The sequence below is a fragment of the Kurthia populi genome (assembly GCF_042686175.1).
Taxonomy (GTDB): Bacteria; Bacillota; Bacilli; order Bacillales_A; family Planococcaceae; genus Kurthia; species Kurthia populi.
Genome location: NZ_JBHUOR010000140.1, coordinates 1 through 57,671 on the forward strand (window position 1 = coordinate 1; position 57,671 = coordinate 57,671).

The following is a 57,671-nucleotide window of genomic DNA, read 5'->3' on the forward strand; positions in this document are numbered from 1 at the left end:
AATTAAGGCAAAATTAAAAATGAGCCCGGTACAATACCGAACTCATTTTATACAAGCTGCTTAAACAAAATAACCGTGTCTAACAATTAGGGGTCACTTCAAAATCGCTTTATGCTTTTTCATATCCTTTAGTGTTACTATAATATCGTTATAGCCTGTGAAAAATGGAATGCGCTCAACTTTTGGTTTCGGCTTATCCTTTAAGAAAAAAAATAAGGGCAATGAAAACAGTAAAAATAAGAGCGCGGTCGGAATAAATGTATCCACATTACTCCATTTAATCGAGATTGGATAGACGAGTAGCCCAATGAGGGTCCCGACACCGCCAAGTGCGACACCATAACCAGAAATAAGCGGGATTTCTTTATCATTCCCAAGGTCCGGTAGCATCGAGTCATAAAATACGAGGCTTGAATTATAAAAGAATTTAGCGAAAACATACGCAAGGACAACGAGCGCAAGACTCATCGGTACACCAAAAAGGGTACTATCAAAGCTTATCTTACCAAAGACGCCCATTAAAATCGTAAAGCCAACCGAAAATAGTGTGAAATACATCGTATAGCGTTTTTTTAATCCTGTCCGGTCAACGAGTACCCCGTAAAGCGGCGAGCAAATCACGAGTAAAATACTCGCCACCGCATTGGCGTATGAAATAAAAGTACTTGCCACCTGCTGCTTTACTTCGTCTGTGCCGAGTGTGTCATTCATATAAAATGGGAAGAAAATCGTATTAATATTCGATGAAAAAATCGTATTGGCTAAATCAAAGAGCGCCCATGCTACAATGGGCATCGATAAATAAAGCTGCATCGCTTTGCGCGGTTCTTGCTGTTGCATACTATGTCACTCCTTTCTTGGCCTAAAAAGAGGTTGCCCAAGCGGACAACCTCTTTACTTTAAACATGAACATGACGTAACTGATTTAAAAATGCTTGAATCATCGCATTGCCTTCCTCTGTACCAATCGATTCAGGGTGATACTGCATACCATAAACCGGATAGTCGCGGTGACGCAGTGCCATAATTTCATAATCGTCCGAAGCGGTTGCTGTTGCAATAAGCTCTTCTGGCATCGTTTTCGGGTCGATGACTAATGAATGATAGCGCATTACTTGTGGCGTTTCGGATGCATTCGCAAATAAATCATCGCGTGAATGAATCGTTAGCGTCGAAAACTTGCCGTGCATAATGCGCTCGGCACGGACAATTTTAGCCCCAAATGCTTGCCCGATTGACTGGTGACCGAGGCAAATGCCAAGAATCGGAAATTCCTTATACAATGAGCGAATGACTTCAAGTGTAATGCCCGCTTCGTCTGGTGTCCCTGGACCGGGTGATAAAATAATGGCTTCTGGCTGCATTGTCCGAATCGCTTCAATGGTTACTTTATCGTTTCGTACAACGACTACCTCACGCCCAAGTGCCGCTACTTGCTGGTATAAGTTATACGTAAATGAGTCGTAATTATCGATTAATAAAATCATACGTCCTGCACCTCCAATAATGCTTTTGCTTTGTTGATGGTCTCTTCGTATTCATTTATGGGAATCGAATTATAAACAACCCCAGCCCCTGCTTGAACATGGGCTTTGCCCTTTGTCACAACCATTGTACGAATCGCGAGTGCCATATCTAAATCACCCGATACAGATAAATACCCAACCGCACCGGCATACACACCTCGTTTTACAGATTCTAAGCCATTAATTAATTGCATCGCACGAATTTTCGGTGCACCTGATACCGTACCTGCTGGTAATGTCGCCTGTAAGACATCAATCGGATGCACATCCTCGCGTAATTCACCCGTTACTTCTGAAACGATATGCATGACATATTTGTAGCGCTCAATTTTCATATATTTATTAACATGAACCGAGCCAACCTTCGCAAGTCGCCCTACATCATTACGTCCTAAATCAACAAGCATACGATGCTCTGCTAGTTCCTTTTCATCTGCTAACAGCTCTCGCTCAAGCGCCTCATCCTCCGCAGTCGTTTTACCACGGCGACGTGTACCGGCAATCGGGTTTGTTGTTACAAGACGCTTGTTCACCTTCACAAGACTCTCTGGCGATGTTCCTAAAATCGTATAGCCATCAAAATCCAAATAATACATATATGGCGATGGATTACTTAGACGTAGCTTACGATACAAGCTCATTGGATTGCCATTAAACGGAGCGGAAAAACGCTGTGATAGCACAATTTGAAAAATGTCGCCGCGCTTAATATGTTCCTGTCCCTGTTTTACCATGTCACAAAAGTGTTCTTCGGTAATCGAGGAGGTAAAGGATACTTCGTCAAGTTCCTGCGGCGCAATCAGTGTTGGATGCTCGATTTGATGAATCATGCTATCAACAATATGTTCAAGCTCTGTTTTCGTTTTTCCCTCATCAAATAAGTCAATTGCAACGACCGATAACTTTTGCAGTACATGGTCAAAAACGATGAAGCGGTCGAAAAATAATAAATGCATATCTGGCATGTCGAGTTCATCCTCTAGCATCTGCCCAATTTGCTCATGGTAAAAGGCTGTCTCATACCCTACATAGCCAATGGCACCACCATAAAATGAAAAGGGTAGTTGCTGCACATTCCCCGGAATCAATTCACGAATAACATCAAATGCCGGCTTTTTTTGCAGGCTACGTGAGCCATCCGCTTCAACAACGATGACTTCGTCTGCCGTTGAAATCAACTCTTTAATGGGATTCGCAGCAACAAATGAATAACGACCGCTTTCCTCATGCTTTGCACTTGATTCAAATAAAATCTTTTTCTTGCCGTATAACGAATGATACAGTGAAATCGGTGTCACCATATCTCCCGGAATATCCTTTTGAATAAAAACTTTTTCTCTCTGCTCTACTGTCATGTGTTTCAATCCTCTCTAAACTAGCTCTCTCTGCTCGGTCATAGAGAAATCCATCCATTAAAAAAAGTCCTCTACCGCGCTCCTAAGAACGCGATAGAGGACGAATGGAATCCGCGGTACCACCTCGATTACAGCTACTCGCTGTCACTCATACATAACGGTGTACGACCGGATTTCCCTACTGTCATTCAAGAAACCACTCTGAGGCCCATTCCTAGCAGACATGCTCCTAGGCTCACACCATTCCTAGGTCGCTCTTAGTCATGCGGTTGCTCGTACTCTCCCTCATCCACGTGTTTTATATCGTGATTGTAGTCATTATACAAAACATTTTCAGATATTTCAATCTAATTTGGCATTTTCTGACTGGCGGCAAAATTTCAACATATAATGCACATAGCGACGATTCGTCGTAATTTGATGTGTCAGCGATTCAGCAATGACCTCGAAAAATTCATTACCGCGGTCCGTACCGCGTAGTTCACGCTTTGTACGACGCTCATCTGGCCAACGTCCGATAATATAATCCTCTTCCTCAAGCTCCCATGAAACATTATATAAATAACCGTTTGACGGCGCCCAGCCATATTGGTCGAGCATTTGCTTTTCGACTTCTGCCATTGAAAATGTCGTTCGTGTCTGCGCCATGCGAAAAATCATATAGCGCACGATGTCTTTAATCGAAATCAATTTTGAAAAGTAGCTACGAAATTCCTCCGGTAATAAATGGTCCGGACGCGGCGGTTTATCGCCATTTTTCGTCAGTTCATAAAAGAAGCGATCAAGGACAAGGACGATTTCATAAAAGCGGTGATAATACAGCTCCCGATACCTCGCAAGGCGTTGCTGCCCGATTTCTGTAATCGAGTAGCATACTTTTCTTCCTTCTAAATGCGAGGACATCGCGCCTTCCCCTTCTAAGTTTTTCGCAACGCGTGCGACATATTCGTATCCTACCGAGCGCCCAGGGAATGTATCTAAAAAACTAAAATACACTTCACGCGGATATTTCGGTCCTTTTTGTACTTCATATAAAAAATAAAGGGCAATCGTATCTTTAACGCTAAATCCGACTGCTTGTTGGAATGTTTTCTCTTTCACGCTATCACTCCCTAATGAATGGCCAGCTTAGCCGTTACTTTTGATGAGGAAAGACCGCTTGTGTCATAGACAACCACGCTCGCTTTATACGTTTTTTTCGTTGCGAGCTTTTTCGTTGTAAAACTAGATGTTCTCGACTTTCCTACATACTGGCCGTCTAAATAAATTTTAGCATACGCATAGTCGGGTGTGTTCTTTACATCCCAAGAAATGCGCGCTTTTTTGTTTGTAGCAACGCGAAATTGAATATTTGTTGCCTGTGTAGGAGGTGTCGTATCGACTTTCGTAATAAAAGTCGCTTCAACAGGCTCTGCCGCATCCCCTTGCGCATTTAATGCGCGCACAGATACTAACTGCACCTCATCCGCCGTTAAATTTTTCAATGTGTACGACGTTTTTTTCGTCCGGGCGATTTCCTCGTCATGCAGCGAGATAATAAGTGAATCCCATGTATCCTCTGCCGATTTCGTAAATTTTAAAATCGCTGTATGATCCGTAATACCGCTTACCTTAAAGGATGACGGTGCAAGAGAGCTTTGTGGTTCGACATATGTATAATGCGGCATACCATAGCCAAATGTCGTATCATAGCCTTCCACACCTAAATCTTTTGAGCTGGCAATCAATTTTTCTTTTAGTTGCTGCGGCGTACTATACGGATACTGCTCTTTTAATAATGCTACCATCCCTGTAATAAATGGTGTCGCAAAAGAGGTCCCACTTGCCGTATAAAGCTCGCCATTGACCGCAATGGTTGGAATATTTTCCCCAGGTGCCACAAAATCGATGCCGCTTCCATAGTTTGCAAAGGTACTACGTTTATTTTTTGCTGAAATTGACGTCACTGCAATGACTTCTTTATAGCGCGCTGGATAAGTGACGCTTTTCATTTTATTATTCCCTGCAGATGCCACAACGACGATATTTTTCGCATAGGCTTTTTTTATGACGCGATGAAGAGCTGGAATATCACTTTGAAGCCCCGATGAAATTGAAATAATATCTGCCTTGTCCGAAATGGCTTGGTCTACCGCTTCAATTAATTCTTTAACATCGCCGTCCTCAGTGCCATCTTTATATTTATACGATGCAATGGTTACCTTCGGGGCAACACTGAAAATCGAAAAATCTTCATTGTCTTTAATAGGCTTTGCGCCAATAATGCCCGCAACGCCCGTACCATGCCCCTCTTCAAATCGGTCGAGCACATCGCCTTCATTGATTTTTTTCGTATAAGGATTGTCGGTCGTAAAACTATAGCGCTCCTTAACATTTGATAATAGTTTACTGTTTTTATTAACCCCTGTATCGATAATCGCCACACGAATACCTTTACCTGAATAGCCATTGGCCCACGCCACCGGAATTGTTAATTTCTTTAGATGTTTCGTTGGTACTTCTTCTGTATAAAGCGGTTGTGCCTGCGCAACCGCTCCGAATGAAGGACCAGTTAAAACCGCACAGATTGCTGCTATCGAAATGATTCGTCGTCGCATTGCCATCCCTCCTATTAGCCTTATTATACGAAATTTACACAAAAAAAGAATCCGCTAGCGTGCAGATTCTTTCACTTTATTGCCAATTAGACCATATTTTATTTGAATACGCTCTAACTTTTCACCAATAGGTTTCGTTAACAGTAATAAAAAGACAACATTTGATACAGCGTAAGCAATTGTAAATGGTAGTGCCGTCCCAGCTGCTTGTAAATAACGCGTCCACGAAAATGCGCCATCATACGACATGACCGTCCAAATATCCATAATGAATGAGAACAATACCCCGGCGATAATGCCGTATAAAATAAGACCGATTTTTGTCTCCATTAAAGAAGTTTTACCGAGCCAACCAGCAATGTAGCCAATGATGCCCCATGTAAACATTTGAAAAGGTGTCCACGGCCCTTGCCCAAATAGCATATTTGATGCGATGGCTGACACAGCCCCGGTTAAAAAGCCCGCTTCTGGTCCCATTTTAAAACCGGTAATCGCCGTAATCGCCGTCACCGGTTTAAACGCAGGTACCCACGCAAAAGCAACGCGCCCTGCGACGGAAATGGCTGACATGACCGCGATAATCATAATTTCGCGCGCATGTGGCTTGCGGCGTTCAAATTGTAAGAAAAAGGGCACGCAAGCTAATAGCACGACGATCATCGAAATAATATTGTATTTATTATCTTTTAACAATGTTGCGCCGACTATTAGTAATAGTGGAATGGCGATAAAAATAATACTAAGTGAAACGAGTTGTTTAGCTTTCAACGAGCACACCCTCCTCATAATATTGAATGAGTTGCGATGGCGTAATCGCGTGCTCAACGACGTGACGGCTCATACGGTGCGTAGCGGTCGTATAAAAATGATTGCCGCTATAAAAGGCGACGCGGTCATCTACCGACACGATATTACCATCGAAAAATAAGGCTGCGCGATCCGCAAACTCCGCTGAAAACTCGACATCATGAGTCACGATGAAAATCGTTAAGCCTTGCGCTTTTAACTGCTGTAAAATTTCGGCGAAAACGCGTTTTGAGGCGCCATCCATACCCTTCGTTGGCTCATCTAACAATAAAATTTTTGGCTCGTTTAACAGCACTTTCGCGAGCGCGACCTTTTGCTGCTCGCCACCACTTAAATCAAAAGGATGCTGCTCAAGCACATGTTCAATTCCGAGCTGTGCGACCATCGCGGCGATTTTAGCTTGTTTTTGTGCCTCCGGTATGGTCCAAATTGACGCTAAATCTTCAAATTCCTTGCGTACGGTTTTTGCGACAAAAATCGTTTGTGGATTTTGTGGTAGCACCCCAATAAACTGACGATATAACTCTTTTTGGCGATATTTTTTAAGCACACGCCCTTCAAGTAACACCTGTCCACGATAAAGCGGCATTAAGCCAGCCATCACTTGCATTGCCGTTGATTTGCCCGAACCGTTTCCACCAAGCAACGTGAAAATTTCCCCACGCTCTAGCGTCAAATCAAATTCTTTTAAAATATCATGGCCTTTTGCTTCGTAGCGGAACCAGCCTTTTTTCACTTCTAAAATGGGGTCATGCGATACAGCTGAGTTTGGCATACGCGCCGTTCCTTGTACGAAATGCTTTGTTAGCCATGCGCGTCCTTCACGAATCGTTAGCGGAGCGTCATCTTGTAGCTGCAAGGCATGATGAATACGCAATGGCGTCGGTAAACCGAGTAGCATCGGGTGCTCGCGGTCAATTGCTTGTAGCTCACTCGCAACGGCTTTCGGTGTACCGTTGGCGATTATTTCACCTTGTTCAAGCATGACGACGCGGTCTGCAAGTGGATATACTTCTTCTAGGCGATGCTCGACTAATAAAATCGTTAAGCCGAGCTCTTTATTTAATTTTTGCAGCGTTTGAATAAATTCCGTTGCCGCAATCGGGTCTAGCTGCGATGTCGGTTCATCTAAAATTAAAACCTCTGGCTGCATGACCATAACACTAGCCAAATTAAGTAATTGTTTTTGACCACCCGATAAATGCATCGTATCCGCATGAAATAGGCCTTGGATACCAAAGAAATTCGCCATTTCCGCAACGCGTCGTCGAATCGTACTCGGCTCGACCCCTAAATTTTCGAGCCCAAATGCGAGCTCATGCCACACTTTATCGGTAACAAGTTGATTTTCTGGATTTTGTAGCACATAGCCAATTTTCTCAGCTCGCTCACGTTCGGTCAGCGAATCGAGTGCTTGATTGTTTAAGAAAATGTCCCCGCTTCGTTCGCCATGGGGTGCAAGTTCTTGTTTTAATTGTTTTAATAATGTTGTTTTCCCACAGCCTGAAACCCCACAAAAAACGACAAATTCACCTTGTTCAATTGCTAAATTCAGCTGTTTTAATGCAGGTCGTTTGGCGAGTGGATACGTGAAATCGAAATCTTTGAAGTTAATGAACGCCATTTGCGCACCTCCTGTAATTCAAGTAATAATGGTAGTAACGCTAAGACGGCGTAGCTACTATAAACGATGAGCTGTGGCCACTGCCATGAGAGCCCACTAAACGTTGGGTAAAAATAAAAATCATTCCAATCGTGCCAAGAAGCAAACAGTTGGATAGCAAAAAATGAGGCAATTAATGCAAGTAGCGAGCCATCGCGTTTCGTAAAAATAAAAATCGAAAATGTTGAACGCCCTGAAAGCCCATAGCCACGCGCCTTCATCGAATCTGCACTTTCAATGCCATTTTCAAGTGCCCATGATACTAAAATTGATAATACGCGCATCGCACTTTTAATGCGTTGCCACATGTTCCCAACACTTGGGTCCATACCAATCGCTTTTTGGGCATTCATAATTAAATGAAGTTGTTGCTTGAAACGCGGAATGAGGCGCATCGTCACCGAAATTAACAATGCAACTGCCGGTGAGATTTTACCGAATAAATAAATGAATTTATCGGTCGTCATGAGCTTGCTGAACGCATTAAACCAAAATAGTACCGCCAGTAGCATACAACTCATCGCCAAGCCATAAATGATTGCTTCAAGTGTAATTGGCTGGTAGTTGACGTAAAACAGCACGATTTCCCCGTCATGACTAATCAATGGATTGATGAGCGCTGCAATTAGCGCAAATGGCACAAACCATTTTAAAGACGCCGTAAATGCGCGTGCATCAATGGCAACATTTAGTAAAATGGCACAAATGAGTGAGATAATTAGTAACACAGGATGCATATAAAACATCGTCAATCCCGTAATGACCGCAAAATAACTAAATAATACGATTGGATGTAATGTATTTAAACTATACATAGCGCCACCTACTGATCTGCAAGGCCAATATCGCGCCCTAAATTCGTCGTATAATGCCACGTAATTTTATCGCCATCTTTTATATCATATGCTGATGCCCCGACACCAGGTGCTTTACCGTTAACGGCAAACATCCAGCCAGATAGGCTACCCGCTTGCTTTTCATAAATATGATTGATGCCTTCTACATAAACAGAACCATAGCCTGATTCCCCTTCGCCTTCATATTCGAAGTGGATGCCATGTTTTTGCAAGGCTTTTCGCGTTGCCGTCCAGGCACTATCTCCTTTTTCAATCGTGTACGTGCCTGCTTTTAAAATAATGCCGTTTGACGGAACATATTTTGTGCTTTGCAGTGCTTCAGGTAAGCGATTGAAATGCTCCTGCTGCAGCAATGTATCCACGCGTACTGACACCGTCACCGTTTCTTTTTTATCTTCTTTTTGTGGTGTTGTCGGCTTCGGTTTCGCGGTATTATCAGGCGTCGGTTGCTTCACAGGTGCAGTTGTTGCAGGCTTTTGATGTTCGCTTGTTGTTTTATCCGCTGACGTTGGCTGTTTATTAGTAGTATCGGCCGCTGAAGTAGTAGATTTTTCATCCTGTGCAGTGGCTTCTTTTGGCGTTGCCGTTTTTTCTTCTGCCGCTGGTTTCGCGTCGTTCGTTTGCTGCTCCTCTGTTTTTGCTGGCGCTGCAGGTGTAGCTACCTTATCTGTATCTTCTATAATCTTTTCTTTATCAACCTGCTTATCGATAGCTTCCTTGTCATCCGGCTTTATTTCTGCTTTATCCTTTCGTTCTTGTGCATCCTCGCTCGATTTCTGTTTGTTTGCAGCCTCTACGGGTTCTTGTTGTGCCGAACTCGTTTCATTTACTGTCGATGATGCAGTTGCAGCTTGCTCACTTTCTAAGCGCGCTTTTTCTTTTTCATATTCATCAACGGATTGCACGTTGCACGCACTAAGTAGCATCGAAGCGGCTAACATTCCTCCTAATAAGCGTTTCATCTAAAAATCCTCCTTATACGTCAAAGAGGGCGCTGGAAATTCCAGCCCCCTACAGTGACAAAACTCATTATTTTACACGTACTTTCAGCGTTTTTGATTTGTTGCCAGCCGTATCTTTTACCATTACTAACAATGCTTTTTTCGTTTGTTGCTTTGGAATTTTTACGCTGAATTTGCCTGTTGATGATGCTTTCGTGCGATATTTTTTGCCGTTTACTTGAACGATTACTGTTGCACCTTTTTCAGCTTTACCAGTCACATATTTCGTACCTGCTTTTACCGTATTCACTTTCGCCACAGCAGGTGCCGTTTTATCCGCTACTGTGACCGTTTTAACTTTTGAGGTATTGCCCGCAGCGTCTGTTACCGTCACGACTAATTTAGTGCCAGCTTTTTGCTTCGCAATCGCTAAATCGTAGCGTCCTGTGCCATCTGCTAATGTCGTTGCAAGCACTTTTTTACTAGATTTCACTGTCACCGTCGCATATTTCTCAGCTGTGCCTTTTAGCATTGTTGATTTATCCGACACTGCAGAAATCTTTGCGGCTACCGGTGCAGTTGTATCATAGTTAAATTTTGTTGCGTCCACTGCTGATAAATCATAGTATGGTGTTTGTTGTGCATATGCGGTTAGTGCTTGTGCAGCTTGTACGTTTGAGATTTGGTTCACTGTACCTTGTGCCGAGTTTTTAAACGCATGCTGTGCTTTATCATAACTTGTTAATAAGTTTGATACCGTCCATGCACCATTCGCTAACACAAACTGCTCGTGTTGCTGTGGATTAATGCCAAGTGCTAATTGCGCAATAATAAGCTGTGAAACAGATTCTGGACTATCTCCTTTTGCCCATTCACTATAGAAGCCGGCCTGGTCGCTTAATTGTGACTGCATAAATGCCAAGCCTTTTGTGATGACCTTATCTACAGCTGGTTGTGTTTTATAGGGCGCAAGTGCTGTGATCGCCATTGCCGTTGAATCGACATCGGCACCCGTTGCCCATTCACTTGATGAGCCCCATGAGAAGCCACCGTCTGAATAAGCTTTAGTTACAAGGAAGTCTACGATTGCTTCACGTGAGAAATCCGCTTCATTCGCTTTAGGCACCGCATAATCGTTGGCATCAAGCGCTGTTAATAGCCAGTAGTAATCCATTTCTAATAGCTCAAATGCCGTATCTACATCGCCTTTTGCTTTTTGTTGTTGTGCATAAGCGACCATTTTTTCGATTAAGTTAACGCCGCCTACATTCGTTGCATCCTTGCCGATGGCTGTCACCGCAAGCACAGTTGTTGCGTATTTACTAACAGCAGAAAAGCTTGCAAAATCATTTTTTGCTTCCGCTTCTACGGTTTGATAGTATGTATCGTAATAATTTTTCGCTACAGGGAAATTGGCTTTCGCTAATGTCAGTACCGAGCTCCCTAAATCGGTTGTTGGTGTTTTTGCCATCGCGTACGTAAATGCCGACGCATCATTTAATGCTGCCGTATATGATACCGCCGATGCTGTATTGCTAGCGATTGGTGTGACTTCTTGTGCTTGTGCACTCCAAGCTGGCACAGCGCTTAATGTAAGTGCTACCACAACTGAAGATGCTACCCATTTGTTTTTGAACATAAAAAAATCCTCCCCTGATTTTTTAGAATTTTCACGCAACAATTCTTAGGGAGGACAACTATATATAATAAGCCAAAAAAGCTTGCAAAACACCACTTCCCCTCGAAGTTTGTTAACGATGTAGAAGCAGGTCTCCTGGCTCGTGATCTTTTTACTCTAGCGGCTTCTCATTGCTTTATCGCAAGCAACAATGCACAAAACTATTTCATCACACATACAGTAGCGGGGCTGCGTTGGCTTTTCACCAATCTTCCCTATTATCCCAATTGGGCACTTCTACATATTCAATTGTTCTATAGTATTCCATAAAAACGTTCGGATGTAAACGCTTTTTCTAGAGAAAATAAATAAAATCGCCTAACCTCGACTTATTTTACGAATGAAATAAGTTGAGATTAGGCGAATAGAGCGGTCGTACGCTAGACGGCGACTTCACATTTTTTATGCGTATTATAGGCATGTAGTTGCTCCTCTGTTAAGTTTTTTACGTACAAATGAAAATTCATCGACTGCAGTCCATACTGTTCACAAGCCTCGCAATAAATTCGATACCCTTCACGATACATATCCATTTTTACCAATCCTCTCTGAATGTGTTAGTTGTTATATAACAAATATCTTTTATAAAAATAATATATAACAGTTTGAAACAGTCGTCAATGATATTTATCAGAAAATTTAAAAATAAATAAAAAAAGAGCCCTGCCTCTATGGCTAAGCTCTTGTCAGTTTAGTGTTTTGGCCTTTTTTAAGCGCGTCATCATTTTGCGATACATCTGTACTAATACTTCAGCGATTACAAGTCCCATTACAATTGCACCCGTAATAATGCCAGTTTTTAAGAAAAATTGTAGTGACTCATTGTATTCGTTTGCGACAACATGACGCATTGCCTCATACGCTAAGCCCCCGGGTACAAGTGGGATAATACCCCCTACAACAAAAATCAGCATCGGTGTTTTGTGTTTAAATGCTTGGTAATGGGCCACAATCGAAATAATAAATGCCCCGCAAAACGATGCGGTGACACTGTCTACTTGCTGCTGAATCATCGCGTAATAAATGAGCCACCCAATCATCCCAACGAGTCCACACGGAATGAGTGTTGATTTTGGTACGTTGAAAATAATCGCAATGCCATAGGTAGCAACAAATGCACACACAAGTTGTAAAACATAATCCATAGCAAAGTCTCCTTAAAATAAAATAAGTACAAAGGCGATACCTGAACCAATCGCTAGGGCTGTAAGAGATGCCTCTGCGCCTTTTGTGACGCCGGATACAAAATGCCCCGCCATCATGTCACGCACCGCATTGGCAATCGGGACGCCTGGTACAAGCGGCATAACCGCGCCGATAATGATTTTATCCTCTTCAAAGCCAAAGCCTATATAGAGCGCGAGTAGCGTCATTAAACCAACTGCAATGGATGCAGTAAATTCGGCAAAAAACTTCACCTTTGTAATCGCATTTACGCGTAAGCAGACCCAGTGCCCGATGCCCCCCGCAATCGCTGCGGCTGGCATATCCCAAACGGAACCCATAAAAAGAATGACGAAGCAACCACTTGCGATTGCTGCGTAAATAACTTGTGCAAGTTCTGAACGAAAAAGATTTTTATTTTCAAGCGTTTTTAATTGTTCATACGCTTCTTCAATTGATAATTGATTTGCTGTTAGTGCACGAGAAATCGTATTAATTTCAGCGATTTTTGATAAATCTGTTGCGCGTCGTGGAATTTGTGCAATACGTGTCGGGCTTTCATGACTAGCTGAAAAAATAATACCGGTTGGTGTCACAAAACTTTGTGCATCCTGATAGCCCTGTGAACGTGCCATGCGAAGCATTGTATCTTCTGCACGATACGTTTCTGCGCCGCTTTGCATGAGTAAGCGCCCTGCGAGTAAAAAGCAGTCCGCCGCAAAGACAGATGATGTATCCATCTTGTCCCTCCTTATAAAATAAAAGTAAGGAGCCAAAAAATCGCTGGCTCCTTAACATTATAGTAGTTATTTGTGGTTTTGATAACCCATTATTTTGCAGGCATACGTGTTGCTGCATCAAGACGAATGAGTTCCGCATTTAAATACGCACTCTCAATCATATATTTCACCGTAAAGGCATATTCAGAAGGATCCCCTAAACGTTTTGGATATTCTGGGATTTGGCGTAAGGAAGCAAGCGCATTTTCTGGCATTCCTTGCATCAGTGGTGTTTCAAATAATCCTGGTGCAATCGTATTAATACGAATATTTAAGCTTGCGAGGTCGCGGGCAATCGGTAAAGCCATGCTCGCAATGGCACCTTTACTTGCGCTGTATGCGGCTTGTCCCATCTGGCCATCAAATGCGGCAATCGAAGCGGTGTTAATGACAATTCCACGATCTGGATGCTCGTCCGTCGGCTCATTTTTAGCCATTTGTTCTACCGCAAGGCGCAATACATTAAATGTTCCAATTAAATTAATATCGATAATTTTCTTAAAGAAATCAAGCGACATCACGCCTTTACGACCAAATACTTTTGCGGGCGGTCCGATACCAGCACAGTTTACAGCGATATCTAAATACCCGTGCTTCGCCATAATGGCGTCAATCGCTTGTTGCACTTGCTCTTCACTCGTAACATCAACTTTGTGGAATGTGCCGCCGATTTCTGTCGCTGCTTTTTGACCATTTTCTTCGTTGACATCAAAGATTTGTACCACTGCGCCGTTATCCGCTAGCATTTTTGCTGTCGCAAATCCTAGTCCTGATGCCGCTCCTGTTACAATCGCTACCTTTTGTTCAATGTTCATTGTTCATCCCCCTATTAGCCTTCTATTTAGATTTCTCTGTAGATGTCTTAATAAAACGTAATGGTGACACAAGTTGCATATTTTCAACAAGCCCTCTTGCTTGTGCATGGGGTTGCTGTGTGGCTTCTAAAAATGTTAATACAGGCGTGATGCAGAGTTCAGGCTCATTCCTTAACATCGCTTGCCATTCCGAAAAATCATGCGCATAAATGGCCTGTGCGACCCGTTGTTTTTTCATCACATCATCGAGTTCAAACCAATCTGTAATCGCTAAAACCTCACTCAAGCGTTGCTGGAATTTTGGTTCGAGTGACCCGACTCCCACATAGCGGCCATCTTTCGTTTCATAGTAGTCATAAAAGCTACCACCATTTAACGCCTCCGCTTCTGGCTCGATCGTTTGATTAGTTGCGAGCTGCATCGGACCAAATAATGGGTGCAGTGACAACGCCGCATCGAGCATACTAATATCGACTTGCTGTCCCTTACCTGTTGTCCCGCGTTCAATGACTGCTGCAAGTAAACCGATGACCGCATGAAGCGCGCCACCTGCTATATCTGCAAGCTGTAAGCTACTCGCTACAGGTCGCTCTCCGGCTCGACGTAAACTATTGGCTACACCAGATAAGGCTAAATAATTAATATCATGCCCGGCATGTTCCGCAAGTGGTCCCGACTGCCCGTAACCAGTAATTGAGCAATAAATTAGTTCAGGAAATCGTGTACTTAGCGTCTGATAATCTAACCCGAATTTCGCCATAACGCCCGGTCGAAACTGTTCAACTACAATATCATATTCTAATAACAAATCCTCAACTTCGCGCAAGCCTTCCACTGTTTTCAAATCAAGTGTCCGCGTGTTTTTGCCACGATGTAAATAGGCGTAACTCGCAGAAACCCCGCTATCAAGTTGTGGTGAGAGTTCCTTTACAACATCTGCTTTATTTGGTGCTTCAATATGTAATACGTCTGCACCTAAATCAGCGAGTAGCATTGTCGCAAATGGCCCTGGCAATAACGTCGAAAAATCGAGTATTTTCAATCCTGCGAGTGGTCCCTGCATCGCGCCACCTACTTTCCTAAAATATCATTGGCAATAATTTGTTTCATGATTTCGGATGTACCACCATAAATTCGTTGTACACGCGCATCAACAAAGGCACGTGCAATCGGATACTCTGTCATATAGCCGTAGCCACCGAATAATTGTAGGCAGCCATCAATAACTTCACCTTGTGCCTCTGAGCACGTCAGCTTCGCCATACTTGCCGTTGCTGTATCCAGTGTATCTTGCTCAATCAACGTCATGCATTCATCGACAAAGGCGCGGTGCATACGTACTTTCGTCTGCATTTCCGCGATTTTAAAGCGTGTATTTTGGAAATCACTAATTTTTTTCTTAAATGCCTCGCGCTCCTGTACATAACGGATGGTTTGCTCCATCGCGCCTTCCATCGCACCTTGTGCACAAACAGCTAATGTTAAGCGTTCACGCGGCAACTCATTCATTAACACCGCAAAGCCTTCATTTTTAACGCCTAAAATATGCGAAGCCGGCAACACAACTTCATCAAAGAATAACTCAGACGTATCACATGAGTGTAAGCCGATTTTCTTTAAGTTTTTACCGCGTTCAAAGCCCGCAACTGTTGGGTCATCTAAAATGAATAATGATGTTCCTTTTGATGCTTTCACAGATGTATCGGTCAATGCTGCGACAATAATAAAATCGCCTAGCTGACCGTTCGTAATAAACGTTTTCGAGCCGCTAATACGGTATGAATCACTCGCTTCATCATATGTTGCGGTAGTTTTAATACCCTGTAGGTCACTCCCCGCACCGGGCTCTGTCATCGCAATGGCCCCAACTAATTCACCTGATGCAAGCTTCGGTAAATACTGTTGTTTTTGTTCTTCTGTCCCTGAGCCTAGTACATAATGGGCCACGATATTTGAGTGAACTGATAAATTAATGGCGATAGCCGTATAGCCTAGTCGTGTCAATTCATCGATCACAAGTGATGAATAACGATACGATACGCCTGTACCACCGTATTCTTCAGGGATATCGATACATAAAAGCCCCTCATCTCCTAATTTCGTCCATAAATCACGTGGTACACTGCCCGCATCTTCCCATTCTTCGTAATAAGGTGCAATATGTTTATCCGCAAATCCTTGAATCGATTTTCGGAATAATAGTAAATCATCATCTTCTTGACGTCGTTTTGTTATCATACTTCATCACTCCTTCTATGCTTGTGCTTTATATAATGCAAGAACCATGCCAACAAATAATGCCTGTTTTGCAACAAAAACTGTTCACTTTCGAGCACATTTTTGTAAAGTTGTTCACTTTTCTGTACAATATTGTAAAGAGTATGGAGGTGTACATATGTTTATTCGTGAATTTATGGTAGAAGATTTCCCTTTTTTAACGCGCGAGACAACTTTACAGCAAGCGATTCATTTATTTTTAGAAGCACCTGCTAATATGCTACCTGTTGTTAACGAAGCACAGGAACTGATTGGCATTTTGACGCGTAACCGGCTATTGCGCGCGATTAATGAGCAATTACCGCTGTCACATCACATCGAAGCATTTGTAAAACGCGATGTTGTCTATTTAGAGGATGATGCAACAATTGAAGAGGCTAAGGAAGCGTTAATGAACAATAATGTCGGGCATGCGCCGATTTTGAATGCAGCCTATCAGCCGATTGGTTTATTGTCGACATCACAAATTTTGACAGCCTATGATCACTTATATGAACGCCTTGAAAATCAATGGCAACTCGTTATTGAGCATTTGCCGTTTGCGCTAGCGACATTTGATTTAAATAAAACGATTTTATCGCAAAATAAAAATGCAAAAAAACTGTATAAAGAGTTAAGTGAAGCAGAACGCGAAGCGATTTTTTCTGTTACGGATAATATGCTACGAGAGGAATTAGCGCCGATTCGCCAAAAGCTTACACTGCCTTCTCGTACACTACTTGTGCAGTGCTTTCCACTAAAGCGTAGAGAGCAGCATATCGGCATGGTCATCGTCGTTGAGGATTGGACGAATCTTGAAACGTTAACGAATGAATTGAAATTATCGAAAGAATGGCAAGCAAAGCTTCAGTCGATAATGGCACTTGCGTATGATGCCCTAATTTTAACGGATGAGCAAGGACGTATTACGATGGTCAATAATGGTAGTTGTGAGCTCTTTCACACAGAGCAGCAGCGATTGCTTGAGCAACCGATTCGTTCATTACTGCCAGACCTGGATTTTGCGGGCGTTTTTGATAAAGGGCTCCACTATGTCAATACACCCGCGACAATTCAGGGAATGCAATGCCTTGTGACACTCATGCCGCTTGACACACAGCAGCAAACACTCGGCATCATTTGTAAAATTACGTATCGTGGCTTAAAGCAGCTCCAAAGCGCGCTTAAACGGGTGAACGACCTTGAAAAACAAGTAACAAAATATGAAAGTGAAATTCAATCCATTAAAGGCACGAAATATTCGTTTGCGAGTATTGCCGGCACCTCAGATGTCATTACACAGGCGATTCAAGAGGCACAAGCTGTCGCAAAAAGTCGTTCCACTGTTTTATTACGTGGTGAGAGTGGTACCGGCAAGGAATTATTTGCGCACGGTATTCACGTTGCCTCTGCACAAACAGGGCATTTTGTAGAAGTAAACTGTGCCGCCATTCCTAAAGAGTTAATGGAATCGGAGTTTTTTGGTTACGAAGACGGGGCTTTTACGGGCGCGAAACGTGGTGGTCAAAAGGGGAAATTTGAAATTGCGCAAAATGGCACCTTATTTTTAGATGAAATTGGCGATATGTCACTCGATTTACAGGCGAAGCTCTTACGTGTCTTACAAGAAAAAGAATTCTCGCCTGTTGGTAGTGCGAAGAAAGTCATGCTGCAGACGAAAATTATCGCCGCAACAAATCGCAATCTAGAGCAAATGATTGCAGAAGGTACTTTCCGGCAAGATTTATATTACCGTTTAAATATTATGCAGATTCAAATTCCGCCGCTTCGGGACCGTTTAGATGATATTCCGGCTATTGTCGAAACCATTTTAAAAGGCTTAGCCGCGGATGGTTTTTATGTGCAAGGCATTATGCAAAATGCATTGTCTGCTTTAATGCAATATACGTGGCCCGGCAATGTACGAGAGCTTCATAATGTGCTCGAGCGTGCCGCTAACTTAGCAGTGGATGGCTGGATTACACGTGAGACATTGCCGTTATTTAGCAGTGAACAGATAACTGTTGTACAGCCCCGTATTACTCACGACAAATCAATGGCATCTATCTTAGCCGATAAGGAGCGGCAACTCATTGTTGAGGCACTTGCTCGCAATGGCGGCAACAAATCAAAAACGTGTAAAGAACTTGGCTATAGTCGCACGTGGCTTTACAATAAAATGAACGAGTATCAAATTTAATATAAAAAAGCGCCCTGCCTTGCTTAGGACGCTTTTTTTGTTGCAAATTTTGGCTGAGAAGATGGATTCGACTTTTCTTCTTTATGATATTGAATAGCGGAATGTTTTAAATAGATCATCGCACGTTCTAAATCTTTTGCTTGTTGGCGTTGGTAAAGCCACATAAAAAGAAATGGGAAAATAGCAAAAATCACTATCGCTGAAATCATAATTGTTAATGTCACCTTAATCTCCTCCTTCGAATTCATAACTTACTATTTAAATTTCCTCTTTTTTTCGATAAATAAACTAAAATATCTAAAAATTACGACTTTTATTACGCATATGTAACAAATATAACGCTTCATGACATTTTTCTGTGCCTTCAAACATAAAAAAACAGAAATCAGCGAACGACTTCTGTTCTTTCATACTTATATTTCTGCTAAAATCATCATGATAATCGTACCAATTGCAATGAAAGCAGTCATTGCTTTCCAAGGTTTTACCCGTTGTTGCCCAAATAAAAATGGTAATGCAAATAAACCGATTAGTGCGCCAAACATCAATGCGCCAACAAAATGCACGCCCCAGTTAAGTGGTGCTAATAATTCTGTCATAACCGGTACCCATAACCATGCCGTAACGCCCCATACGATTACTGTGATGACTCCAATAAGTAGCTGTTTCATTGTCATGCTCCTTTATTATGTAATAATAAAAAATCCTCTACGACTATTATACGTAGAGGAAGGTCCTTTATTTTGTATAAAAGTGTCGAATCTCGGAAATTTGTGCCGCATTTAGCTGATGCTCTGCTAGGAAATACGCTTCGTATGTACCATACCGCGCTTTGATGGTGTCAAATACACGTGTTAAAAAGAGCGAATCACAACCTGCAAGTGCTTTTAATGTGGGATGATCACCTAGATGATTCATCGCAAATACATACCAGCGCGGTGGATGCTCTTCAATATAGGCATTCGTTAATAAATACTCCTCCATAATTTTTTCTTCACTAACACCTAATAGTAAATAAATCAGCGCCGCGCCGACGCCTGTTCGGTCCTTACCAGCTGAGCAGTGATGTAGGAGCGGGACATTCTTAGCAGCTACTTGTTGAAGTAATACACGATATACTTCATTATCAAATGGTAATTCCGCATAAAAATCAGCAAATAAGTCCGGTGTGATTTTTTCAAGTACCGCTTGATTTGAAAAAACTTCTTCCATCGACATACGTTTCATCGCGTCTGTTGTATCCTTTCTTGCGGGAATACGGGTCATCTTAACACCAGGTAGAATAGGCGATGGTTGTTTTTCTGCTTCGACATCATCGCGGTAATCAATCACCGTTTTGATGTTCATAGTTTGTAATGTCGCAATATCCGTAGCTGTTGCATCAGCTAATGCACCGCAGCGAAATAACAGGCCTTCCTTTACAACATGGCCATCTATCGTTTGTACGCCACCCATATCTCTAAAATTTGATAATTGTTCCATTTTTAACACCTCCTATGTCATTTATGTCATAAATATTTTAAAAATGCAAAAAAAAGGCTAACCAATTGTTAGCCTTTTTGATTATATAATGCCGTAAACCCTTCTAATAAGCGCTTTTCAAAATGTGCTGTTTGTTCTTGAAGTAGCATTTGATAGCTTTTCACAACCGTATCATCTACTGTAGCAAGCGTTGTCGCAGATGTAGATAATAAAACAATTTCAGCCTGCGGATCACGTTGTCGAATTTCTTCAGCAAGTGCAAAACCCTCATTGTTTTCTAAATCTACACTTATGTAATAGACCTCTGCACGGTGTAATGTTAAAAACTGTTGTACAGATGTATGTTTTCTTGTCGTTAAAACGAATTCTACTTTCCAATCTGAAGTTTTCGCCAGACGCTCTAATGAGTTATGTACAAAATTAATTGTTGAATAGTTGTCGTCACAAATAACGATACGCATGTTAAATTCCTCCTACGTAACCTTTTAGCATTAGTTAATAATAGCATAAAAATATCAATAATATCTTACTTAAAAGCATCAATTTATTACAAATATGATAAATTGATTACTTAATATATCAAACGAAGTACTTTGTATCTATTTTTATCATATACATTTTTATTAAAAAAACAAATATATTATACTAAAAAAAGAAGAGATTATCCTAACATAGAACAATCTCTTCTTTTTTTTACTATTATTTAGTTGTTAATGGATACGAATCGAGCGTATGTTTGAATAGCTACTATAATATTTCTTGCCATTTTCTGTACGATAGCTACGCACTTTATACGTGTAGGTATTGCCCTTTTTCACAGTTTTGTCTGTGAATTTTACTGTTTTCGTATCAAGTGTTTTGATTTTTTTAAATAGCCCATCATTAGTTGAGCGATAGACAACATATTTTTCGGCACCAGTTACTTTTTTATAACTTCCTGAAACTGTCAATCCTTTTTTCGTTAATGCAGCTAGGGTCGATGTTGCCGGGCGTGGCTTCACCGCAAACGCCGATGATAATTCACTTTTTAGTACAATTCCATTTATTTCTGTTAATGCACGTATTTTATAATAATACGTCGTACCTGTCGCTAATTTCTTATCCGTTATTGCGGTTGCAGTTGTTGTCGCAACCTTTTCATACTCGCCATCTTTCTTTAATGCGCGGTATACTTCATATTTAGTTGCCCCATCCGAAGCTTCCCAAGATAATTTTGCACTATTATACGTAATTTTTGTTACTTGAAGTGTCGGTTGTGGAGGCGCGGTTACAAATTTCGCATAGACTGTTTTATCCTCCGAGAATTTTTCATTACGACTCACTTTTGTCGTAAATGCCGCATCATTATATAATCCCTCTAACACCGCATTTTCTTGCTTCGGCAGTGGAATTTCATACCCTGATTCTGCTTTTTGGCTCGCAATCACCTGTCCATCTGCCGTTTTAACGGTAATATTTTTTGCATAATCGGTCGTATCTGAACCAGTACCTGTCGTGAAGTTCCAAACAGGTGAGCGTTTTTCGCCTCCAAATTCATCCGTTACTTTGACATACCAACTATAGTTGGTGTTTGACTGCAGTCCACGCCAGCGCGCTTGTACCGTTTCACCATCTGCTACATCATATAATTTATTGATTGGCTCATTTGTATACACATTGAAATAAATCGAATCTGTTGCGACCATCTTTTCTCTTGGTGCAATATCGATTGCCATTTCAAATTGATCTTTTTCTGGATAATCTTCTGGGTCATAGTAATTGTTTTTATTTAAATATGGTGAATAAGTTTCTACGTTGATTTTATTACTAATCGGATTAACCTTTAGTAGACGCAAGAAGCCTTGACCACCTTCAGCGCCACTTTGATAATCCATTAATAATTGATGTACTTTACGGTCTGTTCGGCCATCGCCGTCATCATCAATCGGACTAATTAATATTTCCGCATCGGATAAGTGACCCGACAATACAGCCAAGACATTTTTATTCGGTTTTACGACCTTATCGAATAAATAATTTCCTGTATCTGTTCGCTTGCCATCAGTACCTAAATATTCATGGAAGTTTAAAATCGCTTTGCGCTCTGGGTATTTCTTCAGCACGCTATTCATCCAAGCAACTTCCTCTTCACCAATTTCCCAGCCCATATACATCATGATATAGCTTGTTCCTTTTTCACTAATCAAATCATAATGTCCACGGTTATTTTTATAAGAACCACCGTAATAATTTTTATTTACAAAGCGAGATTCCCCAAAATACTTATTATAATTTGTATAATCCGATTCTTTATGTGTCACACTCATAACATCATGATTCCCTGCTAATACACCGTAAGGTACGCCTGCTGTATCAAGTGTCTGCATTGCTGCATCAGCTACTTTCCATTGTTTAGCACTATCATAGGTATCTACTAAATCCCCCGTATGGAAAACATATTTAATGTTTAATGGATTTGCTTGCTGTGCCACCCATTCCGTCATGCGCTTATAAATAGCTGGATAACTTTTTGAATAGTACTGTGTATCACTCATCCATACAAATGAATAATCAAATTGATTTGTGCTCGCAATTTCATCTTGTACCATCACTTGCACTTCGTTATAGCGTGTATATTGTGTCCCTTTTACAACCGTATTTAATTTAAAATTCTTTTCGTTTTCAGCGATTTTCCAAATTTTCGCTTCCCATTTGGCGCGGTCATAATTCCATATATACATCGTTACTTTTCGACCAACGAGTGATTTCCCTTCCCAGTTCACTTCTATTTCATCTTCTGCTGTAACATTAGCATCTAAATTTAATTTAAAGCGATGATATGGGAATTTCTCGATACTTTTTGTCGTCACATAATTCCCATCTGTTGCTGCAACCGCTTCTTTATCATATACTTCGACCTCACCTAATGATGCAAGCTCATCTGGCGGCTCTTTTTCGGCATTATTTTCGACCACAGTCACATTATTGTTAGTGGCCTCATAGGAGTAGCCGCGATTAAAGGCAACATCGACATTATCATTTGTTGGATCACTTACTTTCACATTTAATAACGGTGCTGTATTTTCTGTTGTGCTATTTATTGTTGGACCGACTAATAGTGGTTCATACGGCATTTCTTCTTTTGTCGTAAACTTCACGGTTTTGCTTGCGCTATTGCCTAAGCGATCTGTTGCTTGGAAAACAATCGTATGCTCCCCCGCACTCAAAGCAGCACTCGATGTATCATATGGTAACTCAATCGGCTCGCCGTCTAGTGTTGCAGTTGCACCATCTGTCGCATTGGCATCAATAATCTCGGCATTAATTGTGAATGCACCTTTATACGTTTCTTTATTCGCAATCGAGCTATTAATCGTTGGCGCTGTATTATCAACAATGACTTTAGCTGTCTTTTTTGACTTGCCATTTTTCGAAACAATCGTATGCTCACCATCTTTTAGCGTCGTTGTATCTAGCTGATACGTTTTCGCATTATATGCATTATCTGGAATTTCAAAAATCGGTTCAATAAAAGTTGGTGTATTCCCCGCATCTCCAATTTCAATAATTTTTGTCGGGTCCATATAATTTTTCGGATACAATGTCGTACCATCATTTAAAACAAGGCGCATATTTCGAACGAGTATATCATTTAAATTGGCACCTGATGTATCAAATGCAGAATCTTTTGATCCTGCACGCACTTGAAATGTACGATTGTCTCCTTTTGTGAAATATTTTGATTCGACTGGTACGGTAATCGCTGTAAAATCATCATAGCGGTCATCGAACGTTTTTAATACCGTTTTGCCAATAGTTACTGCATTTTTATAATAATTTGCGGTTTGGTTCGTCTCAAATGCAAAGTAGGCACCCGCTGGTAATTCATATGTCATTTTCGATGTCACATCTGTACCATCAATCGTCATTTTAGAGGCTGTTGGTGTTTTTGAATGCATCGCCTTAATATTGACAGTTTTCGTTAGCAATGTGCTATTTTCCACATTCATTTGTAGTCCTGAAATTTTTTCATTTCCTAAAATTTCAATAGCACGAGGTGACGTTTTCGTCTGCTTGTCGCCATCCGATGCTACTACATAATATTTAAATAAAGAATGCCCAATTAAATCCGCACGTGGAATAATCGCATGATACAATCCATCCGTACCTTTTTTCATATTTAATGGACGGTAATCTGCATCGCCATTACGCTTATAATAAAATGTGGCCGTTTTGACATCGGTATCTGCACGTAGCTCAAATGCTAAATGCGCATCCTCTTCTGTCGAAAAGTTTTCAGCTTCTGTATTATCATAAATAACTGGTGGGTAATAGGACTGCGCAAGCGTTACCGATTGCGTTGGCACTTGGAAACCCTCCACTATACCTGGTGTACCTGCTGTCTCTTTCGATGAAATAATACGCATTCTTTTTTTGCCATCGATTGGATATGCATAAACAATTGCTTGATTTAGTCCAACATCAAGATTTTTCTCATCTTGATTGTAAAACGCTGTTGAAATATCTGTACGCGTATTTGTCGCAATCGCTACACCACGATAAGAGCCGTTTGTTAAACCACTTCCTTCAATACGCACAACTTGTTTCCCTTCCTCTAGTGCTGTCTGATAATGTGCATTAAAATCTTGAATACTTAGTTGACGGTTGCCATCATTTGTAATCCAAAAGACCATTGCTTTACCAGGTTCTAAATTCAAATCTCCTTTTTGCTGTACGGGCCATACTAAATCACCTTTCGCTCCCTTTGAAGGATAACGATATTGGATATTATAATCTTTTAAATTAATCGTACTTGTTGAATTATTATAGACCTCAATATATTCATAGGCCTCTGTGTCGCCGATTTTTGTCGTACGAGCCATTACTTCTGTAATGAGTAATGACGGCACTTTTTCAGGTTTATATTCAGGCTGATTTTCATAAACCGTAAATTCATCTGAATATTCTTGGTCTCCGTTTACAGTTGCGGTCATATAATATGTAATATTTTGACCTTGGCGTAAGTCAGGAGTTAAAACGGCTTCATATTTGTTGTTTACTTGAACCATCTCAAGTTGTTTCCATTCGTTATCTAGCTCTGTATGGTAATTTAATACCACATTTGATACAGAAGATGAGTTAAACGCTGTTGAAATCGTTAAATCTTGTAATGGTCCGGCACTTTCTGGTGGGGTATGTATAAAAGAGGAAGTGCTATTGGGATTTATTATGGATGATAAATTTAATGTATTAAATGGTATAGTTTGTTGCGCATTTGCTGCATGTCCTTCTGTTGCAATCAACGTTGTAGACGTAATAATAGCTGAAGCAGTTAATATATTTTTAACTATTTTTTTCAATGAATAAACCTCCTATTGTCACAAATCCTCTCTATTATAAATGAAAAGTCATATTAATTCCCTTATTTTTACCAAAATAGTATTAAAATAAGTGCTAAAAAGAATAAACATTCGAACTAACATTGAGTAATTTTTTTGAAATAAGTTCATTTTGATGAAAAGATGGTTTTTAAAAGCGAGGATTTTTTACTTTAATGAAGTGTTTTTTTTATATATACTAGCGAGATATGTTTATTTTATTAAAAAGTAATATAAAAAGAGATTGATTTATTATCAATCTCTTTTTCGTATACGGTTATTGATAAAAATACTGTTTTTTTGCCGCTTCTTTTTCCGTATCCGTCAAAGTCCTCAGCGTTTTATGGCCATTTTTCATAATCGTTAAATCATTGCCTGCTAATGTAACTGTACCATCTTCCGTACATTTCGTTAGCAATGGTCGTTTATTAAATACCGAGTCCTCGCTGTTTTCAATAATTTGCTGCGAAGTACGTAACTGAGACTTTGTAATCGGTTGTGTGTCAAAGCGATATGCGAGCACAAATTGTTCATCACGATAACGACGCTTCATATATAAATCATTTCCTTCAATACGGTAGTCCCCGTTCGTCGATGACACTGTACGGCCATCTAAAGGCACTGCCATCAATGGAATGTTATTACCAAAGCCTGCATCAACAATATACTGTTCCCCGTGCTCCTCTAGCAATATCAATGTATGCGTATAGCCAGTTTTTGAAAATTCTTCATGCAGTGCATCGTAAATAACTGCCGAAATTAGTTGCACATGAAAGTCATTTTCCGTTAAAACCGTAGCTAATAGCGGATTAATTTCGTAGCACAGTCCACCGCGTTGCTGCTGTAAGATTTTCTTCGCTGTCCCTTCTTCCGATAATACCTCTGATGCCCCTTCGATAATATCCAAGTTTTCAAACGGTATATAGGCCGCGACATGTCGTAATAGTAGCGGCAAGTGTTTCATATCAATTTTTGTTCCAGACAAGCGTATACGCGCTAAAAATGCTTCTGTTAACATATTATCACCTGCTTTATTAGTTTCTTTCTACAGTATAACGCAAAATAAAAAAGCCGAGGAATACATACCCTCCGACTTTTTATTTTGCTGCATATGTTTTTAATGCTTTTGGGAAAGCACTTGTATTCCATTGATGATTTTTTGCTAATTTCGCATCACTAATTAAGAAGTAATGATACTTACTAGCAGCTGAATCATCCCATGTTGTATCTAGATTGTACCATTTGCCATTTAACTTTACTTTATTCCATGCGTGATTCTCCCCGCCCGCAAATCCTGTTACATAGCGTACATCAATATCTAATTCTTTTAATAAATAATACGTTGTCATCGCATACCCTTGGCATACCGCACGACCATCGTACATCATGCCATAAATCGAATAGCGATCTGCCTCACGACTATCGTATTTTGTTTGCCCAATGACATAGTTATGGACATTTTTCACTTGCTTATATGGTGAATTCGGATATTTTTTCTTAATTTTTTTCGCTACACGTTTAATTTTATCTAGCGCCTTCGCTTGCTTCGCCTTGCTCGTATAATACTTGACGTTAAACGTCGCTTCGCCGCCATTTTTACTACGATAAGATGTCGCGGTATAACTTTTTACAACCGAATCAATTTCTGGTTTCTTTGCAATCGCATTTGGAATGAGCTGATTGACATATTTCGCAAAGTCATCGCCATTTCCTATATATTTGATCGTAAATGTTTTATCTAAATCGATTAAATGTTTTTCAACACTTGCTTTTAATTCCGTCATAGTCGACGGTGATTTGGCGCGCACCGATGTTAATTCTACTGTTCCTGCAATCAATAAACTTAAGCAACTTACTACAATAATTAATAACTTCTTCATAATATTTGTTACGTAATGCCTCTTTTCTGTTGATACCTTATTAGTGTAAAAGGAATTCGACAAAAAAGGATAAATTGTGCAAAAAACCGCATTAAAATGATATAAATTTGATATTTTTTTACTTAAACGATGATTTCCCCTGTTCTTTTTAATAAAAAAACGAGCATAAGACAAAACGCGTCATTTTTCTTTTTTTAGCGTTCGCAATGAAAAACCGGAACCGCATCACTGCGCGATTCCGGTTTTCTTATGCTTTTAGAAGCGATTATTTTTAAACGTATATCTAAACTTCGTTTAACTAGTCAATTATTTACGTTCTACAGCGTGGCCGCCAAATTCATTACGAAGTGCTGCAACAACTTTACCTGTAAATGTATCATCTTCTTGTGAACGGTAGCGCATCATTAATGATAATGCTGTAACCGGAACGGCTGTCCCTAGCTCTAGAGCTGTCTCAACTGTCCATTTACCTTCACCTGAAGAATGCATAACCCCTTTAATTGTTTCTAATTTAGGATCTTTTGAGAATGCATTTTCTGTTAATTCCATTAACCATGAACGGATAACAGAACCGTTATTGAACACATGCGCTACTTTTTCGTAATCATAATCATAATTTGATTTTTCAAGTACTTCAAAGCCTTCTGCGATTGCTGCCATCATCCCATATTCGATCCCATTATGAATCATTTTTAAGAAGTGACCAGAACCCGCTTCACCTGTGTATAGGTAACCGCCTTCTACGCAAATGTCAGCGATGAAAGGTTCGATTGTAGCAAATGCCTCTGCATTGCCACCAATCATCATACAAGCACCATTACGTGCGCCTGATGTACCACCTGATGTACCAACATCCATGAAGTGAATGCCTTGTTGTTTTAAATCATCCGCAAATGCAATTGCTTCTTTGTAATGTGAGTTCCCACCATCAATTAAAATATCGCCTTCTGATAATAAACCTTTTAATGTTTCGATTGTTTGTACCGTAATATCACCTGCTGGTACCATTAACCAAACGATGCGTGGTGTTTCTAATGCGTCAATCATTTCTTCTAAAGATGCTTTATATGTGCCACCTACTGCTGTAAATTTTTCGCCTGCTTCTTGATTCACATCAAAAGCTGTTACCGTGTGTTTGTGATCCATTAAGTTTTCTGCTAAATTGAAGCCCATTTTTCCAAGGCCAACTAAACCAATATTCATAAGGCATTCTCCTTTTTTCTCGTTATTTTCTTTTATTATACCGAATTTTTTTTCATTTTAAAACTATTAATAAGAAATATTTTTTCTAAAGTTGATTATGCTATAATAAATTTACTTTCATATAAAGGAGTTTTCGTATGACGCAAAACACATTACGCAAAATTCAATCCATGTATCCTCGCTTAAGCGATAAAGAGAAAAAGATTGCTGACTTCGTGTTAGAAAACCCAGATCATATTATCCAAAATACAATCAATGGCGTTGCAGAGCAGCTTCATGTGGCAGATGCGACAGTTTTCCGTTTCTGTAAACGCCTTGGCTTTAAAGGCTATCAAGCAATGAAAATTGCCTTAGCCCAAGAAGCCATCGCTCCTTTAAAGCAAATTCATGAAGAAATTCAAGAGGGCGACTCGGAAGAAACAATTACATCAAAAATTTTCAAATCGAATATTCAGACGCTTGAAAATACCGAAAACATTTTAGAAGCACAATCACTAGAGTCAGCAGTAGATCTTTTACATACCGCTTCTGAAGTTTATTTCTTCGGTACAGGTGGATCGATGATCATCGCGATGGATGCTTACCATAAATTTGTACGTACAGGTGTAAAATGTTATTCATTTATTGATTCGCATTTCCAACTGATGGCGGCTAGTCAAATGAAACCTACCGATGTAGCGGTTATCGTCTCCCACTCTGGGAAAAATCGCGACACATTGAATATTGCACGCGTCGTACATGAATCGGGCGCTAAAATCGTGGCGATTACAGGCTTCCCAAAATCAAACTTGGCACAAATTGCCGAAGTATCCCTTTTCACAAGCTCCGAGGAGACGGAATACCGCTCTGAGGCTCTTTCTAGCCGTATTGCACAGCTCAGCTTAATTGATGCGCTATACGTCAATATTATGGTGCTACGTAAGGATACGTCGACAGATGCAATGAAAAAGGTACGTCACGCTATTTTAAATACCCGTATTTAAAAAAAGAATGTAAGCGTTTTACTGAAGAGGTTGAAAAAAAGGTCGGAACAATACTTAATTGTTCCGGCCTTTTTTTATTAAATAAATGCGTTAACGATAAGTGCAAGAATAAACGCTGAGAATGATAATATAGTTTCAAGCGCTGTCCACGTTTTAAATGTTTCTTTAATTGTTAGACCTAAGTATTCTTTTACCATCCAGAAGCCGGCATCATTAACATGTGAGAACATTAATGAACCTGCACCTGTTACAATAACAAGTAATTCTTTGTTGACACCCGTCATATGCTCAATAATTGGCGCTACGATCCCTGCTGCTGTTGTTAAAGCAACTGTTGCTGAACCTGTCGCAATACGGATAAGCCCCGCAATAACGAAAGCTAATACAAGCGGTGATAAATCAAAGTTTTGTGCAAGGTTCCCGATTGTCGCACCAACACCAGAGTCGATTAAAATTTGTTTAAAACCACCACCAGCACCAATGATAAGTGCGATAGAGCCGACTGGCATAATACAGTCTTCTGTAAATTCTTTCATTTGTTTCTTCGTAATACCTAAACGATGTCCTAAGAAATAATACGCAGCAAATACTGAAATTAATAAGGCGATTAACGGACTACCAATAAAAGCAAATACATGTTCTGTGCCTTTACCAGCACCAATTAATTTTGTTAAATAACCAGCCATTGTACCAAATACCATTAAAATAACGGGTAGTAAGATGATGAAGAATGACATACCAGTTGATGGCATTTGTGAGTCATCTTTATCTTCTATAATGATTGTTTTTGGTTCGCCTTCTGGTTTCACACGCTTGCTAATGAATTTGGCGAATAATGGACCGCCTAAAATACCTGCTGGAATGGCGATAATTAATGAGTACAATAATACTTTGCCCATATCAGCACCATAAATACCAATAGCAGCGACAGCCCCTGGGTGTGGAGGAACTAAACCATGAACGATTGATAAACCAGCGATTGCAGGTAACCCAATCAGTAACAAGTTTTTCTTAGAAGCTTTCGCAATGGAAATAATTAGTGGAAGAAGGATTAAAATTCCGACTTCAAAGAATACGGGAATTCCGATAATAAAACCTGATAAAAACATTGCCCATGGCAAACGTTTTTCTCCGAATACTTTAATAAAGAAATTTGCGATTCGCAGTCCGGCACCTGATTCGGCAAGCATCTTACCTAAAATCGTACCTAACGCGATAATACCAATCAAGTGACCTAATGTACCGCCAACACCTGTTTCGTAAGCGGTAACAATTTTATCAAAGGACATGCCTGAGAAAATCGCCAAGAATAAACTAGCAACAACTAAACTAATGAACGCGTGCCATTTGAAGACTGAAACGCCGACAATGACGATGACGATGGCTAATAATGTAATGAGTAATAAATAAGCGTCCAATTACTTCATCTCCTTTGGAATTGTAATTTTTAAAAATGTAAGCATTTTCATTAACGTTATTATACGAAAAAAATTTTCTTTTTTCAATATAAATAATTAAAAAAAATTCATTTCACTCTTGTACTTCAAGAAAAAAATCTGTTTCTTGTGTACGATTTTTATATTCCCTTATTTATTTCTACTATTCATGAACTATTTTTTCATATTGTCAAATAACAAAATTTTACTCATTTCTAAAAAAACGGTATGATAAGAGTAATCGAATAAGGAGTGATAACTATGACATCATTAGCACAGCATTCAGAGTCATTCGAACAGATAGGAAATCATGTAGGAATTTTAGTATTGCACGGCTTTGCGTGTACAACACAATCTGTACAACCGTGGGCAGAGGCTTTTGCCAAACGCGGTTACACGGTAAAAATGCCTATTTTAGCTGGGCATGGTACAACGTCAGAAGATTTATACAATACGACGATTGAACAGCTTGTCCATAGCGCAACGGCTGCTTTAGAATGGCTACAAGAACGCACAGAGCACCAAGTTATTTGCGGGTTCGATTTTGGCGGTACCATCGCGCAGCATCTTGCACAACAATATCACGTAGATGGCTTACTGCTATTAAATGCAGCCTATCAATTACCTGCAAAAATGCTTGATAACGTTGAGGCGGTCATTCAATCAAGCGACACATACGGTCCTATCGGGACAGCTGACATCAAAAATCCACGCGCAACCGTTTATCGCTATGATAAATACCCTGTTGCATTAGCTCGTGAAATGATTATATTTACAAAAGATGTGGCCGCGCAATCAAATCGTATTCAAGCACCGCTCCTTGTTATGCATTCAACAGATGACCATGTGCTTCCACCTCAAACGGTTGATCACTTAATCGCAACAGCTTCTTCAAAAGAAAAACATTTAATTATGTTACAAGATAGCTATCACTATGCGTTAGTTGACTACGATGCACCGCGTATCGTCAAGCAATCTCTCTATTTCGTTAAAGGGATTGATCCAGATCGTTACGCGCAGCCAATTGAAGAAAAACAAAAAAGAAAACGTCGTCGTTAATTTTCCACACAAAAAACCCGGAAACAATTGTTTCCGGGTTTTTTGTGTATTTATTGTTGTTTGATTAATGCGATATGCGTGATTTCTCCATCAGCATCACAATCAATCACAAATTGACCATTTGAATAACGCTCTGCATGACGATATTTCGATACCGCTAACGTTTCCGGCTGTCCTTTTTTCGTTTCAATTACGACTACATCATCTTTTTCTACACGACGCACATCAACAATACGATGTGGTTTTGATTTTAAGTCTCGTAAAATCGTTAAACCGCGTTTTGCACGACCTGTTAATTCAAAATCAGCAATACGCATACGTTTAACTGCCCCGCGATGTGTCACGATAAATACATCGCCCTGATCATCTGCATCGACAATAACAACCGATGCAATATAATCCCCATCTTTTAAGTTTGCTGCTTTAATACCTGCTGTTCGCGTGCTTGTTGGTGCTACCTCTTCCATTGGGAAGCGAAGCTCGTAGCCGTCATGGGTTACTAAAATAACATCTTTCGTGCTATCATCAACAATTTGTGCAAAAATTAACTCATCGCCTTTTTTCACATTCATTGCTTTATACGTTTTATTAAAACGTGTAATTAAATATTCTTCTAGTGCTGTCCGTTTAATTTGACCATTTCTTGTAACTGTCACAACGGAGCGTTTTGCCTTGAAATCCGTTACACCTTCAACCGAAATCAGCTGCTCGTCTGCATCAAGCGGTACAATACTTGAAATGTGTTGTCCAAGATCTTTCCAACGAATGTCTGGAAGATCGTGAACGAGTTGTAAAATATAACGACCTTTATTCGTAAAGAGCATGACATGCTGCTGCGTATTAATGAAAGCTTGATAACATACGTGATCCGATTCTTTCATCGCTAATTCTTTTCCGTTAGATGATTTATATGAGCGTGGACTCGTACGTTTAATATAGCCATCTTCTGTTACAGATACGACTACTTCTTCATTTGGAATTAAAACATCCATATCGACTTTAATTTCTTGCACTTCTGCTTCGATAACGGAATGACGTGTTGTTTTAAAATCTTTTTTAATCGCTGTCAATTCTTTGCGTAATACGGCAATTAATTTTTTATTATCACCTAAAATTTCTTCAAGTTCGCTAACTCGTTTTGTTAATTGTAGATGCTCTTCTTCAAGCTCTGTAATATCAGTATTAGTTAAACGATACAGTTGTAATGATACGATTGCTTCCGCTTGTGTCTCAGAAAACGCAAATTGTTCTATTAAATTATGTTTGGCATCTTTTTTATCTTTTGATGCGCGGATTGCTTTAATAACTTTATCCAAAATAGATAAAGCTTTCATTAGCCCTTCTACAATATGTAGACGTGCTTTGGCTTTTTTTAAGTCAAATTGCGCGCGACGTGTAATAACATCTTTTTGGTGATTTACATACGCTTCCAACATTAATGGCAATGTCATCATTGTTGGTCGACGGTTATGAATCGCAATCATATTAAAGTTATAGGTTACTTGTAAATCCGTATTTTTAAATAAGAATGGTAAAATCGGTGCTGCTGGTGCATCTTTTTTCATTTCAATAACGATACGAAGACCTTGGCGATCTGATTCATCACGCACTTCCGAAATATTATCTAGACGTTTATCTAAACGTAAGTCGTCCATTTTTTTCACAAGATGCGCTTTATTCACGTCAAACGGAATTTCTGTAATGACAATTTGCTCTTTTGACCCTTTTAATTGTTCAATGTCTGTTTTCGCACGTACGATAATTTTACCGCGTCCTGTTTCGTATGCCTTTTTAATGCCCTCTGCACCTTGAATAATACCACCTGTTGGGAAATCTGGACCCGGTAATACCTTCATTAATTCATCAACTGTCACAGTTGGTTTTTTCAAATATAATAATGCAGCGTCAATGACTTCATGAAGTGCATGTGGTGGAATATCCGTTGCATAACCCGCAGAAATCCCGGTTGCGCCATTCACTAATAAATTTGGGAAGCGCGCAGGTAATACAGTTGGCTCTAAATCCTGATCATCAAAGTTTGGAATGAAATCAACTGTTTCTTTTTGTAAATCACGTAATAATTCAATTGAAATTTTTGATAAACGCGCCTCTGTATAACGCATCGCGGCAGGTGGGTCACCATCAAGTGAACCGTTATTACCGTGCATTTCAATTAGTGGCATGCTTGATTTCCAATCTTGACTCATACGAACCATTGCCTCGTACACACTTGTATCACCATGCGGGTGGTAGTTACCAATTACGTTACCGACTGTTTTCGCCGATTTACGGAATGGTTTATCCGCTAAATTCCCTTCATTGAACATCGCATATAAAATACGACGTTGCACGGGTTTTAATCCATCGCGTGCATCTGGTAGTGCACGGTCCTGAATAATATATTTACTATAACGACCAAAACGGTCTCCAATGACATCTTCTAAAGGAAGATTTTGATAGCTCTCAGCCATTACTAAACCTCTCCCTCTGCAATAAACTCATTTTCTAAAATGTTACTATCTTCTTCCATACTGAAGTCAACATTGGATTCAATCCATTTACGACGGGGCTCTACTTTATCACCCATCAATGTCGAAACACCGCGTTCAGCGCGCTCTAAATCATTAATTGTTACACGAATTAATGTACGTGTTTCAGGATTCATTGTTGTATCCCATAATTGGTCAGCGTTCATCTCACCTAACCCTTTATAGCGTTGTAGAATGTAGCCTTTCCCAACTTTTGCAATGGCACCATCTAAATCCTCATCTGTCCAAGCATATTCAATGACTTCTTTACGGCCACTACCTTTAGATATTTTATATAAAGGTGGCAGTGCAATATATACTTTTCCTGCTTCAATAAGCGGGCGCATATAACGGAAGAAGAATGTTAATAATAGCACCTGAATATGCGCACCATCTGTATCGGCATCGGTCATAATGATTACTTTATCGTAAGCAGAATCCTCTACTTTAAAATCTGTACCAATCCCTGCTCCAATTGCATGAATAATCGTCGCAATCTCTTCATTTTTTAAAATATCTTGCATTTTTGCTTTTTCAGTATTCACAACTTTCCCACGTAATGGCAAAATCGCTTGGAATGTACGGTCACGCCCCTGTTTCGCAGAACCACCCGCAGAATCCCCTTCGACTAAATACAATTCATTTTTCGACGCATTTTTTGATTGTGCAGGCGTTAATTTACCCGACAAGATATTTGCTTGTTTTTTGTTTTTCTTGCCGTTACGCGCATCCTCACGTGCTTTACGCGCCGCTTCACGCACTTGTTGTGCACGAATTGCTTTACGAACAAGTGATGCAGATAGATCTGCGTTTTCTTCTAAAATGTACATCAATTTTTGTTGAATCACACCATCGACTGCACCGCGTGCTTCACTTGTGCCTAATTTACCTTTTGTTTGGCCTTCAAATTGTAAAAGATTTTCAGGAATTCGCACCGAAATAATCGCTGCTAAGCCTTCTCGAATATCTGAACCATCTAAGTTTTTATCTTTTTCTTTTAACAAACCAATTTTGCGAGCATAGTCATTAAAGACGCGTGTCATCGCTGTTTTTGCACCGGTCTCATGTGTACCGCCATCGCGTGTACGAACATTGTTGACAAATGACAGAATCGTTTCTGAATAGCCATCGTTAAATTGGAATGCAAACTCGACCTCAATTTCATCTTGAGTTCCTTCAATATAGTGAACGGGGTGTAATACGTCTTTATCTTCATTTAAATAAGATACGAAAGCTTCGATCCCATTATCATAGTGATATACTTCATGTTTTTCTGTTGCTTCTTCAATTAGTTCAATTTTTAAACCTTTTAGTAAAAAGGCAGACTCACGCAAACGCTCTGCTAAAATGTCGAAATTGAATTTTGTAACAGAGAAAATTTCTGGGTCTGGTTTGAAATGCACCATTGTCCCAGAATCTTTTGTTGAACCGATATGTTCTAATGTTGTAGCTGGCTTCCCGCCATTTTCAAAGCGCATATAATATTTTTCACCGTTACGATGAATTTCTAATTCCAATAAACTTGATAAGGCATTTACAACAGATGAACCTACACCATGTAAACCACCACTTGTTTTATAGCCACCTTGACCAAATTTACCGCCGGCATGTAGCACCGTAAAAATAACTTCTGGTGTTGGTTTGCCAGTTTTGTGCATCCCTGTAGGTAAACCACGTCCATGGTCAATGACCGTAATCGATTGATCTTCATGAATTTTTACGATGATATGATTACCATATCCTGCTAATGCTTCATCGACTGCGTTATCGACAATTTCGTAAACAAGGTGATGTAGACCACGTCCATCCGTAGAACCGATATACATCCCTGGTCGTTTTCGAACCGCTTCTAATCCTTCTAATACTTGAATCGCATCTTCATTATAAGATGTCATTGTTTGTTTTGTTGTCAAAAAAATTCCCCCTAGTGCAAACACCCGTTCGTATTTCCTTAGTTTAACACTCATTATATCACTGTCAACTGCTCACGTCACGAATTGACTCACGCATTATTGTACTACAAACGTTGAATTGAAAGCAAAATAAGAATAGAATATGAAAGACAAATGTTCAATTGTAACCTGTTTATCATATATGCTAAAATAATTAGTATATATTATTAGCACCTACTACTAAAATTTAAAAGGAGCTCTTTGCATGAACTTATTTCTTGTCCTTATCTTAGCTTATTTATTGGGTTCTATTCCAACGGGCTTATGGATTGGCCGTGCATTTTTTAAAACAGACATCCGCGAACACGGCAGCGGTAACTTAGGCGCCACGAATACATTTCGTGTACTCGGAAAACCAGCTGGCTCTATTACGATGGTCATCGATATTTTAAAAGGAACAGCAGCTACGCTATTACCTACATTAAGTGTTTTTGCTGGTAGTGGTGTACCACCGCTAGTTGCCGGCCTGGTAGCTGTTGTTGGACATGTATTCCCGATTTTCGCAAAATTTCGCGGAGGTAAGGCGGTTGCTACATCAGCTGGCGTTCTTTTAGGCTATCACTGGCCCGTTTTCCTTTTAATTGTCCTTGCTTTCTTGGTATGCTTAAAAGTGTTCAAAATGGTTAGCCTTGCTTCGATGTTTGGTGGTGTTGTTGCCTTTGTTTATGCCGTTGTACATTTTTTCATGACAGACGATTGGCTATTATTATTAATCATTACGTTATTAGCTGGTTTTGTTATTTATCGTCATCGTTCAAATATTCAACGCATTAAAGCTGGCACCGAACCAAAAGTCACTTGGCTATAACAAAGGAGTGTTTTCCATCATGAAAATTGTTATTTCAAATGCTGCATTAAATTGGTTCAAAGAAGAAATGGATGCCGAGCCTTCAAGCTCGATTAAGTTTTTCGCGCGCTATGGCGGATCGAATCCATTTCATGAAGGCTATTCAATTGGTGTCACATTTGATGATCCGATTGAAGAAGCTGTCATAAATGATGTAGATGGTATTCATTTCTTTATCGAAAACGATGATTTATGGTTTTTTAATGACCACGATTTACATGTTGATGTAAACACTGAATTAGAAGAGTTAACGTATGACTATGTAAAACCATAGCACCTTCTCTACATAAAAAGAGACTTTGACATACGTGTAAAAATGACCACTTCTAGGAGTATAAGAAAAACCGGAATCGCGCAGTAGTGCGGTTCCGGTTTTTCGTTGTGAACGCTAAAAAAAGAATGGGGCGTTTTTTGTTCCGGCCCTTTTTTACTATGTAAGCATTTAAGCTTGTTGTTCCGCAATTTCAATATATTTATTGAACCATTCTTCATTTATTTTTTTAAATGATACAGGACGGAAATTTTCTTTTTTCACAATAATATGCTCTGTTGTCGCTGTCGCAGCTACGGTACCATCTTCATGTAGTACTTCGTAAGCGTAGACTGTTCGCAATTTATCTTGTGATTTTACCCATGTTTTAACAAAAGCCGGCTCCCCATAGCGAAGGGCTGCTTTATAGTTAATATTGACGTTCATAACTGGTGATACATAGCCTTTTTCTTCTACTTCAATGAAAGAATATCCAAGATCTGTAATGAGTTGTGAACGTCCTAATTCAAGCCACACGACGTAATTGGCATGATAAACGACACCCATTTGGTCTGTTTCTGCATAGCGAATTTCGATTTCCTTTATACTTGTAAACATAATTGGTCACCTCAGCACCCATTATGACGCAGTTACCAACAAAAGAAAAGACTTGAATTAACGCGCTGCGGCTTCTTTGGCAACAAGTAAGCTAACGTATTTATTTTTCTTCCATATGCTTGACCACTGACTGTTAGGAACTGACTGATTGCCGTCATATGGCGCAATTTCAATTGTAATACCGGTTTTTCCAGTCGTCGCCACAAACCAATCCTGTCCAGCGCCAGAACCACTCACAGCGCCTGTAGTGTTGTCTGGGCGATATCCTGTCACTTGTTGAAACTGCATCACGAGTGGTCGATGCTGTGCTAATTGTGTCGCATTTTGTTTGTATTTCCAGTACAGTATTTCTCCTGATGAATGATAGGCAATATAGGTTTTAAAATTATACGCTTTCACAAACTTCACCATGGCTTTTGTTTCAGGCTCTGACACAGCACTCGGACCCTTATAAAACTGGTAAGAGCGTACTCTAGGTGATGTAGACGTTTGCTTCCATACAACATTGTAGTTACGATTCAAATCTACACCACAAATATTCGCTTTATAGCGCGCAAAGTTTTTACTATTGCCATTAATAGGCTAACACTTTTGCGCGTTTTTCAGCTGATACCCTGCTTAATTGTTTTTATAGGTTATTTTTTATTTTATATAGACTAGCGAGTTATTATTTTTCATAAAAATTATATAAAAAAAGAAGATAAGGTTTGCACCTTATCTTCTTACAAGCATACGCTTCAAATTATTTGTTTTCAGCTAATTTATTACGTAATACCATTTGTAGGATACCGCCGTTACGGTAGTAATCTACTTCTACTTCTGAGTCAAAACGAGCTAATACGTCGAATTTAACTTCAGAACCGTCAGCTTTAGTAGCTGTTACAGTTAAGATATCGCGAGGTTTAACGCCTTCAGCGATGTTTACTGCGAATGTTTCGTCACCTTTTAAGCCTAGTGATTCAGCGTTGTCACCATTTAAGAATTGTAATGGAAGAACACCCATGAATACTAAGTTAGAACGGTGAATACGTTCGTATGATTCAGCGATAACTGTTTTAACGCCTAGTAAGTTAGTACCTTTGGCAGCCCAGTCACGAGATGAACCCATACCGTAGTCTTTACCAGCTAATACTACTAAACCAGTGTTTGTTTCAGCATATTTCATTGCAGCATCGTAAATGTACTCAACATCACCTGTTGGCCAGTAAGTAGTGAAACCACCTTCTGTACCTGGAGCGATTTGGTTACGGATACGGATGTTTGCGAATGTACCACGCATCATAACTTCGTGGTTACCACGACGAGAACCGTAAGAGTTGAAGTTACGGATTTCAACACCGTTTTCAATCAGGTATTTACCTGCTGGTGTTTCTTTACCAATTGCACCTGCTGGTGAAATATGGTCAGTTGTGATAGAGTCACCAAACTTAGCTAATACACGTAAACCAGAAAGCGTTTCGATATCTTCTGGAGTAGCAGATAAGTTTTGGAAGAATGGTGGGTTTTGGATATAAGTTGATTTAGTATCGAACTCATATAAAGTGTCAGTTGAAGTTTCGATTGCGTTCCAAGCTTCGTTAGCAGTGAATACAGTTTCATATTCTTTTTGGAATAGGTCACGAGTTACAACTTGGTTTAATACAGCGTTGATTTCATCAGTTGTAGGCCAGATATCATCGAAGAATACATCGTTGCCATCTTTGTCTTTACCGAATGAATCTTCACGTAGGTCGATATCAACTGTACCAGCTAATGCGTAAGCTACAACTAATGGAGGAGCAGCTAAATAGTTAGCTTTTACAAGTGGGTGAACACGGCCTTCGAAGTTACGGTTACCAGAAAGTACTGAAGTTACGAATAAATCATTTGATTTGATTGCATCTTCGATTTCTGGAAGTAATGGACCTGAGTTACCGATACATGTAGTACAGCCGTAACCTACAGTGTTGAAACCTAATTGATCTAGGTATTCAGTTAAACCAGAATCATTTAGGTAACCAGTTACAACTTTTGAACCTGGTGCTAATGAAGTTTTAACCCATTTAGGAACAGTTAAGCCTTTTTCAACCGCTTTTTTAGCTACAAGACCAGCAGCGATTAAAACGTATGGGTTAGAAGTATTTGTACAAGAAGTGATTGCAGCGATTGCTACAGCACCTGCAGGGATTTCAACATCGCCTTCAGCGAATTTAGCTGTAGAAGATTTAGTGAATTCTTCTTCAGTTAAGCCGAAACCTTGTACGCCTGATGGAGCTACAACTACTTCGTGGTAGCGTTTTTTCATGTTTGATAATGGAATTAAATCTTGTGGACGTTTAGGACCAGAAAGATTTGGTTCGATAGCATTTAAATCGATTTCTACTACTGAAGTGTAGTTAGGTTCTAAAGTTGGATCGAAGAACATGTTGTTCGCTTTTAAGTAAGCTTCTACAACAGCGATGTGTTCTTCGTCACGACCTGTTAAACGCATGTAGTTTAATGATTCTTCATCGATTGCGAAGAAACCACAAGTAGCACCGTATTCAGGAGCCATGTTTGAAATTGTAGCACGGTCAGCTAATGGAAGACCTACAACGCCAGGACCGAAGAACTCAACAAATTTGTTAACTACGCCTTTTTTACGTAATTCTTGAGTTACTTTAAGTGCTAAGTCAGTTGCAGTTGTGCCTGAAGGTAATTTACCTGATAATTTTACACCGATTACTTCTGGAACTGGGAAGTAAGAAGGTTGTCCTAACATACCAGCTTCAGCTTCGATACCACCAACGCCCCATCCAAGAACGCCGATACCATTGATCATTGTTGTATGAGAGTCAGTACCTACTACTGAGTCAGGGAATGTTTCGAATGTACCGTCAGCGTTTTCGTTAACGTGTACTACTGGAGCTAAATACTCTAAGTTTACTTGGTGAACGATACCAGTTGCTGGTGGTACTGCACGGAAGTTGTTGTAAGCAGTTTGAGCCCATTTTAAGAAGTTGTAACGTTCAGCGTTACGTTCGAATTCAAGGTCCATGTTTGCTTTAAGTGCACCAGCGTTACCGTATTTATCAACTTGTACAGAGTGGTCAATTACTAAATCAACTGGGATTGCAGGGTTGATTTCGTCTGGGTTACCACCCATGTCTTTCATTGCTGTACGTAGAGAAGTTAAATCTACTACTACTGGTACACCAGTGAAATCTTGTAATACTACGCGAGATGGTTTGAATGGTACTTCACCAGTTGTGTCTGCTTCTTTTGTACCCCATTTTGCTAAGTTATCTACGTGCTCTTCTTTGATTACGTAGTTGTCATATTGACGTAATACTGATTCAAGTAATACTTTGATTGAGTAAGGTAAGTTAGATACTTTTGCTACGCCTGCTTCTTCAATCGCGTTAAGGTTATAATAGTTGTACGTTTTACCATTAACTTCGAAAGATGCGCGGCTGTTGTGTAAGTTTGCCATTATTGATGGTCCCCCTCTAATATGTTCATAATGAAAAGGTTACAAATTTTGTACTACTTTTCTCCAAAACCAATGATACCGAACGACAGCACATAAGTAAATAAAATTATTTTTATGCGTTGTGATAAGTTTTATTTATGACCTCGTTAGTGGATGAAGCGTTTCCGTTCATTTTCTGATGGGATTTTGCATGTTTTACTAACTTTCGATAAGGAATATCTATTTTTCGCAACAATATCATACATCTGGTTACTGAATGCTTTAGGGATGTATTTTCCAAAATGCATAAAATGATATGGCTTTTTCAAATAACGTGCAACGAAAAAGATTGCCTGTGACTTTGTATAAATGACATTTTGATGCTTGACAACGACTGTATTTAAATCCTTTACGAGCACTCCCGGTAATTCCTGTGCCGCTAATTCGCCTTGTAGCGGTGCAAATAGAAAACTTTCACTAGTTTCATGGTCTAAAATAAACTGAACAGCGGAAGAACAAAATCCACAGTCACCATCATAAAATAAAATTGGTCTACTCATTCATACTGCCTTCCTTCAATATTATGGCCTCTAAAACACTCGTTTGACTGATTTTTACTACATAAGTAGTGAATTTTCAAAATTTACGAGCATTTTATCCACTTTCATTATACGAAATTATACAAAAAAAATCCACCTTCCTTCTATTATAATAGAAGGGAAGATGGAAAACGTTAACAATCTGTTAACACAATATAGGTCGCTTCTACTGGTCCATGAACCCCAACGACTAGTTTCATTTCAATATCCGCTGAATTACTAGGACCTGAAACATAATCGATAGCATGTGGTAATAGCTCACCACGATCTACACGTTGCTGAATTGCTTGTGATGCCTGCGTCATACGAGGTAGTAACGAGCTTTGTGGAATAATAGCGACAAATGCATGTGGTAATAAGCCAACCGCTTTCCCGGCCCCGTCTGCTGAATACAACACAACCGTTCCCGATTCCGCTAACGCATATTCACTAAATACGAGACCAATACGCGCAGCATTTGCTTCTGCAAAATTTTCTTCACGCGTTTTTTGATTACTCCATGTATACACCGCCGTATTTTGCGCTGGCAATATTGTGGTGAATAACGGCGTTAAGCCATACTCTGCAAAGCGTGGATCATCCCAGACAGACAACGGACCACCGTATTTGTTGACAACTTGCGCCACCGCTTCGGATAAATTTTCGCGTGTTGTTTCCACAACATCTGTATGAATGCGTGTGCACTGCTCTTTAAATGCCACGAGTAATTCCGCATTATTCATTGGCGTATAATGTTGCTCCTGTGGTCGATGTTGCCAGTTACGCGCTGGTTTTTTTGTCGTATTGACATCACGCTGTAGTCGAGAGGCAAGTGTTGCTAAAAATTGTGTTTTTTCCATTATGCTTCCCCACCTTTATCACGTTTATCAAACCAATCACGTAAACTTTCCCTTTTAGGCGCTGGAAAGTCCCGTATATCCGTCCAAGCTTTTAATGGTCCAGGTCCTTTTGAAATCATATCATCTTTTGCAAATGGGCGAATGGCCGTTGCCGCAACTTTTGTGCCGAGACGATATAGTGGCGAACGCGAGGCACCAAATTCAAATAATTTCATCATCGCACCTTCCGCTACTGGCGCACGTCCTTCTTCTTCGACAATAACTTGGCGATGCTTTAATAATAATTCATGTAACGGAATTTTCACCGGACATACATCGGTACATGCACCACATAGGCTAGAGGCATAAGGTAATTCTTTATAATCATCATAGCCTGCTAATAATGGTGTCAGTACCGCACCAATCGGCCCTGAATAAATCGAATTGTACGAATGCCCGCCGATATGACGATACACCGGACAAGTATTAACACATGCACCACAGCGAATACATTGCAGCACCTCTTCAAAGTCTCCACCTAAAATCGATGAACGACCATTATCCAATACAACGAGGTGGAATTCCTCAGGACCATCTACTTCATCGCGATGCTTTGGCCCTGTGACAATATTGACATAGCTCGATAATTTTTGCCCAACTGCACTACGTGTTAGCATACTTACTAATACATCGAGCTCCTCCATCGACGGCACAAGACGCTCCATCCCCATGACTGCAATATGCGTTTTTGGAATCGTTGTGACAAGGCCGCCATTGCCTTCATTCGTAACTAAACAAATCGAGCCGCTATCTGCAACAGCAAAATTACAGCCCGTCACCCCTAAATCTGCCGTTAAAAATTCATCCCGTAAAATACCGCGCACATAGCGTGCTAGTTCGCCCGCTTCGGATGTATTTTGTGGGTCATAGCCCAACTTTTCAACGAATACCTCTTTAATTTGGTCTTTATTTTTATGCAATGACGGTGCAACAATATGTGATGGCTTATCGCCTTCTAATTGAAGAATATACTCCCCTAAATCCGTTTCAAGCACTTGGCAACCCTCTGCCTCTAATGCCTCATTTAAGCTAATTTCTTCGGTAACCATTGATTTTGATTTAACAATTTTTTTGGCGTTTTTTTGACGTACGACCTCACGAATATACGCATTGGCGTCTTCTGCATCGCGAGCAAAATGTACATGACCACCTGCTTTTTCGACATTGCTTGCAAGCTCGTGTAAATAGTAATCTAAGTTTTCTAGCACATGCTGGCGAATTTCCTGCGCATGGTTTCGCCACTCTTCCCAGTCACCTAATTCCTCCACAGCATCTAGGCGCTTTGTATACAAATGATTTTGTGCAGATGCAACAGCACCTCGCATAAAATCATTTTGTAAATTTTCTTCTACATTATCATTAAATTTATGTTGGTTAAATTGAATCGCCATTCGCTACACCCCCTCATGCTGCGTTAAAACTTCCGCAATATGCATCGTTGTCATTTTTTCACCACGACGATGCATACGCCCATTAATATTCATCATGCATCCTCCATCTGAGGCAATTAAATAGTCTGCATCGGTTTGCAGTGCACAATCTACTTTTTCATCGACCATTTGCTCTGAAATGTCGCCCATTTTCACAGAGAATGTGCCACCAAAACCACAGCAATTATGCGCATTCGGCAGTTCTACAAGCTCTAGCCCTTTGACATGCTGTAATAAAATACGTGGCTCATCTTTGACGCCGAGTAAACGCGTCATATGACAAGATGAATGATAGGTCACGCGATGGGGAAAACTAGCTCCTACATCGGTTACGCCCAATACGTTGACTAAAAATTCTGTTAATTCATGCGTTTTATCAGCTACAAGCTGTGCTTTCTTTGCATAAATAGGATCATCCGCAAAAATATGCGGGTATTCCTTAAACATCGTTGCGCATGAGCCAGATGGTGTCACAATACATTCTTCATGTAAAAATGTATCAATCATATGGCGCATCGGTTCCTTAGCATCTTTTACATACCCAGAATTATATGCTGGCTGCCCACAGCAAACCTGCCCTTTTGGAAAGGTCACCTCACACCCAAGTGACTCGAGTAATTGTACCGTTGCTTTCCCTACATTTGTTTGAAATACATCGACTAAACATGTCGCAAATAATGCCACTTTCATCAAACATTCCCCCTCAAAAATGGATAATTGGCTATATGACTAAGTATAACGCTGTCAATCATTGGAATACTTACTATTCCAAAAAAGAATAGTTCTTATCGTTATGCCTACTTTTCGGAATACAAAAAGCAGGAAACGCTTTTTACGTTTCCTGCTTCATTTATACATAAGCTGTGCCTCATAAGCGCGGTGTAATTGCTGTTGTAGATTCAGTGTTAGCAATATGAATGGCTGATGCTGATACACGCGCCTCACAAGCTGATTCAGCCGTTCTGGCGCTGTAACGGCTAAAAAGCGTCTTGTTTGCTGGCTATCTACCGTTACTAAAAGAAGCTGGTCAATATCCGCTAAATCGCTTAATGCGCGCTCCGCCTGTAGCATAAAATCATAGCCTGGATACTGCTGTTCAAATCTCTCGATAATCGGCGCAATATACTTTTTTAAATTCGCCCATGTTTGCGGTTCATCGAGCCAGGTCATCGCATAGGCAATCGCCCATTTCAGTTCATAATAGGCTGGTTTATCCATTAACAACCTTGCATCCTCTGCCTCATACCACTGCTCAAAGTAGCAAAGCGCATCAATCATTACCATATGCTGTGGTAGTTGCTGCGTATGCAATGCCTGACGCAATGCATCAATTTTAGTGCACATTTCTGAGTTTGCTGTCGGCTCATATAATGCAAGATGCACATGCGCACAGTCTGCTAAAATTTGTCGCACAATACTCACTTGCTGAAAACGCGGCAATTGCAATACCGTTTTAGCTTCATTCATATTTTGCCGTTCAAAATCGTCTCGAAGCTGGAGTGATAGCTGCTGCTCTAGCATAAGTAGTTGTTCGATATGGTGTCGCATATGCGCCACCTCCCTTTTAACTGCTATTCCCGCTTTCATTTTCTTAAAAACGCGCTAGTTTTTCTTTTGCTTGTGTATCACCTTGTAATGCCGCACGTTGATACCAATATTTCGCCTTTTGTAAATTTTGCATCGTCCCAATGCCTTCTTCATAGCAAAAGCCCACATTGTATTCTCCTTCGACATCTTGCCCTGTTGCTGCTTGTAAATACCAGATGAACGCCTCATCAAATGCCGCACGTTGCATTGCTTTATGCCCTAAATAATTTGCCGCATATAAATCGCCATTATTTGCTGCCTGTTCAAACCAATAAAGAGAAGTCTCCTCATCTAGTTCAACGCCGACACCATTTTCAAACATATACCCAAGCGTAAACATCGACTCAGATACACCAAGCATTGCCGCTTTTGAAAACCAATGATATGCGATTTCATCGTTTTGCGGCACTGTTTCGCCGCGGAAATACATATCTGCGTAATTATTCATCGCATCTGCAAGCCCAGCCTTCGCCGCATACTCATAATACGAAAAGGCTTTTTCAATATTTTCATCGACACCAATGCCTTCATAATAAAAGTTTCCTAACCAGTACATTGCCGCTAAATAGCCGTTGTCTGCCGCAAGCTCAAAGCAACTCACACTAAGTGCCATCATACCAATACCACGATATAAGTGTCCCAACTCATATTGTGCTTCTTTTTGATTCGCTACACTTTGCTGTAACAAGCTCACTGCCTCTGCTACTAGTACATCATCAATAAAGACAGGCTCGCTTTGATCATCGCTTGGATTTTGCAATTCTTGCTGCATTTTTTTAATTAACACATGGGTATCACTATGTATAGCCGCGAGTTGTTGTTGTAGTAATTGCTCGCGTGTTTGTTTATTAAATTCCATACGTCCGCTCACTCCTCAATAAGTTGAGTATAGCACTTTATTCGCACTAAAAAAAAGAACCGCCCGAAGCGATTCCTTTTTATGTGTTCTATTGTAAAACCCTTTGTTTGAACGCTGAACATATCGTATCTGCCCTTTTAAACACTATGTATAGGCTAAGATAACCCCTTATCTTAACGTACGATACGACATTTCAGTATTTCTTCCGTTGACAGAATGCTTACACCCCTTTTGTAAAAGCTCTGTCAAGCTGTTATGATACAGATTATTCAGAAGAAATATTCCATATCGGCATCAATAACGCTCGATCTCTCCCATAAAATCGATTGTTTATAAAAATGTAATAAATATTCTTAATAGATGATGCCGTATGTTTTAACATTTTCTATTTTACCATCGGAATAGTTTATTTGTACAGTATTTTTTATAATTTTTTAATTAATCTGTTATAAGACAATAATAAAAAGGCCACCTCATCGTCCCCTAGATTTGACAGCCCTTTATCCCTTATTTGATTGTAATAATATTAAAATAATTTAGCAAAATCTCCTGCTTTTGAAGAAATGACTTGCTCGAATTGATGCATCTCAATGCGATCTGCATTATCGACTAATCGTTTTTCAACAATACCGCGCTCATTAATCATTGCTTCGATTGGCTTTAATTGATTACGATGTAGTTTCATCATTAAGTGACCGTCCATCTCATATCGAATCCCTTTTGATGTTTTATCTCGTTGAATACTTGCTGCTTGTAACGATTGAATTGCTTCTACAAAGTTGTTCATGCTGTACACTCCTTTTATTTATAAGATAGTCTACTATTGCCGTTTTCTTTTTTCGTAAAACACAGTGTTTTTCCTTTTTTAGGAATATCATGCATATAGTAGTGAATCTATTCCATTTCACTGCAAAAATACACATAAAAACCGTCTTCTATTGTTTACAATCCTACAAAAAAAGCAGGAAACCGTTGTATCCGTTTCCTGCTTGCTTTATGCGTTATTACACAAATGCCTTATGAGATTGTTCGTATTTTTTAATATGCTCATCATATTGAATTGTTAACGAAATTTCATCCCAACCATTTAATAATGTCTCTTTATAATAGCCATCAATGTCGAAATGATACACTTTGTCACCTACTGTTACCGTTTGCTGCGCTAAATTAACGATAGCTTCCGTTGGATTTGCTTCTGCTGTCGCTAAAATCTCTTCCACTTCTGGAATCGATAATTCAATCGGTAAAATACCATTTTTAAAGCAGTTGTTATGGAAAATATCCGCATAACTCGGTGCAATAATAACATTAAAACCATAGTCTAAGATGGCCCATGGTGCATGTTCACGAGAAGAGCCACAGCCAAAGTTATCATGTGCGACTAAAATGCTTGACCCTTTGTATTGCGGCTGATTTAAGACGAAATCTTCAATTGGATTTCCTTGTGCATCGAAACGCCAGTGATAAAAAACATATTGACCAAAGCCTGTACGCTCAATACGTTTTAAAAATTCTTTTGAAATGATTTGATCGGTATCTACGTTTTTGCGATTTAATGGCGTTAATACACTGTTTACTTGATTGATTGGTTTCATTCGGCTCTCCTCCTATACAGATGCTTTCATAATTTCTCGAACGTCAACGAAATGGCCAGCGATTGCGGCTGCTGCGGCCATTGGAGGCGATACTAAATGCGTACGTGAGCCCGCACCTTGACGGCCTTCAAAGTTACGATTAGATGTTGACGCACAGCGTTCACCAGCAGGTACCACGTCCTCATTCATCGCTAAGCACATCGAACAACCAGATTCGCGCCATTCAAAGCCTGCATTTAAGAATACTTGATCTAGCCCTTCTGCTTCTGCTTGCTGTTTGACAGAATAAGAACCTGGTACAACGATTGCACGTACACCATCATGCACTTTCTGTCCTTGGATAACCGCTGCAGCTGCACGTAAATCATGTAAACGAGAGTTTGTACACGAACCGATAAAGACATGTTGAATGGCGATGTCCGTAATTGGGGTGCCTGCTTCTAAATCCATATATGTTAATGCTTTTTCAAGTGCTTGTTTATCTGATTCTTCTGCGAAGTCAGCTGCTGTTGGCACCGTTTGTGAGACGCCAACCCCCATAGATGGGTTTGTGCCCCATGTCACGATTGGCTCGATTTCAGATGCTTGAATAATGCGAACTTCATCGTATGTGGCATCTGCATCAGACGCTAGTGATAACCAATGTGTCGCAGCTTCTTCAAATTGCTGTTGTGGCGCGAATTTACGCCCTTTAAGATAATCAACGGTAATTTGGTCTGGTGAAATTAGTCCCGCTTTTGCACCCGCTTCAATCGACATATTACAAATCGTCATACGTTCTTCCATTGATAGCTTATGGATGGCATCACCAGTAAATTCAATGATATGTCCCGTACCCATATCAATACCGAATTTCGCAATAATGGCTAAAATAATATCTTTTGCCGCAACACCAAAGCCTAATTCACCTTCAACACGTACTTCCATCGTTTTCGGTTTATTTTGCCATAAAGTTTGCGTGCTGAGTACATGTTCTACTTCAGATGTCCCAATTCCAAAAGCAATGGCACCAAAAGCACCATGTGTCGATGTATGCGAGTCGCCACAAACAATTGTTTTACCCGGCTGTGTTAAGCCCAGTTGTGGCCCAATAACATGGACAATCCCTTGGTCTGGGTGGCCCATATCTGCTAGCTCTATACCAAATTCCTTACAATTATCAGCAAGTGTCATAATTTGCTTTTTAGCAATCGGGTCATTGATGACTGGTAAATTTTGCGTTGGTACGTTGTGATCCATCGTTGCAAATGTTAAATCTGGACGACGCACTTGGCGATTGTTTAAGCGTAAGCCTTCAAATGCTTGTGGACTCGTTACTTCATGGACTAAATGTAGGTCGATGAATAATAAATCCGGTTTACCAGGCTCCTCATAAACGATGTGATTATCCCAAACTTTTTCAATAATATTTTTTCCCATATATCGTCATCCTTTCTTATAGTAGATTTGCTAATGTATCAGGTACATACGATGGATTAATTTCTGCAATAACTTTTTCTGTCCATTCATCTGTTGATAATGCGGCTGTTCCTTTTGCCGCCATATCGCCTGTGAAGAACCCTTGCTCAAATACGCGCGCAACAGCTTGCTCAATTTCTTTTGCTTCATCTGATAATTCAAACGTATATTGCAAAAGCATCGCCGCAGATAAAATCGTTGCAGCAGGATTCGCAATACCTTGACCTGCAATATCTGGTGCTGAGCCATGGACTGGTTCGTATAAACCAAAGTTATCGCCACGCATAGATGCAGAAGGTAGCACCCCTAGTGAACCTGTAATAACAGAGGCTTCATCTGATAAAATATCACCAAACATATTTTCCGTTACGATGACATCATAGGAAGCGGGGTTCGTAATTAATTTCATTGCTGTTGAGTCAACTAAGCTATGTTCTACTTCCACATCTGGGTAATCCGCTTTTTTCTCCTCAACAATTTGGCGCCATAAGCGAGATGTATCGAGTACATTCGCCTTATCTACCGATGTTAAACGTTTGTTGCGTAGACGAGCTAACTGGAAGGCATTGTCGACAATGCGCTCGATTTCTTTACGGCTATATGTGAGTGTGTCGTACGCATTTTCCTCATCGCGGTTACGTTCACCGAAGTAGAGACCTCCTGTTAATTCACGCACGATTAGTAAATCTACGTCCTTCACGTTTTCTTCTTTTAAAGGAGACGAGTGTAACATCGATGGAATCGCTTGAACCGGACGTAGGTTAGAGAATAAATCAAAGTGCTTACGAATGCGTAACAAGCCTTTTTCTGGGCGTAAATCTGATGGGTTATTGTCCCATTTTGGCCCTCCAACTGCACCTAATAAAATCGCATCGCTCGCCTCACATAAATCAATTGTTTCTTGAGGTAGCGGATCATTGAATTGATCAATTGCCGCACCACCAATAGCACCTACTGCGATGTGGAATGTATGATTGTATTTTTGTGCGATAGCTTGTAGTACTTGTACAGCACTTGACACGATCTCTGGACCGATGCCGTCACCTGGTAAAGCCGTAATTTTCTTTTCCATAAGAATGTCTCCCTTCAAAGTTAAACAGTATGTAATAGATGAGACTGCCCCGTTTGAGGCAGTCTCAAGTAGTTATGCTAATTCTTTTACGCGTAATTGCGCTTGAATAATTTCACGATTAATCGCATCAAGATACGCTTCAGCAGAAGCTTTCAAAACATCTTGTGCCGCGTCACGCCCACGATATTTACCATCTTTGTAAGCAATATTAATCACTGCTTCACCTAATGCATCGCGGCCTGAGCCAACAGATGATACGCGATAATCTAAAATTTTCACCGGTTCCTCGACTAATTTTTCAAGTGTATTGAAGATAGCTTCAACAGAACCTGAGCCAGTAGAAGCAACCGTTACTTCTTCACCCGAAGGTTTCGTTGCGCGTACCGTTGCAGTCGGAATATTTTCCGTACCATATTGTACTTGCACAGATTGTAAAACGTATTTCGGAATATCAGCTACTTCTAGCGTCTCATCCGTTAATAACGTCAATAAATCTTCTTCGGTAATTTCTTTTTTCTTATCTGCTAACTCTTTGAATGCAACAAATGCATTTTGTAGACGATCATCTGCTAAATCAAAGCCCATCTCGATTGCCCGCTCTTTGAACGCATGACGACCTGAGTGTTTCCCTAGCACAAGTGGCACTTTATTTTCACCGACAAGCTCCGGTGTAATGATCTCATACGTCTCTGGATTTTTCAGTACACCGTCTTGGTGAATGCCTGACTCATGAGCGAAAGCATTTTTCCCAACGATAGCTTTGTTTGGCTGAACAGGAGAACCTGTCAATTTGCTAACAAGGCGAGATGTACGTGTAATTTCCGAAAGATTAAGACCTGTTTCCGTCTGATAAATATCGTTACGAATGTGTAGGGCGACACCGATTTCTTCTAGTGAGGCATTCCCTGCACGTTCGCCGATACCATTGATTGTACATTCTACTTGACGTGCACCATTTTCAATTGCTGCAATCGAATTCGCTACAGCCATTCCTAAATCATCATGACAATGAGATGAGAATTTCACTAAGTCGCTGTTTGGAATTTCTTCAATCAAGTATTTGAATAATGCACCGTACTCAGCAGGACTTGCGTAGCCTACTGTATCTGGTACGTTAATCGTTGTAGCACCTGCTTTGATTACTTCATCGATGATGCGTACTAAAAATTCCTTATCCGAACGGAAGGCATCTTCAGCAGACCACTGAACAAGCGGGAAAAATTGCTTTGCATACTTTACAGCAGCAACACTCGCTTCAATCACTTCTTCAGGTGTTTTATTTAACTTATATTTCATGTGAATTGGACTCGTCGCAAGAAACACATGGATATGAGGGTTTTCAGCATGTTTAAGTGCTTCCCATGTCACATCAATATCTTTTTGCATCGCACGAGCTAATCCAGTCACAGTCGAATTTTTCACTGTTGTTGCGATACGTGATACAGCTTCGAAATCGCCAGGTGATGAAGCCGGGAATCCTGCTTCAATAATGGTGACACCTAGACGTTCTAGCTGCTTCGCAATTTCAAGTTTTTCTCCAGTATTTAAATTAATACCAGCTGACTGTTCTCCATCACGAAGGGTTGTATCAAAGATATCAATCTTCGTCATCTTATTTACCTACTACTTCAGCAGAAGCTTTTTGACCTACGAATGGCATCATTTCACGTAATTTAGCGCCAACTTGTTCGATTTGGTGATCTTTAACTGCTTGTTTTTTCGCAGTGTATTGTGGACGATTTGTTTCGTTTTCTTGAATCCATTCGCGAGCAAATGTACCGTTTTGGATGTCTGTTAATACATCTTTCATTGCTGCTTTTGATTCAGCTGTTACAACGCGTGGACCTGAAACGTATTCGCCCCACTCAGCTGTATCAGATACTGAATAGTTCATGTTTTCGATACCGCCTTCGTACATTAGGTCAACGATTAATTTTAATTCGTGGAAACATTCGAAGTAAGCGATTTCTGGTTGGTAACCTGCTTCTACTAATGTTTCAAAGCCCGCTTTTACTAGCTCAACTGCGCCACCGCAAAGTACCGCTTGTTCACCGAATAAATCTGTTTCTGTTTCTTCTTTGAACGTTGTTTCAAGAACGCCTGCACGAGCTGCGCCAATTCCTTTAGAGTAAGCAAGGGCTAAATCTTTTGCTTGGCCAGTGGCATCTTGATAGACAGCGATTAATCCTGGTACACCAGCGCCTGCTTGGTATGTACGACGAACTAAATGTCCTGGTCCTTTTGGTGCGATGAGGAATACGTCCACATCAGCAGGTGCTACGATTTGTTCGAAGTGGATGTTGAAACCGTGAGCGAATACTAAAGCGTTACCAGCTACTAAACCTGGTGCGATTTCCGCTTCGTATACTGCTTTTTGTGTTTCGTCTGGAAGAAGAACCATGATTACATCTGCTTCTTGTGCAGCTTCTGCTACTGATTTTACGTCTAAGCCATCATTTTTCGCGCGATCTGCAGAGTTCCCTGGACGGATACCGATGCGTACGTCAAAACCAGATTCTTTTAGGTTAAGTGCGTGTGCATGACCTTGTGAACCGTAACCGATTACTGCGATTTTTTTCCCTTCTAATACTTTCTCGTTGATGTCCTGATTGTAATACATTTGTGCCATAATGCTTTTCCCCCTAATGAATGTAAGTTTTTTTAGTATGTTAGTTTATTGTAAAAGCGATAGTTGTGTCTTCTGCTGAAGTTGCGAATCACGAACGAACGCTGTAACACCAGTACGTGTTAATTCTTTAATGCCATATGGCTTCACAAGCTCGATGAACGCATCGATTTTCTCTGGTGAGCCGACTACTTGATATGTTACGACATTTTTACCAATATCGATCACTTGCCCACGGAATGGGTCAACGATGGAGTTAATTTCACCGCGTAAATTCGGTGGCGCTACGACTTTGATTAATGCTAACTCGCGAATGACCGTTGATTTATCTGTGATGTCATTTACTTTAATCACATCGATTTGTTTCGACAATTGTTTAACGAGTTGTTCAATTTTACCTTCATCTTCTACATTAACGATGAATGTCATTTTTGAAATCCCCGGCTGTTCGGTATGGCCTACTGTGATGCTCTCAATATTAAATTGACGCTTCATCAATAGCCCGGTTACGCGGTTAAGTACCCCACTTTGATTAATTACTGTTACCGTAATGATACGTTTCATTCTTTTTCCACTCCAATCATCTCAGCTAGCCCTGCACCTGGTGCAACCATTGGTGTTACAAGCTCTAGTTGTTTTACGCGGCAGTCAACTAATACTGGACCGTCGTAATCTAAGGCCTCTTGTAGTTGCGCTTTCGCTGTTGCTGGATCATCGATGATAAAGCCCTTTACATCATATGCCTCTGCTAGCTTTAAGAAGTCTGGTTGTACCGGCATTAATGACGATGAGTAACGTTCATCGTAAAATGATTGTTGCCACTGTCTTACCATACCTAGACAGGCATTGTTTAGCATGATGACTTTTACTGGTAAATTAAATTCCTGTAATAACCCTAGCTCTTGTAGCGTCATTTGGAATCCTGCGTCGCCAACAACTGCGATAACTTGCTCATCAGGGAAGGCGAATTGCGCTCCGATGGCAGCTGGGAAACCGAATCCCATCGTACCAAGTCCACCGGATGTTACCCAGTGATGATCCTTTTTGAATGAGAAATACTGTGCGGCGAACATTTGATGTTGCCCAACATCCGTTGTCACAATTGCTTCCCCATTCGTTAACTCATTGACTGCTGCGAGTACTTGCTGTGGTAACAGTATGCCTTGTTCATCTTCCTCGTACCAATACGGATATTGTGTACGCCAGTCATTCAGTTGCGTTGTCCATTCAGAGAAATCCGCTGTATCAAAATCTTGTTTTAATAATGCTTTTAATGCTTCTTTCGCATCGGATACGATTGGTACATCTGTCGGTACATTTTTACCGATTTCTGCTGGGTCCACGTCGATGTGAATCACAGTAGCATTTGGTGCGAATTTTGATAAATTCCCTGTTAGACGGTCATCGAAGCGGGCACCGATATTTAGTAGGACATCGGCTTCTGAAATCCCCATATTCGATGCGTACGTACCATGCATCCCTGCCATACCGTAGAAGTTTGCATGATCATTATCGATTGTCCCCAAGCCTAATAATGTATTTACGACTGGGAAGTTATGACGCTCGATAAATTCATTGAATTCTTGTTTAGCATCGGCTGCGAGTACGCCAGCACCTGCAAGAATAATTGGTTTTTTTGCGGTTTTTAATAGCTCTACCGCTTTTTTGATTTGCAAGTAATTGGGACGTAATGTTGGTTGATAGCCTGGTAAGTTGATTGGCTCATCGACATACGCCTCGCTATCAAAGATGGCATTGGCAATATTTTTTGGGAAGTCAACGACAACTGGCCCTTTACGACCTGTATTGGCAATATGGAATGCCTCTTTAATAATGCGTGGTACATCTTGTACATCTTTAATTTGATAATTATGCTTTGTAATTGGCTGTGTGATTCCTACGATATCTGCTTCTTGAAATGCATCCGTTCCAACGACCGTTGTGGCTACTTGACCAGTGAATACTACTAATGGAAGGGAATCCATCATCGCATCCGTAATACCTGTAACTAGGTTTGTCGCTCCTGGCCCTGATGTAGCAATGACGACACCCGGTCTCCCTGTCACACGTGCGTAGCCCTCCGCTGCATGGATTGCGCCTTGCTCGTGGCGTGCTAAAATGTGTTTGATTGGGTTGCGGTATAATGCGTCATATAATGGTAAGACTGCACCACCTGGGTAACCGAAAATAATATCAACATCTTGATCTTTCAGTGCTTCAATAAATACTTCTGCACCTGTTTTCGGTTTTGTCTTCGTTTCTTGCTCTTGTGCCTGTGTTGGATGATTTGCTAGTTCAAGTTCTGCGCTCATTCGTATGGCTCCTCCCTATTCAGTTAATTATTCACGAAAAAAAGTTTTCTCATGCCACGCAAAAATACATTGCTCCTCTTTGCGTAGGGATGAAAAAACTTTCATGGTACCACCCTGCTTCGCTATAAAGTCACCTTTATAGCCTTATGAATAGACGAATCTATTCTTTTAATAACGAGTGCGAGCACCCGGAACGACCTAGTAGCATGAGGCGTTTAGTCATTCACTCCGAGGGGATGTCAGAAATAGCTGGCTACTGATTCACACCGGCCATCAGCTCTCTGGAAAGTCCATATCTATTTCCTTTTACCTCTTCAACGCTTTAAATATTGAATTTTTAGAATTTTTTAATTAAAACTTCATCGTACCGCCAGTTGATGCAGATGTTACTAAACTTGAGTAACGTGCTAACCAACCTTTTTTGATTTTTGGCTCAAATACTGGTAATGTTTCTGCGCGTTTTGCTAATTCCTCTTCCGCGACTTCAACATTAATCGTACGCGCTGGTAAATCAATTGTAATGATATCACCGTCATTGATTAGAGCGATTGGACCACCCTCTGCAGCTTCTGGTGAAATATGACCAATTGAAATCCCGCGAGATGCGCCGCTGAAGCGACCATCTGTAATTAATGCGACTTCCTTGCCTAGCCCACGCCCTTGAATAGCAGACGTTGGTGCAAGCATCTCTGGCATACCAGGGCCACCTTTAGGGCCTTCATAGCGAATGACAACAACATGTCCTGCTTGCACAGTACCATTATCAATCGCTTCTTGTGCCGCATCTTGTGAGTCAAAGCAAATCGCTTCACCGCGGAATGTTTGAATCGATGGATCAACTGCTCCGACTTTAATAACGCCGCCGTTTGGTGCGATATTACCGAATAAAATCGATAAGCCGCCAACCTTACTATATGGATTATCCTTTGTACGAATCACATCTGTATTTGTAATTTCATCGTTCGCGACATTTTCACGAATTGTTTTACCTGTAACGGTAATACGATCGGGATGAATCGCGCCTGGAATTTTTGTTAATTCATTAATGATTGCTGAGATACCACCTGACAAGTGAATATCATGCATCGAGTAATTCGATGCTGGCATGATTTTCGCTAAATACGGTACGCGCTCTGCTACTGTATTAATGTCATTGATGTCGTAATCAATTTCTGCCTCATGTGCGAGTGCTAATGTATGGAGCACCGTATTTGTTGAGCCACCCATTGCCATATCTAAGGCGAAAGCATCGTCAATCGCTTCTTTCGTCACGATATCGCGCGGCTTCACATCATTTTTAATCATATCAACTAAGTTACGTGCTGCTTGCTTAATCAACTCATGACGCTTATCGGATGTCGCAACAATTGTCGCATTCCCCGGTACGGTTAAACCGACCATTTCCATTAGTGAGTTCATTGAGTTCGCTGTGAACATCCCTGAGCAAGAACCACATGTTGGACAGGCATTTTGCTCGATATCAAGTAATTCTGATTCGCTCATGCGGCCACTTTTATAAGCACCGACACCTTCGAATACCGAAGTAAGGGATAATGGTTCGCCTTTTGATGAAACACCAGGCTCCATTGGGC

Annotated in this window: 50 protein-coding genes, 1 riboswitch and 2 other annotated features (1 of these 53 running past the window's edge); of the genes, 5 read left to right on the plus strand and 45 right to left on the minus strand. The window is 40.4% G+C overall.

Going from position 1 to position 57,671, the window contains the following annotated elements; genetic code table 11:
• Positions 1-93: 93 nt before the first annotated feature.
• The 16 genes from ACFSY7_RS18400 to ACFSY7_RS18475 all read right to left on the minus strand — a co-directional run bounded on the left by ACFSY7_RS18400 (position 94) and on the right by ACFSY7_RS18475 (position 16,420).
• On the minus strand, positions 94-840 hold the full coding sequence (locus ACFSY7_RS18400; RefSeq protein WP_380149085.1) for an MFS transporter: 747 nt from the start codon (positions 838-840) through the stop codon (positions 94-96).
• 59 nt (positions 841-899) lie between these two features.
• Positions 900-1,487: an anthranilate synthase component II gene (locus tag ACFSY7_RS18405; protein WP_139992119.1), complete on the minus strand. Its 588-nt coding sequence runs from the start codon at positions 1,485-1,487 to the stop codon at positions 900-902.
• Complete coding sequence (gene trpE, locus ACFSY7_RS18410) at positions 1,484-2,881, minus strand: anthranilate synthase component I (protein ID WP_126990082.1); 1,398 nt, start codon at positions 2,879-2,881, stop codon at positions 1,484-1,486. Before trpE ends, ACFSY7_RS18405 begins: the two co-directional genes overlap by 4 nt.
• Positions 2,882-2,974: 93 nt before the next feature.
• Positions 2,975-3,182 (minus strand) — a binding site (T-box leader).
• A gap of 41 nt (positions 3,183-3,223) precedes the next feature.
• Entirely contained in the window at positions 3,224-3,982 is a 759-nt protein-coding gene (locus ACFSY7_RS18415) for a hypothetical protein (protein ID WP_380149086.1), read from the minus strand.
• A gap of 11 nt (positions 3,983-3,993) precedes the next feature.
• Positions 3,994-5,478, minus strand: a complete 1,485-nt coding sequence (locus ACFSY7_RS18420) for a S8 family serine peptidase (protein ID WP_380149088.1) — start codon at positions 5,476-5,478, stop codon at positions 3,994-3,996.
• Between the two features lie 54 nt (positions 5,479-5,532).
• Complete coding sequence (locus tag ACFSY7_RS18425; protein WP_233600538.1) at positions 5,533-6,246, minus strand: ECF transporter S component; 714 nt, start codon at positions 6,244-6,246, stop codon at positions 5,533-5,535.
• Positions 6,236-7,909 (minus strand): ABC transporter ATP-binding protein, encoded by a 1,674-nt coding sequence (locus tag ACFSY7_RS18430; RefSeq protein ID WP_380149091.1) that lies wholly within the window; start codon positions 7,907-7,909, stop codon positions 6,236-6,238. The genes ACFSY7_RS18425 and ACFSY7_RS18430 overlap by 11 nt, the downstream gene beginning before the upstream one ends.
• On the minus strand, positions 7,846-8,763 hold the full coding sequence (locus tag ACFSY7_RS18435) for an energy-coupling factor transporter transmembrane component T (protein WP_380149093.1): 918 nt from the start codon (positions 8,761-8,763) through the stop codon (positions 7,846-7,848). The genes ACFSY7_RS18430 and ACFSY7_RS18435 overlap by 64 nt, the downstream gene beginning before the upstream one ends.
• An 8-nt stretch (positions 8,764-8,771) precedes the next feature.
• Entirely contained in the window at positions 8,772-9,767 is a 996-nt protein-coding gene (locus ACFSY7_RS18440) for a DUF4430 domain-containing protein (RefSeq protein ID WP_126990087.1), read from the minus strand.
• A 67-nt stretch (positions 9,768-9,834) separates the two neighbouring features.
• Positions 9,835-11,385: an Ig-like domain-containing protein gene (locus ACFSY7_RS18445; RefSeq protein WP_380149095.1), complete on the minus strand. Its 1,551-nt coding sequence runs from the start codon at positions 11,383-11,385 to the stop codon at positions 9,835-9,837.
• Between the two features lie 108 nt (positions 11,386-11,493).
• Positions 11,494-11,678: riboswitch (cobalamin riboswitch) on the minus strand.
• A 126-nt stretch (positions 11,679-11,804) separates the two neighbouring features.
• Positions 11,805-11,957 carry a transcriptional regulator gene (locus ACFSY7_RS18450; RefSeq protein ID WP_126990089.1) on the minus strand — a complete coding sequence of 51 codons (153 nt, stop codon included), beginning with the start codon at positions 11,955-11,957 and terminating at the stop codon, positions 11,805-11,807.
• 153 nt (positions 11,958-12,110) lie between these two features.
• On the minus strand, positions 12,111-12,569 hold the full coding sequence (locus ACFSY7_RS18455; RefSeq protein WP_380149097.1) for a threonine/serine exporter family protein: 459 nt from the start codon (positions 12,567-12,569) through the stop codon (positions 12,111-12,113).
• Between the two features lie 12 nt (positions 12,570-12,581).
• Complete coding sequence (locus ACFSY7_RS18460; RefSeq protein WP_380149099.1) at positions 12,582-13,328, minus strand: threonine/serine exporter family protein; 747 nt, start codon at positions 13,326-13,328, stop codon at positions 12,582-12,584.
• Between the two features lie 89 nt (positions 13,329-13,417).
• Entirely contained in the window at positions 13,418-14,182 is a 765-nt protein-coding gene (locus ACFSY7_RS18465) for an SDR family NAD(P)-dependent oxidoreductase (RefSeq protein WP_380149101.1), read from the minus strand.
• Between the two features lie 22 nt (positions 14,183-14,204).
• Complete coding sequence (locus ACFSY7_RS18470; RefSeq protein WP_380149103.1) at positions 14,205-15,245, minus strand: CaiB/BaiF CoA transferase family protein; 1,041 nt, start codon at positions 15,243-15,245, stop codon at positions 14,205-14,207.
• An 8-nt stretch (positions 15,246-15,253) separates the two neighbouring features.
• The gene (locus tag ACFSY7_RS18475) at positions 15,254-16,420 is read right to left on the minus strand and encodes an acyl-CoA dehydrogenase family protein (protein WP_126990094.1); all 1,167 of its coding nucleotides are present in this window, start codon (positions 16,418-16,420) and stop codon (positions 15,254-15,256) included.
• A 157-nt stretch (positions 16,421-16,577) separates the two neighbouring features.
• Between ACFSY7_RS18475 and ACFSY7_RS18480 the strand changes: the two genes are divergently transcribed.
• The gene (locus ACFSY7_RS18480) at positions 16,578-18,638 is read left to right on the plus strand and encodes a sigma 54-interacting transcriptional regulator (RefSeq protein WP_380149105.1); all 2,061 of its coding nucleotides are present in this window, start codon (positions 16,578-16,580) and stop codon (positions 18,636-18,638) included.
• A gap of 23 nt (positions 18,639-18,661) precedes the next feature.
• Here the strand turns inward: ACFSY7_RS18480 and ACFSY7_RS18485 are convergent, their stop codons facing one another.
• From ACFSY7_RS18485 to gnd, 8 genes are all read right to left on the minus strand, one after another.
• Positions 18,662-18,862, minus strand: a complete 201-nt coding sequence (locus tag ACFSY7_RS18485) for a hypothetical protein (protein WP_380149107.1) — start codon at positions 18,860-18,862, stop codon at positions 18,662-18,664.
• Positions 18,863-19,051: 189 nt separating this feature from the next.
• The gene (locus tag ACFSY7_RS18490) at positions 19,052-19,309 is read right to left on the minus strand and encodes a hypothetical protein (RefSeq protein ID WP_380149108.1); all 258 of its coding nucleotides are present in this window, start codon (positions 19,307-19,309) and stop codon (positions 19,052-19,054) included.
• A 67-nt stretch (positions 19,310-19,376) separates the two neighbouring features.
• Positions 19,377-20,120, minus strand: a complete 744-nt coding sequence (locus ACFSY7_RS18495; protein ID WP_380149109.1) for a tyrosine-protein phosphatase — start codon at positions 20,118-20,120, stop codon at positions 19,377-19,379.
• Between the two features lie 68 nt (positions 20,121-20,188).
• A complete protein-coding gene (locus ACFSY7_RS18500; protein ID WP_139992140.1) occupies positions 20,189-20,581 on the minus strand; it encodes a response regulator in 393 nt (130 codons plus the stop codon).
• A gap of 249 nt (positions 20,582-20,830) precedes the next feature.
• On the minus strand, positions 20,831-25,459 hold the full coding sequence (locus ACFSY7_RS18505; protein ID WP_380149110.1) for a metallophosphoesterase: 4,629 nt from the start codon (positions 25,457-25,459) through the stop codon (positions 20,831-20,833).
• 295 nt (positions 25,460-25,754) lie between these two features.
• Positions 25,755-26,495 carry an arylamine N-acetyltransferase family protein gene (locus ACFSY7_RS18510; RefSeq protein WP_380149111.1) on the minus strand — a complete coding sequence of 247 codons (741 nt, stop codon included), beginning with the start codon at positions 26,493-26,495 and terminating at the stop codon, positions 25,755-25,757.
• Positions 26,496-26,574: 79 nt separating this feature from the next.
• On the minus strand, positions 26,575-27,357 hold the full coding sequence (locus tag ACFSY7_RS18515) for a transglutaminase domain-containing protein (protein WP_380149112.1): 783 nt from the start codon (positions 27,355-27,357) through the stop codon (positions 26,575-26,577).
• Positions 27,358-27,663: 306 nt separating this feature from the next.
• Complete coding sequence (gnd, locus tag ACFSY7_RS18520; RefSeq protein ID WP_380149113.1) at positions 27,664-28,560, minus strand: phosphogluconate dehydrogenase (NAD(+)-dependent, decarboxylating); 897 nt, start codon at positions 28,558-28,560, stop codon at positions 27,664-27,666.
• 137 nt (positions 28,561-28,697) lie between these two features.
• Between gnd and ACFSY7_RS18525 the strand changes: the two genes are divergently transcribed.
• Positions 28,698-29,543 (plus strand): MurR/RpiR family transcriptional regulator, encoded by an 846-nt coding sequence (locus tag ACFSY7_RS18525; protein ID WP_126990104.1) that lies wholly within the window; start codon positions 28,698-28,700, stop codon positions 29,541-29,543.
• Positions 29,544-29,620: 77 nt separating this feature from the next.
• Here the strand turns inward: ACFSY7_RS18525 and ACFSY7_RS18530 are convergent, their stop codons facing one another.
• Positions 29,621-30,961: a GntT/GntP/DsdX family permease gene (locus tag ACFSY7_RS18530; RefSeq protein WP_380149114.1), complete on the minus strand. Its 1,341-nt coding sequence runs from the start codon at positions 30,959-30,961 to the stop codon at positions 29,621-29,623.
• A gap of 279 nt (positions 30,962-31,240) precedes the next feature.
• Here ACFSY7_RS18530 and ACFSY7_RS18535 point away from each other — a divergent pair, with 279 nt between their 5' ends.
• Complete coding sequence (locus ACFSY7_RS18535) at positions 31,241-32,038, plus strand: alpha/beta hydrolase (RefSeq protein WP_380149115.1); 798 nt, start codon at positions 31,241-31,243, stop codon at positions 32,036-32,038.
• Positions 32,039-32,088: 50 nt separating this feature from the next.
• On the opposite strand, the gene parC is transcribed toward ACFSY7_RS18535, so the two are convergent.
• Together parC and parE are read right to left on the minus strand one after the other, a co-directional pair.
• Positions 32,089-34,509 (minus strand): DNA topoisomerase IV subunit A, encoded by a 2,421-nt coding sequence (parC, locus tag ACFSY7_RS18540; protein WP_380149117.1) that lies wholly within the window; start codon positions 34,507-34,509, stop codon positions 32,089-32,091.
• Positions 34,510-34,511: 2 nt separating this feature from the next.
• Complete coding sequence (parE, locus tag ACFSY7_RS18545) at positions 34,512-36,461, minus strand: DNA topoisomerase IV subunit B (RefSeq protein ID WP_222424337.1); 1,950 nt, start codon at positions 36,459-36,461, stop codon at positions 34,512-34,514.
• Positions 36,462-36,723: 262 nt separating this feature from the next.
• Between parE and plsY the strand changes: the two genes are divergently transcribed.
• Positions 36,724-37,326 (plus strand): glycerol-3-phosphate 1-O-acyltransferase PlsY, encoded by a 603-nt coding sequence (plsY, locus tag ACFSY7_RS18550; protein WP_126990109.1) that lies wholly within the window; start codon positions 36,724-36,726, stop codon positions 37,324-37,326.
• A 19-nt stretch (positions 37,327-37,345) separates the two neighbouring features.
• The gene (locus ACFSY7_RS18555; protein WP_126990110.1) at positions 37,346-37,639 is read left to right on the plus strand and encodes a HesB/YadR/YfhF family protein; all 294 of its coding nucleotides are present in this window, start codon (positions 37,346-37,348) and stop codon (positions 37,637-37,639) included.
• A gap of 168 nt (positions 37,640-37,807) precedes the next feature.
• Here ACFSY7_RS18555 and ACFSY7_RS18560 read toward each other — a convergent pair whose 3' ends face one another.
• The 18 genes from ACFSY7_RS18560 to ilvD all read right to left on the minus strand — a co-directional run.
• Positions 37,808-38,233: an acyl-CoA thioesterase gene (locus ACFSY7_RS18560; protein ID WP_126990111.1), complete on the minus strand. Its 426-nt coding sequence runs from the start codon at positions 38,231-38,233 to the stop codon at positions 37,808-37,810.
• A 57-nt stretch (positions 38,234-38,290) separates the two neighbouring features.
• Positions 38,291-38,812 (minus strand): M14 family zinc carboxypeptidase, encoded by a 522-nt coding sequence (locus ACFSY7_RS18565; protein WP_380149150.1) that lies wholly within the window; start codon positions 38,810-38,812, stop codon positions 38,291-38,293.
• A gap of 163 nt (positions 38,813-38,975) precedes the next feature.
• The gene (acnA, locus tag ACFSY7_RS18570; protein ID WP_126990114.1) at positions 38,976-41,684 is read right to left on the minus strand and encodes an aconitate hydratase AcnA; all 2,709 of its coding nucleotides are present in this window, start codon (positions 41,682-41,684) and stop codon (positions 38,976-38,978) included.
• Between the two features lie 146 nt (positions 41,685-41,830).
• A complete protein-coding gene (locus tag ACFSY7_RS18575) occupies positions 41,831-42,223 on the minus strand; it encodes a thiol-disulfide oxidoreductase DCC family protein (RefSeq protein ID WP_126990115.1) in 393 nt (130 codons plus the stop codon).
• A gap of 173 nt (positions 42,224-42,396) precedes the next feature.
• Positions 42,397-43,101, minus strand: coding sequence for a LutC/YkgG family protein (locus ACFSY7_RS18580; protein ID WP_380149119.1), 705 nt, complete (start codon positions 43,099-43,101; stop codon positions 42,397-42,399).
• Complete coding sequence (locus ACFSY7_RS18585) at positions 43,101-44,531, minus strand: LutB/LldF family L-lactate oxidation iron-sulfur protein (protein WP_380149121.1); 1,431 nt, start codon at positions 44,529-44,531, stop codon at positions 43,101-43,103. The genes ACFSY7_RS18580 and ACFSY7_RS18585 overlap by 1 nt, the downstream gene beginning before the upstream one ends.
• A gap of 3 nt (positions 44,532-44,534) precedes the next feature.
• Positions 44,535-45,260 carry a (Fe-S)-binding protein gene (locus tag ACFSY7_RS18590; protein ID WP_126990118.1) on the minus strand — a complete coding sequence of 242 codons (726 nt, stop codon included), beginning with the start codon at positions 45,258-45,260 and terminating at the stop codon, positions 44,535-44,537.
• A 156-nt stretch (positions 45,261-45,416) separates the two neighbouring features.
• On the minus strand, positions 45,417-46,118 hold the full coding sequence (locus tag ACFSY7_RS18595) for a hypothetical protein (RefSeq protein ID WP_380149123.1): 702 nt from the start codon (positions 46,116-46,118) through the stop codon (positions 45,417-45,419).
• A gap of 43 nt (positions 46,119-46,161) precedes the next feature.
• Positions 46,162-47,016, minus strand: coding sequence for a tetratricopeptide repeat protein (locus ACFSY7_RS18600; protein ID WP_380149125.1), 855 nt, complete (start codon positions 47,014-47,016; stop codon positions 46,162-46,164).
• A 526-nt stretch (positions 47,017-47,542) separates the two neighbouring features.
• Complete coding sequence (locus ACFSY7_RS18605) at positions 47,543-47,803, minus strand: hypothetical protein (RefSeq protein ID WP_139992173.1); 261 nt, start codon at positions 47,801-47,803, stop codon at positions 47,543-47,545.
• Positions 47,804-48,020: 217 nt separating this feature from the next.
• The gene (gene leuD / locus ACFSY7_RS18610) at positions 48,021-48,611 is read right to left on the minus strand and encodes a 3-isopropylmalate dehydratase small subunit (protein ID WP_380149126.1); all 591 of its coding nucleotides are present in this window, start codon (positions 48,609-48,611) and stop codon (positions 48,021-48,023) included.
• A gap of 12 nt (positions 48,612-48,623) precedes the next feature.
• Complete coding sequence (gene leuC, locus ACFSY7_RS18615; RefSeq protein WP_380149127.1) at positions 48,624-50,030, minus strand: 3-isopropylmalate dehydratase large subunit; 1,407 nt, start codon at positions 50,028-50,030, stop codon at positions 48,624-48,626.
• 16 nt (positions 50,031-50,046) lie between these two features.
• On the minus strand, positions 50,047-51,141 hold the full coding sequence (gene leuB, locus ACFSY7_RS18620; RefSeq protein ID WP_126990124.1) for a 3-isopropylmalate dehydrogenase: 1,095 nt from the start codon (positions 51,139-51,141) through the stop codon (positions 50,047-50,049).
• Between the two features lie 72 nt (positions 51,142-51,213).
• Positions 51,214-52,752, minus strand: coding sequence for a 2-isopropylmalate synthase (locus ACFSY7_RS18625; RefSeq protein ID WP_126990125.1), 1,539 nt, complete (start codon positions 52,750-52,752; stop codon positions 51,214-51,216).
• 1 nt (position 52,753) lies between these two features.
• Entirely contained in the window at positions 52,754-53,770 is a 1,017-nt protein-coding gene (gene ilvC, locus ACFSY7_RS18630) for a ketol-acid reductoisomerase (RefSeq protein WP_126990126.1), read from the minus strand.
• Positions 53,771-53,815: 45 nt separating this feature from the next.
• Entirely contained in the window at positions 53,816-54,331 is a 516-nt protein-coding gene (gene ilvN, locus ACFSY7_RS18635) for an acetolactate synthase small subunit (RefSeq protein WP_126990127.1), read from the minus strand.
• On the minus strand, positions 54,328-56,079 hold the full coding sequence (gene ilvB / locus ACFSY7_RS18640) for a biosynthetic-type acetolactate synthase large subunit (protein ID WP_380149131.1): 1,752 nt from the start codon (positions 56,077-56,079) through the stop codon (positions 54,328-54,330). The genes ilvN and ilvB overlap by 4 nt, the downstream gene beginning before the upstream one ends.
• An 82-nt stretch (positions 56,080-56,161) precedes the next feature.
• Positions 56,162-56,406: a binding site (T-box leader), on the minus strand.
• A gap of 24 nt (positions 56,407-56,430) precedes the next feature.
• A protein-coding gene (ilvD, locus tag ACFSY7_RS18645; RefSeq protein WP_126990129.1) for a dihydroxy-acid dehydratase crosses the window boundary here: on the minus strand, positions 56,431-57,671 show its 3' portion. It continues 427 nt past the right edge of the window; 1,241 of the gene's 1,668 nt are visible here — the last part of the coding sequence; its start codon lies off the right edge, out of view; the stop codon is at positions 56,431-56,433.

Coding starts and splice junctions, on each gene's coding strand:
- ACFSY7_RS18400 (WP_380149085.1), bottom strand. CDS start 840: ATGCAACAGCAAGAACCGCGCAAAGCGATGCAGCTTTATTTATCGATG.
- ACFSY7_RS18405 (WP_139992119.1), bottom strand. CDS start 1,487: ATGATTTTATTAATCGATAATTACGACTCATTTACGTATAACTTATAC.
- trpE (WP_126990082.1), bottom strand. CDS start 2,881: ATGACAGTAGAGCAGAGAGAAAAAGTTTTTATTCAAAAGGATATTCCG.
- ACFSY7_RS18420 (WP_380149088.1), bottom strand. CDS start 5,478: ATGCGACGACGAATCATTTCGATAGCAGCAATCTGTGCGGTTTTAACT.
- ACFSY7_RS18430 (WP_380149091.1), bottom strand. CDS start 7,909: ATGGCGTTCATTAACTTCAAAGATTTCGATTTCACGTATCCACTCGCC.
- ACFSY7_RS18435 (WP_380149093.1), bottom strand. CDS start 8,763: ATGTATAGTTTAAATACATTACATCCAATCGTATTATTTAGTTATTTT.
- ACFSY7_RS18440 (WP_126990087.1), bottom strand. CDS start 9,767: ATGAAACGCTTATTAGGAGGAATGTTAGCCGCTTCGATGCTACTTAGT.
- ACFSY7_RS18445 (WP_380149095.1), bottom strand. CDS start 11,385: ATGTTCAAAAACAAATGGGTAGCATCTTCAGTTGTGGTAGCACTTACA.
- ACFSY7_RS18450 (WP_126990089.1), bottom strand. CDS start 11,957: ATGGATATGTATCGTGAAGGGTATCGAATTTATTGCGAGGCTTGTGAA.
- ACFSY7_RS18455 (WP_380149097.1), bottom strand. CDS start 12,569: ATGGATTATGTTTTACAACTTGTGTGTGCATTTGTTGCTACCTATGGC.
- ACFSY7_RS18460 (WP_380149099.1), bottom strand. CDS start 13,328: ATGGATACATCATCTGTCTTTGCGGCGGACTGCTTTTTACTCGCAGGG.
- ACFSY7_RS18465 (WP_380149101.1), bottom strand. CDS start 14,182: ATGAACATTGAACAAAAGGTAGCGATTGTAACAGGAGCGGCATCAGGA.
- ACFSY7_RS18470 (WP_380149103.1), bottom strand. CDS start 15,245: ATGCAGGGACCACTCGCAGGATTGAAAATACTCGATTTTTCGACGTTA.
- ACFSY7_RS18475 (WP_126990094.1), bottom strand. CDS start 16,420: ATGATAACAAAACGACGTCAAGAAGATGATGATTTACTATTATTCCGA.
- ACFSY7_RS18480 (WP_380149105.1), top strand. CDS start 16,578: ATGTTTATTCGTGAATTTATGGTAGAAGATTTCCCTTTTTTAACGCGC.
- ACFSY7_RS18490 (WP_380149108.1), bottom strand. CDS start 19,309: ATGAAACAGCTACTTATTGGAGTCATCACAGTAATCGTATGGGGCGTT.
- ACFSY7_RS18495 (WP_380149109.1), bottom strand. CDS start 20,120: ATGGAACAATTATCAAATTTTAGAGATATGGGTGGCGTACAAACGATA.
- ACFSY7_RS18500 (WP_139992140.1), bottom strand. CDS start 20,581: ATGCGTATCGTTATTTGTGACGACAACTATTCAACAATTAATTTTGTA.
- ACFSY7_RS18510 (WP_380149111.1), bottom strand. CDS start 26,495: ATGTTAACAGAAGCATTTTTAGCGCGTATACGCTTGTCTGGAACAAAA.
- ACFSY7_RS18515 (WP_380149112.1), bottom strand. CDS start 27,357: ATGAAGAAGTTATTAATTATTGTAGTAAGTTGCTTAAGTTTATTGATT.
- gnd (WP_380149113.1), bottom strand. CDS start 28,560: ATGAATATTGGTTTAGTTGGCCTTGGAAAAATGGGCTTCAATTTAGCA.
- ACFSY7_RS18525 (WP_126990104.1), top strand. CDS start 28,698: ATGACGCAAAACACATTACGCAAAATTCAATCCATGTATCCTCGCTTA.
- ACFSY7_RS18535 (WP_380149115.1), top strand. CDS start 31,241: ATGACATCATTAGCACAGCATTCAGAGTCATTCGAACAGATAGGAAAT.
- parC (WP_380149117.1), bottom strand. CDS start 34,509: ATGGCTGAGAGCTATCAAAATCTTCCTTTAGAAGATGTCATTGGAGAC.
- parE (WP_222424337.1), bottom strand. CDS start 36,461: ATGACATCTTATAATGAAGATGCGATTCAAGTATTAGAAGGATTAGAA.
- plsY (WP_126990109.1), top strand. CDS start 36,724: ATGAACTTATTTCTTGTCCTTATCTTAGCTTATTTATTGGGTTCTATT.
- ACFSY7_RS18555 (WP_126990110.1), top strand. CDS start 37,346: ATGAAAATTGTTATTTCAAATGCTGCATTAAATTGGTTCAAAGAAGAA.
- ACFSY7_RS18560 (WP_126990111.1), bottom strand. CDS start 38,233: ATGTTTACAAGTATAAAGGAAATCGAAATTCGCTATGCAGAAACAGAC.
- acnA (WP_126990114.1), bottom strand. CDS start 41,684: ATGGCAAACTTACACAACAGCCGCGCATCTTTCGAAGTTAATGGTAAA.
- ACFSY7_RS18575 (WP_126990115.1), bottom strand. CDS start 42,223: ATGAGTAGACCAATTTTATTTTATGATGGTGACTGTGGATTTTGTTCT.
- ACFSY7_RS18580 (WP_380149119.1), bottom strand. CDS start 43,101: ATGGAAAAAACACAATTTTTAGCAACACTTGCCTCTCGACTACAGCGT.
- ACFSY7_RS18585 (WP_380149121.1), bottom strand. CDS start 44,531: ATGGCGATTCAATTTAACCAACATAAATTTAATGATAATGTAGAAGAA.
- ACFSY7_RS18590 (WP_126990118.1), bottom strand. CDS start 45,260: ATGAAAGTGGCATTATTTGCGACATGTTTAGTCGATGTATTTCAAACA.
- ACFSY7_RS18595 (WP_380149123.1), bottom strand. CDS start 46,118: ATGCGACACCATATCGAACAACTACTTATGCTAGAGCAGCAGCTATCA.
- ACFSY7_RS18600 (WP_380149125.1), bottom strand. CDS start 47,016: ATGGAATTTAATAAACAAACACGCGAGCAATTACTACAACAACAACTC.
- ACFSY7_RS18605 (WP_139992173.1), bottom strand. CDS start 47,803: ATGAACAACTTTGTAGAAGCAATTCAATCGTTACAAGCAGCAAGTATT.
- leuD (WP_380149126.1), bottom strand. CDS start 48,611: ATGAAACCAATCAATCAAGTAAACAGTGTATTAACGCCATTAAATCGC.
- leuC (WP_380149127.1), bottom strand. CDS start 50,030: ATGGGAAAAAATATTATTGAAAAAGTTTGGGATAATCACATCGTTTAT.
- leuB (WP_126990124.1), bottom strand. CDS start 51,141: ATGGAAAAGAAAATTACGGCTTTACCAGGTGACGGCATCGGTCCAGAG.
- ACFSY7_RS18625 (WP_126990125.1), bottom strand. CDS start 52,752: ATGACGAAGATTGATATCTTTGATACAACCCTTCGTGATGGAGAACAG.
- ilvC (WP_126990126.1), bottom strand. CDS start 53,770: ATGGCACAAATGTATTACAATCAGGACATCAACGAGAAAGTATTAGAA.
- ilvN (WP_126990127.1), bottom strand. CDS start 54,331: ATGAAACGTATCATTACGGTAACAGTAATTAATCAAAGTGGGGTACTT.
- ilvB (WP_380149131.1), bottom strand. CDS start 56,079: ATGAGCGCAGAACTTGAACTAGCAAATCATCCAACACAGGCACAAGAG.